The sequence below is a fragment of the Pseudomonas kielensis genome (genome assembly GCF_014236655.1).
Lineage (GTDB): Bacteria > Pseudomonadota > Gammaproteobacteria > Pseudomonadales > Pseudomonadaceae > Aquipseudomonas > Aquipseudomonas kielensis.
Window position 1 is genome coordinate 1 of record NZ_JACMYG010000015.1, and the last position, 55,781, is coordinate 55,781.

Below are 55,781 nucleotides of genomic sequence, written 5' to 3' on the forward strand. Positions count from 1 at the left end.
GTTTTGCTTACTTTTGGCTGGGCCGGCATTCCGGCTCTCAAAAGTGAGCCGCTGTAAGAGCGGAACCATAGGTGGCCGTTACCGCAGAAATGGATATGTACCCGGTCGAATCCAACACCCCAGAGGCCCACAGGTGCAACGTCGCACCACAGTTGTGTAGATACCTACGCCGCGATATCGCAAGCCAGCAACCTCACGGCGTCTGCTTGACCACCACCGTGCAGGTAATCCCCGCCGCCAGCAGCACCCCGTCCGGGACTTCGTCGATGTGAATCCGTACCGGCACCCGTTGTGCCAGGCGCACCCAGTTGAAGGTCGGGTTGACGTCGGCGATCAGTTCACGGCTTTCGGGGTTGTCGCGGTCGTAGATGCCGCGGGAAATGCTTTCCACATGACCCTTGAGCACTTCTCCGCTCATCAACTGCATGTCGGCCTGATCGCCGACGCGCACCCGGGGCAGTTTGGTTTCTTCGAAGAAGCCGTAGACCCAGAACGAGTTCATGTCGACCACCGCCATTTTCGGCTCGCCGATACGCGCGTAGTCGCCGCGATGCACGTTGAGGTTGGTGACATAACCGTCCACCGCCGCCAGCACTTTGGTGCGTTTGAGGTTCAGTTGCGCCGCTTCCAGCTGCGCCTGGGCGTGCTGGTAGTCCGCCAGTGCCGAGTCAGCGATGTTGCTGGCGTCGTCACGGTTCTCGCGGGAGATCACCAGGTTGTCGAGGTCGGCGCGCCGGTGGGCGTTGACCTTGCGCATCTCCCAGGTGGCCTTGCGCGAGGCCACCTGCGCTTGCGCCTGCTTGACCGCGATCAGGTAGTGCTCGGGGTCGATCTGCATCAGCAGGTCCCCCCTTTTCACCAACTGGTTGTCGCGCACCGGTACGTCCACCACTTCACCGCTGACGTCGGCGGCGACGTTGATGATGTCGGCACGCACCCGGCCATCGCGGGTCCAGGGGGTGTTCATGTAATGCACCCAGAGGGTCCGGCCGATCCACATCGCAAGGGCCAGCACCAACAGGGTAGCGAGCAGGCTGAAGAGCTTTTTCATCGAAGCGGTCTCACTGGTAGACAGTCAGCGCCAGGGCGCCGAACAAGCAAATGAACAGGCTCAGGCGCAGCAGCGCCGGATGCCAGAAAAAACGGTACAGGTCGAACCCGGACAGAAACCGGTCCAGCGCCCAGGCCAGTACCGCGGCGATGAAAAACATCAGGGTCATGGTCGGCATGTAGACGCCATGGAAAGCGATTTCACGGGGCATGGTCAGGTCCTTGCAGGGCGGCCAGCGGCGATTGCGGGTCGAGCAGCGAAGTGCGGATGAAATGCAGGTAGCTCTTCACCCGGCGCAGGGGCGAGGTATCGAAGTGCGGGGCGAAGGGTTCGTCGCTGGCCTGGACCCGGCTGATGGCATGGTCGACGGCCACCAGCGCGCGCTCCAGGTTGCTCTGCCCCGGTTGCAGGAACAGCCGCACCAGGGCGCGACCCATGACCCGGATCGCCTGGCGCCAGGGTTGCGCTTCGGCATAGGCCGGGTGCACCGGCAGGATTGCCTGTTCCTTGCGCAATTCGATGATCGCGTGGCCGACTTCCAGCACCACGAACATCCAGCGCAGCAGATTCCGTTGCACCTGGGGCTGCCCGACCGCCAGGCCGTATGCCTGGTGCAGCAAATCCCGGGTGCTGCTTTCGAAACTCGACGCCAGGCCCTTGAGCTTGCCGCTGATGGCATACACCACTTGCCCGCGCAGGTCCTGCTCCAGGCGGCGCCACAACCAGCGGCTGTTGGGCGGCAGAATGATCGCCCCGGCGGCCGCGCACACCAGCATGCCCATGACCATGGCGATGTAGTCGTTGATGAAGGTGTAGGGGTTGTAGATCGTCAGGTTGTCCGGCACCGAGCCGGTGCTGAAAAAGATCAGCAAGCCCAGGCCAACCCCGGCGTATTGCGGGCGTGAAGAGAGGAACGAACCGAGCACGATCACCGGCGCCAGCATCACGCACAGCAGGGGGAAACCGTCGATCCAGGGGAAGATGAAAAACATTTCGACGAAGCCGATCAACGCCCCCAGCAACGTGCCGCAGGCCATCTGGAAGGCCATGCGCTTGGGGTTCGGCGTGGCCGCAGAAAGACCCACCGTGGCGGCCGCGATCAGGGTCATGGTGGCGCCGCTCGGCCAGGCCGTGGCGACCCAGTAGCTGCCCAGCACCAACAGAATGAACGCGGCCCGGATCCCCGAGGCCGCCGAGGCCAGCCAGTTGGTTTTCGGGGTGTAGGGCTCATCCCATTGCTCGCGTTCGTGGCGGTGATCGGCCAGCGAGGCGTGGGTCTGGGCATAACTGTGCAGCTCATCGACAAAGCGATAGAGCAGCTCATAGGCGGTGTGAAAATCCAGTTGGTCGGCGTCGCTTGGCGCGCTTTCCTGGAAGCTGGCGCGCAGGCTGCGTACCCGCGCCCTCAGGCCGTCCTTGTAGTCCGCCAGTTGCATCGCCAGGCGTGCCGCGTCGGCATGGGTCAGGGCCCGGCCAGAGAAGCCGTCGAGCAGTTCGGCCAGGTCCAGCAAGCCAGGCTTGATCGCCGCGATCACCTGGTCGGCGCCACTGCCGCGCAGGCGTTCGAGCAACTGGTGCAGGGCATTGAAGCGGGTGGTGATGCCCATGAACTCGCTGTTCAGGCGGCTGAGCCGGCCGTTGCGCCGACGCATGTGCGGGTCTTCGAACACCGTGACGCTGCGCAGTCCTTCCAGGCCCACGGCTTCGGCGATAAAGCCAACGTTGCGCCGCTCAAAACTGTCGGCCTGACTGCGCCCGCGCAGGCCATCGGTGACGAACAGGGCGAACACCCCGAAACGCTGGTACAAGGCATTGCGCATCGCCGCGCTGGCGGTTTGCGGGAGGATCGCGGCGCTGACCAGGGTCGCGCAGAGAATGCCCAGGGAGATTTCCAGCACCCGCCACACCGCCGCCATGAACGCCCCTTCGGGGTGCGCCAGGGCAGGCAGGCCGACCATCGCCGCGGTGTAGCCGGCGAGCACAAACCCGTAGGCGCGGAAGTTGCGATAACGCGCCGCACCCGCCGAACAGATCCCGACCCAGATCGCCAGAGCGCCGAGAAACAGCTCGGTGTTCTGCGCGAACAAGGCGATCAACGCGACCATCACCGCCGAACCCGCCAGGGTCCCGAGGAAGCGGTAGAAGCTCTTGGCGAACACCTGGCCGCTCTGCGGTTGCATGACAATGAACACGGTGATCATCGCCGTGCGCGGTTGCGGCAACTCCAGGCGCATGGCCAGCCACAGGGTCAGGAACGCGGCGATCAACACTTTGAAGATGTACACCCAGGTCACGCCGTCGCTGCGTGCCCAGTCGAAAAAACCACGGCGCCAGTCAAGGGCATACAGCCAGCGCAGCGGTGCAGGCAAGGGAGTCATGGTGTCCTGTCAGTGGTCGAGGGCAGAAAGAATGGCCGGGGTGGGCGGTGCCTGCAGCTGGTGCTCGGCGGGCCTGTCGGCGCCGGCACCGAGGCCGCCCCCCAGGGCGGTGACCAGTTCGGCGTGGGCACTCAGGCGCGCGGCCTGGACCTGCTGCTGCACCTGTTGCTGGCGCAACAGCAGGGTTTGCGCGTTGAGCACGTTGAGGTAGTCGGTCAGGCCGCGCTGGTAGGCGATCATCGCGATGTCGTAGGTTTTCTGCGCGGCCGCCACCGACTCGGTAGCGAAGGCTTGCTGCTTGTCCATGGACTCCCGGCGGATCAACTGATCGGAAATGCCCTTGAGGGCATTGACCAGGGTCTGGTTGTACTTGGCCACGGCCAGGTCATAGCCGGCCGCGGCCTCGCCCAGCTCCGCCCGCAGGCGCCCACCGTCAAAGATCGGCAGGGAGATCGCCGGCCCCACGCTGTAGTTGAGTTTCTTGCCGGTCAGGAACTCCAGCGCCCCACCGCCGGTGGCCATGTAGCCGAGGCTGCCGACCAGGTCGACGTTGGGGTAGAAACCGGCGTGCGCTACTTCAATGCCGCGCGCCTGGGCCGCCACCTGCCAGCGGCTGGCCACCACGTCCGGACGTTGTCCGAGCAATTGCGCCGGCAGCGCCGACGGCAGTTTCAACGCCGTCCCCAGGGCCAGGGTCGGACGCTGCAGACGCGCGCCCTCCCCCGGGCCCTTGCCGGCCAAGGCCGCGAGCTGGTTGCGGCTCAGGGCGATGCTTTCGTCCAGGGCGTCCAGTTGGCGATGGGTCTCGGGCAACGGGGTCTGCGCCTGGCTGACTTCAAAATGGGTGCCGATGCCGCCGTCCAGGCGCTTTTGCGCCAGATCGACAATCTGTTGTTGCTGGGCCAGGGTCGCCGCAATGATGTCGCGCTGGGCGTAATGCAGGGACAGCTGGATGTAGGCCCGCACCACGTTGTTCTGCAGTTCGAGCTGGGCCATGCGCGCTTCGGCGGCGCTCATGTGGGCCAGGTCGACGGCTCGCTCGCTGGCATTGCTTTCGCGCCCCCACAGGTCCAGCGCGTAGCTGAAGCCCAGTGCGGCGTTGTTGTCCCAGGTGGTGGTGTTGGCCAGTTCGCCCGGGCCGTAGAACTGATCGGTGGGCCAGTTGTGGCGCTTGAGGGTGCTGTCGGCGTTGACCTGCAACGACTCGGCGGATTCCACCACCCCGGCCATGGCCCGGGCCTGGCGCACTCGCGCCGCGGCCATGGCCATGCTCGGGCTACCCTGCAGGGCGAGATCGACCCAGGCATTGAGCTGCGGATCGCCATAGGCCTGCCACCACTTGGCGCTGGGCCAGTGTGCATCCTGGGTCGCGCTCTGGATGGCGACGTCTGTGGCCAATGTATTGGCATCGAGTGCCTTGCCTTGTGGGGCAATACCTCCGGTTCCGATGCAGCCGCTGATTGCTAACGATAAAGCCCAGACACTGAGAGTCTTCAACTCTCTGTTGATGCGACGCGGCACTGCTGCAAATTCCTGAGGAGGGGGTGATTTCCAATCGGCGCAATTCTAGGGCTGGGCCTGGGCGGCGATAAGCTGGGAATCTTGTGAATCTTTGTTACCGTTAGCGAGATAATCCCTTGGTTGAATGCCTGAACCTTGTAACTTCGTGTCACAATTTGCCATCTGCCTTGAGAGCACCCCATGGACACTTTGCAAAACATGCGCGCCTTCAGCTGTGTCGCCGAGGCCGGCAGTTTCACCGCCGCCGCTGTGCAGCTTGATACCACTACAGCCAATGTCTCGCGCGCGGTCTCCAACCTTGAGGCCCACCTGCAAACCCGCCTGCTCAACCGCACCACCCGGCGCATTGCCCTGACCGAAGCCGGCAAACGCTATTTGCTGCGCTGCGAGCAGATCCTGGCTTATGTCGAAGAAGCCGAGGCCGAAGCCAGCGACGCTCATGCGCGGCCGGCCGGGCAACTGAAAGTGCACACCATGACCGGGATCGGCCAGCACTTCGTGATCGACGCCATTGCGCGCTACCGCAAGACCCATCCCGACGTGACCTTCGACCTGACCCTGGCCAACCGCGTGCCGGACCTGCTGGACGAGGGCTACGACGTGTCCATCGTGCTCGCCAGCGAATTGCCAGACTCCGGTTTCGTCTCCCAGCGCCTGGGCATCACCTACAGCATCGTCTGTGCCTCACCGGCCTACGTCAAAGCCAACGGCTGCGCGCACAAGCCCAGCGACCTGCTGAACCACGCCTGCCTGCGCCTGGTGAGCCCGGTGATTCCCCTGGAAAAATGGCTGTTCGACGGCCCCGAAGGCCAGGAAATGGTCACCATCAACAGCTCGCCGTTCCTGGTGAACTCCGCCGACGCGATGAAAACCGCGATCACCAGCGGCATGGGGGTGGGTGTGCTGCCGGTGTACGCGGCGATTGAAGGGTTGCGCAACGGCACGCTGGTGCGGGTGATGCCCAACTACCGCTCCCAGGAGCTGAACCTGTACGCCATCTACCCGTCGCGCCAGTACCTGGACGCCAAGATCAAGACCTGGGTGGAATACCTGCGGGGCTCGCTGCCGGAAATCCTCGCGGCCCATCAGGCGGAACTGACGGCGTATGAGCTCAGTGGCAGTCTGGGTGGGGCGCGGCTCAGCACCTGATGACGCGAGCAGGCGCAGCGCTGCTCGGGGCTCGCCTAGACCCCGGCAAGAATGATAGCTTGCTTGGCATTCTCCCCCGCCTGACGAGCCTTCCTGCGATGAAAAAGACTGTCCTTGCCTTCAGCCGTGTCTCGCCTGCCATGGTCGAGTCCCTGCAACAAGACTTCAACGTGATCGTGCCCAACCCCAAGCAGGGTGATATCAGCGCCCAATTCAACGAAGCCCTGCCCCACGCCCACGGCCTGATCGGCGTCGGGCGCAAGCTGGGTCGGGCGCAACTGGAAAACGCCGGGCAGTTGCAAGTGGTCTCCAGTGTGTCGGTGGGCTACGACAACTATGACCTGGACTACTTCAACGAACGCGGGATCATGCTCACCAACACCCCGGATGTGCTGACCGAAAGCACCGCCGACCTGGCCTTTGCCCTGCTGATGAGCAGCGCTCGGCGGGTAGCCGAACTGGACGCCTGGACCAAGGCCGGACAATGGCAGGCCACTGTCGGCGCACCGCTGTTCGGTTGTGATGTACACGGCAAGACCCTGGGCATTGTCGGCATGGGCAACATCGGCGCGGCCATCGCCCGGCGCGGTCGCCTGGGCTTCAACATGCCGATCCTGTACAGCGGCAACAGCCGCAAGAACGCGCTGGAACAGGTGCTGGGCGCGCAGTTTCGCAGCCTCGACCAATTGCTGGCCGAAGCCGACTTCGTCTGCCTGGTGGTGCCGCTCAGCGACAAGACCCGGCATTTGATCAGCCATCGCGAACTGGGCCTGATGAAGTCCAGCGCGATTCTGGTGAATATTTCCCGCGGCCCGGTGGTCGATGAGGCCGCACTGATCGAGGCCCTGCAGGACAACCGGATCCGCGGTGCGGGGCTGGACGTCTATGAAAAGGAACCGCTGGCGCAGTCGCCTCTGTTTGCCCTGAAAAACGCGGTGACCTTGCCGCACATCGGCTCCGCCACTCACGAAACCCGCGAGGCCATGGCCAACCGCGCCCTGGCCAATTTGCGCAGCGCCTTGCTGGGCGAACGGCCGCAAGACCTGGTCAACCCGCAGGTGTGGCAAGGATGATGGACTGGCGGCACGCCACTGGGCACGTGCCGCCCACTTCATGGGCAATACGCGGATGAGTTAGATCCGCCACTACAACTAACTGACTGCCATACAACATCAAGCGACAAAAGTTGCAACTTCGGCTCGCGACAAACTTTCGCGCGCGCGTTATAAACTTCGATCAATACAAAACAGCGCATTAAACGCGGCTCACACTCGGAGATAGCGCGCATGATAAAACTCACCACCACTTGTGCGATTCGGCGCAGCAAAGTACTCGTTGTACTAATGGCCGGCGTATTCGGGATATTTACCCTTGTCAATAACTACACCGACTATACGGCCTACTATGAATACATTGGCGACATCCTCAGCATGAGCACCACCGAAGGCAACGAATCACGACGCTACAGGGCGGTAAAGTCAAAGTTATTCCATCATCGTTTCTACTGGACGATCATCACCCTGGAAACCATCTTTACGTTATGTTGCCTGGTCGGAACCTACCAACTTTACCGAAAACTCACTGCCAGCCATAAGGAGTTCCGCGGAGCAAAAAAGATGGCCGTCGTCGGATTGACCACGGCCATTACTGTTTACTACGTCATGTACATCATCATTCTCAACGAATGGTTCGACATGGAATACTCCACTAACCGAAACGCTTTCGATTGGGCCCGTAGTAACCTCGAGTATATGTTCCCCGCGTTAATCTACCTGACGCTGGAGAATGAGAACTAACACTCTGCCCTCCTCACGCCAGACCCGCTTTGGCCTGGTTAATACGCACAGCGGGTTTGCGAAACACCAGCAGGTTGCCCAGCATGACCAACACCAACCCGGCCAGGGCCGGCGCGGTCCACTGATAACCTTCGACGAACGCCGAGACGTTCAACGCCACCACCGGAAACAACACGGTGCAGTAAGCGGCACGCTCCGGTCCCATGCGCCCGACCAGCGTCAGGTAAGCGGTGAAGCCGATCACCGAACCCGGAATGACCAGGTACAGCAGCGACCCGATGTAGCGGCTATTCCATTCCATGTCGAAGGGAATGCCCTGGACCAGGCAGTACAGCGACAGCATTGCCGCCCCATAGGCCATGCCCCAGGCGTTGGTGGTCAGGGGCTTGAGGCCGGCTTTCTGTTGCAGGCTGGAGAGCATGTTGCCCGCCGAAAAACACAGCGTGCCAAGCAACGCCAGGCCCAGCCCCAGCAGCGTCTGCGGGCTGGCCGTGTGACCCGCCAGCTCCGGCCAGAACAACAACCCCAACCCGCCCAGGCCCAGCGCCCCGCCCATCAGTACGTTGCGGGCGATTTTCTGGCCGAAGAACACCCGTGCATTCAAGGCATTCCATAGCGTCGCCGTGGAGAACACCACGGCGACCAGGCCGCTGGGGATCCACTGGCTGGCATAGAGGAAGCACATGAAGTTGATGCAGAACAGGCACAGGCCCTGGGCCACGCAGATCAGGTGCCCGCGCCGGCTCATCACCTGCAGCTTGCGACTGAGCAGCAGAATCACAAACAACACCAGGGCGGCCAGGCCAAAACGATAGACAATCGACACCGGTATGGCCACGACCCCCAATTGCAGTTTCAAGGCAATCCAGGTGGTGCCCCAGATCAGCACAGTCAGCAGGTATAGCGAGAGGTTCATGACGGCAACTCCTGAAGATGGCCTCCAGTCTGTGCCGCCGTCGCATGGCGCGCTTGCATAAACTTGCGCTTTTGTCCGGTGCCGGGCTGGCACGCACAGGCCGACGGAGTAGGATGCAAGGCGTTGGAGAAACGATCATGCCCGCACTGGAAACCCTGCAAGTCTTTCAAGCCCTCAACCGCTCGCCCCATGCTCGTCTCGAGCACAGCGCCGAGCTCGGTGACGGCATGGCTGCAGCCCTGTGGAGCAACTACCACGACGCCCAGGATTACCAGGCCCCGGGGCATCACACCCTGTCCTGCTACCTGGCCGGCGGTACCGGGACCTTCCGCCGCGAACAGCCCGGCACCACCGGCGGCCCGAACAAACTCTGCGTGCTGCCCGCCGAACATCAGTCAGCCTGGGTGATCAACGGTGAAATCCGCCTGGCCCACCTGTATTTCAGCCAAGAGCAGTTCGCCCTCGGCTGCGTCACCCTGCTCGACCGCGAACCCCGTGCGCTGCACCTGCGCGAAGGCACCTTTCTCGACGACCCGTTGCAGGCCCGACGCTTTCACCAACTGATCGCCTTGAACTGGGATGAACCCGGCGAGCGCCTGCTGACCAGCAGCCTGGCCCACGAAATGCTCAGCCACACCCTGCTCAACCAAGTTGGCCTGCGTCAGGGGCTGCGACTCAAGGGCGGTCTGGCCGCCCATCAGCGACGCCTCCTGGTGGAGTACATCGACAGTCATCTGGAGCAGTCCATCAGCCTTGGCCAACTGGCGGCCCTGTGTGCGCTGTCGGAGTACCACTTCGCCCGGATGTTCCGTGAAAGCTTCGGCCTGCCGCCCCATCAATACCTGCTGGCCCGCCGCCTGGCACAGGCCCGGTATCTGCTGCGCAGCACCCGGCACCCCTTGGGCGAGATTGCCCTGGCCTGCGGTTTTGCCAGCGCCAGCCACTTCACCAACCGCTTCCGCCAGGCCATGCACGGCACGCCCGGCGACTACCGCCAGGCGTTCCAGGCTTAGCGCATCACTCAGAATTCGAGCGTGCTGGACAACGACACCTGGCGCGAATCACCCATCGAGACAAAAAAGCGGCTGGCCGCCGAGGTGTAGTAGGTGCGGTCGAAAAGGTTCTTCACGTTGAGCTGGAACTTGACCTTCTGCCCGTCGAGCCGGGTGTCGTAGGTGGCGAAGGCGTCCGCCACGGTGTAGCCCGGCAGGTCAAAGTCGTTCACCGCATTACCCGCCCGTTCGCCGACATAGCGCGCGCCAGCGCCGACGCGCAGTTGATCGCCACCGATCAGGCTGCCGAAGTCGTAGACCGCCGACAGTGATCCGCTGTTGCGGGCCACGTTCTGCAATTTTTTGCCCTGGTAGGTCGGGTCTTCGGTGACCTCGGCATCGGTGTAGGCATAGCTGCCGATCAGGCTCCAGCGCTCGCTCAACTGCCCGCTCAGGTCCATTTCCAGCCCCCGGGAGCGAACCTCGCCCGCCGCACTGTAAATCGTCACCGGCCCCTCGGCGTTGGCCACCAGCACGTTGCGCTTCTTGATGTCGAACAGCGCGATATTGCCGGTGATGAGCCCCGGCAGAACGAGCTTGGCCCCCAGCTCCCAGGACTTGGCCTCTTCCGGCGCCACGCTGCCATCAAGCACTGTGCTGCTGCCACTGAGCGGGGCAATGGTGGAGTTGGGTTTGAAGGATTCGGTGTAGCTGCCGTAGAACGACAGCGCATCGCTGTAGCGATACACCAGGCCGGCGCGGGGTACCCACTTCTGGCCGTTGGTGTCGGTGTTGGCCTTGAACGGACGCCCCTTGCCGGCGTACTGGTCGTACTCCTGGAAGCGCCCCCCGGCGACGAGGATCCACTGTTCGTTGAGGTGAATCGAGTCCTGCAGGAACACCGAGTCGCTGCGCAGCAGGTCTGTCTGCGCGCTGTCCGCGGCGCTGACGGTGGTACCCGCCACTTCACGGCCATAGACCGGGTCGAGGTAGCTGAACGACGGGGCCTGGCTTTTCTGTCGGATCAGGTCGGCGCGGTAGATCTTGCGGTACTCGTCATCCACCCCCAGCACCAGGTCATGTTGCATGCCGGCCAGCTCGACCTGGCCCTGCAGGCTGACGGTGGTGAAGCGGTCGGTGCTGAGGGCGCCCTGGGTGCCGTCCATGTTGCGGGTCAGCGTGCCCTTCGCCGGGTCGATCGCGGTGATGCGGACCTGGCTGGCATCGTAGGTTTCGCGGTTCCAGCTGTAGCCGAAGTGGGCGCTCCAGTTGTCATTGAGCTGGTGATCGGCTTCAACGCGATAGAGGTCCGAGCGCCCCTCCATGTGATTGAACGGCTCGTCCAGACGGCGCTGTGCCGGAATGTCCAGCGGGTGATTGGTCAGTGGGTCGATGGCCGTGCCACGGTCGAATGGCGAGAGGAATTCGCGGTGCTCGTAGGCGAATTTCAACGTGGTGCTGTCGCCGTACCAGGCCAGGGACGGCGCGATCAGGCTCTCGCGGTGGGTGCCGAAATTGCGCCAGTAATCTTCGTCTTCGTGGTCCAGCACCAACCGATAGGCCAGGCCGGACTCCCCCAGTGCGCCGGTGCTGTCCAGGCTGGCGCCGCTGCCGTTCTTGCCGGCGCCGTAGCTTGAGCCGCGCGCGGTCAGGGCGTTGTAGGCCTGCACCTGGGGTTGCTTGCTGACCATGTTCACCACGCCGCCCGGGTCCTGGATTCCGTACAGCAAGGAGGCTGGTCCCTTCAGCACCTCGACCCGATCCACCGAAGCATTCAAACCACGGCCCTGCACGATCGGCATGCCGTCGCGCATGATCGAACCGTTGCGGTTGTCACCAAACCCGCGGGTCATCACCGAGTCCTGGGTGCTGCCCAGGGTATTGCCCTGGGTGATGCCGCTGACATTGGCCAGGGCATCGTCGAGGTTGCGCGGCGCCTGGTCACGCAGGACCTGGGCCGCGACCACGTTGATGGTCTGGGGGATTTCCTGCAGCGTGGCCGAGGAGCGCGCAATCGAGGTGGTCGCCGGCGGCTGGTAGCTCAGCGAGGCGTCCTGCACCGAGGTGATGGTGGTCGCCCCCAGGTTCAAGACGCCAGCACTGGGCATGGGTTCCAGGACCAGGGTATGACCATCGGTCTGGCGGAACGTCATTGCCGACCCGCTCAACAGCCGCTGCATGGCTTGCTCGGCACTCATCTGCCCACTGATGGCCGGCGCCGTCACGCCGTAGGGCGCTTCATCGGTGTAGACCACGCTGATGCCGGTCACCCGGCTGAAATCGCTCAGGGCCTGAGGCAAGGGTTTGGCGGCGATATCGAAGCGAAACTGACCTGTGTGCTGCTCACTGGGCTGCGCGGCCTGGGCCACGTTCAGCGCTGACACTGCCACCACCGCCAGGACCGAGCCTGCGAACCACTGTTTGACCGAACCGCCTGCCACCGAACTTGCCCTGGACTTCATTGCTTGGACCCATGTGTAGTAACGCAACCGATGCGAACAATTCGCACTTTCATCACTACACGGATGGCGCTCGGGTTTACCTCACCTGATCCGCAAAAATATTTGCATACCCCGCCCTCTGCTACGGACGGCTACGGAAATCGTTTGGCCTTCAGCGCAGGATGATCAGGTTGCCCAGGTGGTTCTGCTGAAAACCCAGCACCTCTTGCAACGACGCCAGGACGGCTTGCGGGTCGTGGCTGGGAAAGCTGCCGCTGATGCGACGCGCGCCCAGCTCATCGTTGAGCAGGAGGATTCGCCCCGGGTAATAACGCCGCAGGTCCTGCACCACATCCGCCAAAGGCGCCTTGTAGTAATTCAGCCAGCCCTGGCGCCAGGCCAGTTGCGCCTGCGCATCGATCGCTTGCAGGGCACGGGCATGGCCGGCGCTGTAGGCCACTTGCTGGTCGGCGCCCAGCACCTGCTGCTCGGCACCTTTGGCCGGGGTGACGCCGACCCGTCCCGAGAGCACGCTGACCTGCGCGCCCATGGGTTGCAGGCGCACTTCGAACTGAGTGCCCAGGACCCGCGCCTCGCCTCGGTTGGCATCGACCACAAAGGGTTCGCCAGTGTGGCTCACGCTGAAAAACGCCGCCCCCCGGCGTACCTCGACGTGCCGCTCACCTCCGCTGAAATCCACGGCAATGGCGCTGTCGGCATCCAGGGTAATCACCGATTGATCGGCCAGGGTCACGCTGCGCACTTGCCCCGGCGCCGAGACATAGTCGGCGCCCAGGTCATCGAACCAGCGCGACGGCTGCCAGCCCGCGCCCATCGACACCATCAGCAGCAGGCTGGCGGCCAGCGCCAGCCCACCCGACCAGCGCCGCACGCTGGAACGCCGCGCGCGGTTCATTGCATTCAAGTAGCCCTGCAAGGCCAAGGCATCTTCGTCGGCCAGGGTGCGGGCGGGCACTTCGCTGAGCTCCCAGATCACCTGGGCCTGGGCATAGGCCTCGGCGTGGGCAGGGTCGGCCTGCAGCCAATGGCTGAAGGTTGCTTGATCGCCACTGCTCGGCTGATCGTGCAGCAGGCTCAGCCAGGCCAGCGCGGCCTGTTCCTGAGCGGGCGTCGGCAGGACGCGAGTGTCGTGGTTCACGGGGCTTTCCCTGGCGGACGTGATTCGGGGTCCCGCAGACTGTCCTTGCAGGCTTGGAGCGCGCGCATCATATGTTTTTCCACGGCACTCTGGGACAAGCCCATGACCTTGGCAATGTCGGCGTACTTGCGGCCGTGGATGCGGTTGAGCAAAAAGATCTGCCGGGTGCGCTCGGGCAAACTGCGCAGCGCAGCCTCGACATGGCGCAAGTCATTGCCGGCTTCGAGTGCCGCTTGGGGCTCCACGCCAAGCGTGTCCTGTTGTTCCGGCAGCCAGCCTTCGCTCAGCCGGCCCCGGGCGTCTTCGCTGCGCAGGTGATCGATGGCGATGTTGCCGGCGCAGCGCAGCAAATACGTGCTGAGTTCCTCGACCTGCACCAACGGCCGCCGCCAGAACCGCAGGAACAGGTCCTGCACCAGGTCGGCCGCCGTCGCCCGACACCCCACCCGCCGACTGACCAAGGCCTCCATCTGCGAGCGCTGGGACAAGAACACCTGGAGAAAATGTGCGCGGCCGCTCGGGCTGTCACTGCCGTCGGCCTTCTGTGGTTCAGGGGGTATGCTGATCATCCGGCTCGACTCGCCTACCCCAGCGCCAACGCGACCAGCGGGCTGAACAGCAGCCCGAGGGCCGCCATGAGCATCACCAGGCGCGGCCGATAGGGCAGCAACCAGACCAGCAGCAGGGCGCTGGCCATCAGGGCCGCGCACCACTGCACCAGGCCCAGGCTCCAGCCGGTGGCCAGGACGGCCGCCGCCAATGACAGCCCCAACAGCGACCAGCCGCACAGCTGCAACAGCCGCCGCACACGCGCCGTCGGGGTGCGGGCGAGCAGGTCGCGATGATGGCGGTCCATCGACAGGCACAATGCGGTAAATCCGCTGTAGCTCAGCAATACGGGCAGCAGCACTCAGTTCACCTCGACGTTGGATGCCACATTCGGCGCACGCACCGCACGCGCCGGGGTTTTGCCGCTGAGCTGGCCGGCACGCTGCATCTTCCACGCCGCCCAGGCGAGAAACACACCACTGCAAAGGCACGTCAGGTCAAAGCCCAGGCGAGTCCAGTCGCCTTGCGCCAGCAGCACGCGCAACGACTGCTCGCTGCTCAGGGCGTCCAGCAGCGGCACGACACAGAACAACCCGGCGGCCAGGGCCAGTTGCTCGATCCAGGCGGCGCGACCACGGCGCACCAGGGCATGGACCAGGCTCAAGCCCCAGGTGATGAAAAAGCAGTTCACCTCCCACTCGCCACGCCCGGCCAGGCTCTCCGGCAACAGGCGGTTGGCGCAGAAGAACACCGCCACCGCGATCAGCAGCCCCGACATGCTGGCGATGTTGAGCACCTCCACCAGCCGCAACTCGAACGGCATCACCCCGCTCCTGGCATGTTTCAACTGGCGCTTGCCCAGCCAGATCACCAGCCCGGTGCCGATCATCGCGGTACCGGCCAAGCCACAGATGAAGTACAGCCAGCGCAGGGTCGGCCCGGCAAAATGCCCCAGGTGCAACCCGTAGAAACCACCCGCAATGACCATCGGCGCCGGGCGTGCCGGATCGGCCGTGAGAAACGCGCCGCTGACCCCGTCGAACGCCACGGCACTGCCGAACTCATGCATCACCCGGTCAGCGCTGCTGCGCATCACATTCACCGTGGCCTTGATATCGCCCGGATGGCTCACCGTCACCAGACTCACCTGACCGCCGCCCCACTGCTCGCGAGCGCGCTCGACAAAGGGCGCCAACGCCAGCAATTGCCCGGGCTGGCCCTGGGCCTTGGGCGACTCGGACGCGGGGAACAGCTCGCTGAAGAAGCCGTCGGTATCGCCCTGGTAAGCCACCAGGATGCTCGCCGGCATCACCATGTACATGAAGATCACCAGGCTGCTGTAGGTGATCATCAGGTGAAACGGCAGCACCAGTACCCCCACCGCGTTGTGCCCGTCGAGCCAGGAGCGCTGGCCCTTGCGCGGACGGAAGGTGAAGAAGTCCTTGAAGATTTTCTTGTGGGTGATGATCCCGGTGATCAACGCCACCAGCATCAGCATCGCTGCACTGGTGGATAACCAGCGCCCCCAGGGATGGGGCATCTGCAACTGGAAATGGAAGCGATAGAAGAAGTCGCCGCCGCGGGTATCGCGCACCTGCAGCACCTCGCCACTGAGCGGGTCGAGTTGGCGTTGCTCACGCGGGCCGCGTCGGCCCTCGTTACCCGGCATCTGCCAGGACACCGACAGGCCGGGGTCACGCGCGCTCGGCAGGCTGATGACCCAACGCCCGGCACCGGCGGCGTGCTGCTGCAGGTAGTGCTGCGCCAGTGTCAGGCTGGCTTCGCTGCTGACCTGACGCACCGGCACTTCCGGCCGCATCCAGTGGCTGATCTCGTCGTTGAAGTACGACAGGGTGCCGGTGAGGAAGATCGCGAACAGCATCCAGCCGAAGATCAATCCGGTCCAGGTGTGCAACCAGGCCATGGCCTGACGCAAGCCCTCTTTCATGATTGCCCCAACCAGTAACCCAGGCCACCGAACGCCGCCAGCACCACGCCGGGCAGCAACAGACCAAACCACGCCTGCCAGGCGCTACGACTGGCAAAACACCAGAGCACGGCCACCAGGTACACCAGGAAGGAGGTCATCATGCCGCTGACCACGGCTTCGGCGCGGGCCATGGGCAGCCACAGGCTCATGCAGATACTGGCCAGTGTTGCGAGGAGGTATCCGCCAAACAGCGCGGCCAGCACCCGCGAGGTGACGGCCAGACGATAGGAAACGGGGAGGCTTTTCATGTTTCGACCTTGAAACGAAGAGAAATCTGCGCGCGGTCCATGCCAACGCAGGGTCAACGGAGGCCAATAGTAATGATAAATATTCTCATGTGCAAAAGACTCTGATGAAAAAGCCTTGGCACCCCCGGTCAGCGTTGAGTGCTTGATGGCCCCCTCTGCCAACCTCGGTGGTGCTCTGCACGTTGTAGCGGCTGGCGCAGGACGCGACGCAGCGGCGACACACAGGCCCCAAAACAAAACGGGCCTGCATCTGCAGGCCCGTTTTCATTGGGGTGGTAAAGGTGTATCAGGCATCAGCTATTGAGCGCGGCCTGCTCGTTCTCGAGAAATTCTTCTTCCAGCAGCGCGTCGGCGTGGGCTCCCGATTGGATTGGGGTCACCGTTGCGCGTTTGCCGCGCAGTTTGCCAAACAGATGCTCCAGCGCGTGTTCAAGCTTGGTGGCCGCCCCTTCGATTGCCTGTTCCAGTGTGTCGGCTTTATGAGTCACGGATACCGGTTGATGGCCTTTTGGCCGCGCTTCAAGCTGGCAGCGCATATCGTGTGGACCGGGTTTATCGCCGTTCTCATCCCGCAGGTGGACCTCGATGCGTGTCAGGTCTTCGTCATAACGTTCGAGCGTGCTCTCAATGGTAGTACGTACCCACTCCTCCAGTCGGATGCTGCTTTGAATATGGTTATCGCTGTTGACTTGGATTTGCATAGTTCATCCCTTATTTCAGCTAGCTCGCGAGAGGTCCGGTGTAGCGTTGATTCTTGAATGACCGTGACCTCTTACTTACAGAGTTGGGCAGACGGAGAAACAATTCAACCCCTAAAAAAAGATAAATTTTCATTGCTGAAAAAGTCGGACAACGGGCAAAAGCGCTGTTAAGGTCGGGAGTTGGGTCGCCTGGTAACACTGCAACAATTACTCACAGTTGCCCTCGCCCAAAGGGTGCATGCCGCGAAAGATCTGCGCCTCTTCCACCAGCCAGTCATGCACCGCGCGAACGCCCGGATGGCTCAGCGCACCCGGCGCATAGAGCAGCACGTAACGTTTGTAGTTGGGCACCGCGACGCCGAAGGGCACGATCAGGGTGCCACGCTCCAGCTCATCATTGAGCAGCGTGCGCCGGGCAATGGCCACGCCCATGCCGGCAATCGCCGCCTCGATGGTCAGGTGGTTGCGATTGAACGTATGCCCCCGGCGCACATCGGCTCCGTCGAAGCCGATGGCATTGAGGTAGAACTCCCATTCCGCGTATTCATAGCTGCCACGCCAGGCGGTGATGTCGTGCAACAACGGAAAATGCACCAGATCCGCCGGCCCGTGCAGCGGGGGACGCCCGCGCAACAGGCTGGGCGCGCAGACCGGAAAAATCTGCTCATCGAGCAGGGCTGTGGATAACAGTCCCGGGTAGCTGCCGTCGTTCAGGTCGATCGCCAGGTCGAAATCACCTTCGTGCAGGGCCACGCTGCTGTCCTCGGCCACCAGGCGCAACTGGATGTCCGGGTAACGCTGCTGCAAGCGCGGCAGGCGCGGGGTCAGCCATTTGCCGAGGAAAGATGGGATCGAACGCAACCGCAGGATGCCACTGATCATACCGGCGTCCAGTCGGCGCAATTCCGCGTCGATGCTGCCATAGGCTTCGCCGACGGTGATCGCCAGGCGCTGGCCTTCGGCACTCAATTCGACGCCTCGGGCGCGCCGATGGAACAGGCGGAAACCCAGGCGCTCTTCCAACTGGCGGATCTGCTGGCTGACCGCCCCGGGGGTGATGTGCAGCTCTTCGGCACAGCGGGTAAACGACAGGTGCCGCGCCGCACAGGAAAACACATGCAGCCAGACATACGTCTGGGCGTGAAATTGACGACTCATCGTTTAGTCCTGCTAAAGCCTGTCTTAGGAAGTTTCGTTGGTCACCCTGGACCGAGGTAGGCAGTATCGCCGACATTGCGCTTGGCCTACAAAAAATGGCGGCGATTCCTACTCCATTGCTTGTAAGGCTTTAGCATGGCTATCAGTGTTTTTGATCTATTCAAGGTCGGCATCGGCCCGTCCAGCTCCCACACCGTCGGCCCGATGCGCGCCGCTGCCACCTTCGTCCAGGCGCTGTTCGACCAAGGCCTGCTGGGCCAGGTCTGGCGGGTTGAAGTCCGCCTGTATGGCTCGCTTTCCGCCACCGGCGTCGGCCACGCCACCGACCGCGCCTGCGTCATGGGCCTGATGGGCGAATGGCCAGACAGCATCGACCCCACCCGTATCGGCCCACGTATCCAACAGCTGCGCGACAGTGGCGAACTGCTGCTTGGCGGCCGCCTGAACATTGCTTTCGACTGGCAGCGCGACCTGCTGCTGCTCGATGAGAGCCTGCCCTACCACCCTAACGCCATGGCGTTGAGCGCCTTTGGCGAGAACGGCCTGCTGTTGGAGCACACCTATTACTCGGTGGGCGGTGGTTTTATCGTCGAGGCGGCCGAGGTCGAGTCCGGCACACTGGCAGGCGATGACGTGCAGTTGCCGTACGATTTTTCCAGCGCCGCCGAACTGTTGTCGCTGTGCAATCAGCACGGCCTGCGGGTTTCCGAGCTGATGATGGCCAATGAACGGGCCTGGCGCAGCGATGCGGAAATTCGCCAGGGGCTGCTGCACATCTGGTCGGTCATGCGCGAATGCGTCGAGCAGGGCTTGCGCCACGAAGGCATCTTGCCCGGCGGCCTGGATGTGCCACGACGCGCGGCGAAACTGCACCGCAGCCTGCTGGAAATCGGCAAACCGAACGTCATCAGTTCGACCCTTTCGGCGATGGAATGGGTGAACCTGTTCGCCCTCGCCGTCAACGAAGAGAACGCCGCCGGCGGGCGCATGGTCACCGCACCGACCAACGGCGCGGCCGGGATCATTCCGGCGGTGCTGCATTACTACATGAAGTTCAACCCCGAGGCGTCGGATGACGATGTGGTGGCGTTTTTCCTCGCCGCCGCGGCCGTGGGCATCCTGTGCAAGAAGAACGCCTCGATCTCCGGTGCCGAAGTCGGCTGCCAGGGTGAAGTCGGCTCCGCCTGCGCGATGGCCGCTGCCGGCCTGGCCGATGTGCTGGGCGCCACGCCCGAGCAATTGGAGAACGCCGCCGAGATCGGCCTGGAGCACAACCTGGGCCTGACCTGCGACCCGGTCGGCGGGCTGGTCCAGGTGCCGTGCATCGAGCGCAATGCCATTGCGGCGGTGAAGGCGATCAACGCGACCCAAATGGCCCTGCGCGGCGACGGGAAACACTTCATCTCCCTCGACCGGGTGATCCGCACCATGCGCGATACCGGCGCCGACATGCATGACAAATACAAAGAGACTTCACGGGGCGGCCTGGCTGTCAGCTGGGTGGAATGCTGAGGAGCATTCCCTGCCGCCCGTAACACGTGAGCCCGAGCAAAAATAATAACGAGGCCAAAACGATGACCGATGTACGTACACCTGCTGCCGAAAACCCCGCTGTAGATCTGACCCACACAACGCAAACGGCCGACAAAGGCTGGAGCAAACACGACAGCACCTGGATGCTCGGCCTGTACGGCACGGCCATCGGTGCGGGCACCCTGTTCCTGCCGATCAATGCCGGCGTCGGCGGTTTCTGGCCGTTGCTGGTACTGGCGGTGCTGGCTTTCCCGATGACCTTCTTCGCCCACCGAGGCCTGACCCGCTTTGTCCTGTCCGGGCGCTCCGGTGACATCACCGAGGTGGTGGAAGAACACTTCGGCGTCGGTGCCGGCAAGCTGATCACCCTGCTGTACTTCTTCGCTATCTTCCCGATCCTGCTGGTCTACAGCGTGGCGTTGACCAACACCCTGGGCAGCTTCATGGAACACCAATTGCAGATCACCCCACCACCACGGGCGGTGTTGTCGCTGGTGCTGATTCTCGGCCTGATGGCGATCGTGCGGTGCGGCCAGGGCGTGATCGTCAAGGCCATGAGCGTGCTGGTGTACCCGTTTGTCGCCGCGCTGCTGTTGCTGGCCCTGAGCCTGATCCCGAACTGGAACGGTGCGTTCTTCGCCTCCGCCGGTGAAGGCATGCCGCTGCCGGAGTTCTTCAAGACCCTGTGGCTGGCGATCCCGGTGATGGTGTTCTCGTTCAACCACTCACCGATCATCTCGGCCTTCGCCGTCGACCAGAAGCGCCGCTACGGTGCCCAGGCCGAGGCGAAAAGCAGCGGCATTCTCGCGGTCGCCCACAGCATGATGGTGCTGACGGTGATGTTCTTCTGCTTCAGTTGCGTGCTGGCCCTGTCCCCCGCTGACCTGGCGGCTGCCAAGGCGCAGAACATCTCGATCCTGTCGTACCTGGCCAACCACTTCCAGACCCCAGTCATCGCCTACGCCGCGCCGTTGATTGCGCTGGTGGCGATCACCAAATCCTTCCTGGGCCACTACATCGGCGCCAGTGAAGGTTTCCAGGGCCTGATCGTCAAGAGCCTGCGCGGTCGTGGCCGGGTGATGTCGGCCAACTGGCTGAACCGTGCCACCGCACTGTTCATGATCCTCAGCTGCTGGGCCGTGGCGACCTTCAACCCGAGCATCCTGGGCATGATCGAAACCCTTGGCGGGCCGGTCATCGCGTGCCTGCTGTTCCTGATGCCGATGTATGCGATCCGGCGCGTGCCCTCTCTGCGCCAGTATTCGGGCCAGGTGTCGAACGTGTTCGTGGTTTTGATCGGCCTGATTGCACTGTCTGCGATCATCTACTCCGTTCTGCCCTGAAACGGACCGCCGGAAGCTGAGCGGTGAATGCCGCTCAGCTGACTCATGTGGGCTGGCTTGCCAGCGATCGCGGAGTATCAGGCGCCGCCGATGGGGGGTGCGCCGGCTCTATCGCGGGCAAGCCCGCTCCCACGGGGTGGGGTGAGGCTCGCTGATCTGAAGGTGATCACGCCTACGGCATGCCCCTTGCTACGTCCCTGCTATCTGCCGACGGTCCGGAACTGCGAACAATTTTGGGCACAGCCGGTCAATGACTGCACGATCCAATCAAGCGGTGACGCATTATGGACAACCCCTTCCAACTGATTACCGACACCTTTGCCGACGATTATCAGATCAACCTGAGCATTCAGGGGCTGGACGGCGGGATCATGCTGACCCTGTCCAACGCCGGGCGCATTGTCGCCAAGCGGATGATCAGCCTCGCCCAGCGCAACGATCCGCAGCGTTTGAAACGGCTGGTGCAAAGCATTCAGTTCGGCATCGCCATCGAGCAAGGGCACAGTGCCGTGGCCATTCTCGAAGCCATGACCGACAGCGACAACCTCAAGTTGCCGCCGCCGTTGAGCAGGTCCTCCCTGCCCCTGTCAGCCCGACCTTAAAGCTCGCCCTTCTCGACTTCCGGGTGCTCACTGGAGCCGGCTCCCACCTTGCGTTGCGGGTGCTGGATCTTCACCGAGGGGAACTGCGAAGAGGCATAACGCACCACCAGGATCGCAAACGCCAACAGCAGAATCCCGCCGCACAGGTAGATGATGCCCAGGTCCGGCGGGTTGTGGTGCGACACGTTGGAGATCAGCAGGCGGGTCAAGGCGGTGATCGCCACGTAGATCAGAAACCGCACGGGCATGTGGTTGGTCTTGAAGTAAATCCCGACCATCGCCCCCAGTTCCAGGTAGATGAACAGCAGCAAGATGTCGTCGATCTTGATGTGCCCCTCTTCGATCATGCCGAGAAACTCCATGATCGCCGCCCACGCCGTGACCGCGCCAATGGCGAACAGCGCCAGGTAGTGGAAGGTTTCGACGAACAGATTGCCCAGGGTTTCAGCCAGCTCATGCACGTTCTGGCGAAGTCGCTCCGCCCAGTTGATTTTCACGGTGATTCTTCCTTAGGTCGGTTGGACCGGATGATGCGGGTTCGACATGACTGTTGTTCTGCATGCAGAAAAAAGGCCAGCAGCTGTCAGATGAGATGACGGTGGACCGAGATGGGACACTTTGTGTGTCTAACCACAGCGCGGATCATGGCATAGCGCCACCTGACAAACCGTGAAACCGGTCTAGATTAAAAAGCGACTACCCAAAGGACCGGGATTGGCTTATCCTTTCGCTGTATATAAATACAGTAGTCGCAATAGACAACTAATGTGAAGGCATGTGAGGTGGTAAATGGCCGTCGAAGTGGTATACCGCAGCAGCCGAGATCTGGAGCGCTTGTTCATGGATAAAGCCGAAGCTGACCGTCATGACAAAATGCTCGAACTCGCCGAGTTGCTGGCAGAAGTGCTGCAAAAAGCCGTTCCGTCCCTGACCGAACAGCAAGTGGAAGAAGCCGGGATCTACATGGCGAAGAATCGCGATGTGTTCGCCAAGGCATTCAAGAGCCAGCCGGACGCCCTGACCGAATTGCTCAGCGCCCCTGCCCCAGCTGTAGCAGCGGTCGAACCTGCTGAACCCGCCGCAGACGTCGAGCCGGGCGAACCCGCCAAGGCGGCCAAACCGGCCAAGGCTGTCAAAGCCGCGAAGTAACGCCCGGCAGAATTGAACAGGCCCTGAATCACTGATCCAGGGCCTTTTTCATGCCTGTGGGATGAGAAGGCGAAGCGGGTTTCGGGCATCGCCATCAGCGACTCGGCCAGCGCCTGAGCCCGAAGGGCGGGAGATGGTTCCTCAGCGATAAAGCAGGCGCTCTGCCAATTCGTCCGCCACCCGCGCCGGCGAGCGTTTTTCCGCCTGGGCGTGGGCGAAGACTTCGGTCAGGCGCGAACTGATTTTCGACAGGTGCCCGGTAATGCTCGACAGCTCATCGCCGCGGTGCTTGAGCACCACGTAGATCAGCCCACCGGAATTGATCACATAATCGGGCGCATAGAGGATGCCACGGCCTTCCAGTTGGTCGGCGACGCTGAGGTTGGTCAATTGATTGTTGGCAGACCCGGCCACCGCCGCACACCGTAACTGCGCCACGCTGTGGCTATTGAGCACCCCGCCCAGGCCGCAGGGCGCCAGGATGTCGCAGGGGGTACTGAGCAGGGCCTCGTTGGCAATCGGATGGGCACCCAACTGCTCCATTGCCAGTTGCACCTTGCCCGGGTCGATGTCGCTCACCAGCAGCTCGGCCCCCGCGGCATGCAGTTGCTCGGCCAGGGCGAAACCGACATTGCCCAGGCCCTGGATCGCGATGCGCAAACCCTCCAGGTTATCGCTGCCCAGGCGCGCCATGGCGGTGGCACGAATACCGGTGAACACGCCCATGGCCGCATGGGGCGATGGGTCGCCCGCGGCAGTGGTGCTGGTGACGTGCTGGGTTTGCTGGGCGATGCAGTCCATGTCGACCACCGAGGTGCCGCTGTCGATGGCGGTGATGTAGCGACCGTCGAGTTGCTCGACACAGCGCCCGAAAGCCTCGAACAGCGCCGCGCGGTTTTCCACATGGGGCGGGCGGATGATCACCGCGACTCCACCACCTTGGGGCAGGCCGGCCAGGGCCGCTTTGTAGCTCATGCCCTGGGCCAGGCGCACGGCATCCGTCACGGCGCTTTCATCGTCGGGGTAGGCAAGGTAACGGCACCCACCCAGGGCAGGTCCCAGGCGGCTGCAATGAATGGCGATCACGGCCTTCAACCCGGTGGCCGGGTCGACGCTCAGGTGCAGCGATTCAAGGCGAGTGCTTTGCATGAGAGCGAACATCGTAGGGCTCCCGAATCACTTTCAGTAGTCGCCAGTATAGGCGCGCGGGCAAAAATTGCTGGAGCGCACCGGAATAAGCGAAGGCCCGCGCCAAGGCTTTGCGGCATAACTTGCACGCCCTCGCGCGCGGCACTGGACGAATGCTTGCGACGGGGCTAAAACGGGGCATTCGCCGGAGATTTCAATGAACCCGCGCCACGCCTTTTTCGCCTGCCTGCAACGCTCACCCCCGGCGCTTTTTGAAGCGGCGTTGTGGATCGCCGTCGAACATGATGCCGAGGTGCAACCGCAGGTCGTGCTGGAGCAGTTCAAGGACCTGGTGCAGCGGGTCAGCAGTCGCCTGCCGATGTTGCCGGTCAGCGAGTTGGGGCAACCGCTGCTGCGCCTGCTCAACGACCTGGGCTACCAGCAGGACGAAGCCACCCCGTTGCGTCCCCAGGCTGCCCTGCTCAACAAAGTCCTGGAACGGCGCCGTGGGCAGCCGCTGGCGCTGGGGCTGATCACCCTGGAACTGGCACGTCGTCTGGAGATCCCCATGGTCGGGGTCAACTTCCCCGGCCACTTCCTGCTGCGGGTGCCCGGCGCCGATCACCTGCTCGACCCCTGCGGCGGTCGACGCTTGTACCCCAACGATTGCCGGGAGCTGCTGCAGCGCCAATACGGTCCGAACATGGCCCTGAATGCCGAGCACCTGCTCACCAGCGAACCGCTGCAGATGCTCCAGCGCCTGTCACGCAACCTGCGCCAGCTGCACTTGGCCAACGACGACTACATCGGCGCGCTGATCGATGCCGAGCGGGTGCTGGAGCTGGGTAACGCCAACGCCAGTGACTACCTGGCCCGCGCCAGCCTCTATCAGCGCCTGGACTGTCCCAACGCCGAACGTTTCGACCTGGAACACGCCCTGCTGCTCAGCGACGACCCGATCCAGCGCCTGCGCCTGACCGAACGCCTGAGTCATCTGCCCCCCAACTCGATTGTGCATTGAAGCGATGGATGCTCCACTGGCGCCCTGGAATTTTTTGCGCCACCACGGATGAGGCTGTCATGCACTTCCCTTCCCCTGCGGAACGTTTCCTTGAAGACTTTCACCAGCGCCGACCCGGCACCACCAGCGCGGCGTTTGCCCACTTGTGCAGCGAACGCCAGGAATCGTCCTACGCAGCGCTGGCAGCCACCCTGCCGGATTCGTCCGCCAGCCTGAGTGTTCTGGACCTGGCCTGTGGCAACGGTTATCTGCTGCAACTGCTCGAGCAACGTCATCCACAGCGATTGCGGTTGATCGGCGTCGACCTCAGTCAGGCCGAACTGGACGAAGCCCGCACGCGGTTACCCGCCAGGGTGAGCCTGCTCAAGGAGCGGGCACAGGCGCTCTCGCTCGGCACGGCCAGCGTCGACGTGGTGGTGTCGCATCTGGCACTGATGTTGATGGACGACATCGAGCAAGTCCTGCGCGAAATACGCCGCGTGCTGCGCAAGGACGGCAAGCTCGCCACGATCGTTGGCCGGGGGTTTCTGCTGGGCGCGGTGGGTGACGCGTATCTGCAGGTGTTTCGCCAGGTGGCGCAGCAGGATGCCTTGGCGCATTTGCCGATGGGTGATCCGCGCATGCGCACCGAGGAGGGTTGGCGAGCGCTGCTCGGCACCGACTTCGAGCAGGTGACGGTGCAGGACATTGATGTGGCTTGGCAGCCCGACTTCGCCGAGCTTTGGCAATCACTCAGCGCCACCTACGACGTCGACCGGCTGACACCCGCCGCCCGCGTGCAATTGCAGGAGCGCTTCAAAACCGCAATCGAGCATCTGCCACAAGCCGACGGCACCTTCGCGACCGGCTGGGGATTGCGCCTGATCCAGGCACACCCCCGCCGGTGTTGAATACGGGTAGCCGCCGTTACGGGGTATCCGGCTGATTGGCGGGATGAGCCTTGATGAACGCCGGGTGTTGCGCTGCCAGCGCGGCGACCCGGCGAATCCGTGGATAGGCATCAAGGCTGATGTTGAAACGCTCAGCCGCATACAGCTGCGGGATCAGGTACACGTCCGCCACACCCGGTGCGCTGCCAAAGCAGTACCCCGCGTCGCCGATCAACTGCTCGACGGCCGCCAGCCCCTGGCTGATCCAGTGGCTGATCCACTCCACCACCTGTGGCTCGTCGTGCCCCCACTGACGCAGCTTGTTGAGCACGCTGACGTTGTGCAGTGGATGAATGTCGCAGCCAATCAACGCCGCCACCGCACGCTCGTGCGCACGCTGGGCGAGGTTGCCGGACAGCAGCGGCACCTGTGGATAAGCTTCTTCCAGGTACTCGATGATCGCCGGTGACTGGATCAGCAACTCGCCTTGATCGGTGCGCAAGGCCGGTACCCGACCCTGTGGGTTGAGCTGCAAGTAGGCCGGCTGCCGGTGTTCACCGCCTTGCGCGGCGATCAGGTTGACCGCCAGCGCCTGGTAATCCAGGCCCTTGAGCGCCAGGGCAATGCGCACCCGGAACGACGAGGTCGAGCGGTAGTAGGTATAGAGCTCCATGGGCCGAACCTCTCAGCGCGCTGGCAGGATCTTGCCCCGGCATTCGCCGAAGCCGATGGACGCAAAACCGTCACGGCTGCAACGCGCGCGCAGGATGATTTCGTCGCCGTCCTCAAGGAACTTGCGCACTTCGCCTGATGCCAGCTCGATGGGCTTTTTACCGCCCTCGGTGATTTCCAGCAGGCTGCCGAACTGACCGCTCTCAGGCCCCGACAGGGTGCCCGAACCGAACAGGTCGCCGGCCTGCAACTGGCAGCCGTTGACGCTGTGGTGCGCAACCATCTGCGCCACGGTCCAGTACATGTGCTGGGTGTTGCTCAGGGTCAGGCGGTGCGCCGGCAGATTCTGCTCGCGCATGGCTTCGGTCAGCAGCAGTACTTCCAGCTCGATATCAAAGGCGCCAGCGGCCTGGTCACGCGTGTCAAACAGGTACGGCAGCGGTTGCGGATCGCCTTGCGGACGCGCCGGCTGGGCACGCCGGAATGGCTCCAGGGCCTCGGCGGTGACGACCCAGGGCGAAATGCTGGTGATGAAGCTTTTCGACAGGAACGGACCCAGTGGCTGGTATTCCCAGGCCTGGATATCCCGTGCCGACCAGTCGTTGAGCAGGCAGAAACCGGCGATGTGCTCGGCGGCGTCGCCGATGGCAATCGAGTCACCCATGGCATTGCCCTGGCCGATCCAGATCCCCAGTTCCAGCTCGTAGTCCAGGCGTGCGCACGGGCCGAAAGTCGGCTCGCTCTGGCCGGCTGGCAGGGTCTGGCCTTTGGGGCGACGCACGTCGGTGCCGGACGGACGAATGGTCGACGCGCGGCCGTGGTAGCCAATCGGCACGTACTTGTAGTTCGGCAGCAGCGGGTTATCTGGACGGAACAGTTTGCCGACATTCTGCGCGTGCTCGATGCCCACGTAGAAGTCGGTGTAGTCGTTGATGCGGGCCGGCAGGTGCATCTGGCAGTCAGCGGCCAGATGCAGCAACTGGGCGCCCTGGGCTTCGATCTTGCCGCGCAGGGGACTGCCCTCGGCCAACAGCTCCAGCAAGCGCTCGCGCAGCGCCACACGGGGGCCCCGACCGAGTTCGAAGAAGGCGTTCAACTGACCGCCACGGGTGGCTTGCACCGCCGTGCGGGCCACACCGTCAAACAGGCCGGCGTCGAGTGCCGCCTCGAGGTCGAAAATCTGCTCGCCGATCGCCACACCGCTGCGCGGCGCCGAACCCTGGGTGCTGAACACGCCCAGGGGCAGGTTCTGCAGCGGGAAATCCGCGTGGCCGTTGGCACAGGCAACCCAGCTACGAGTGGGGGTGGTCTGGGTCATGGGTTATCTCCGGTTCGGGTTGAAAGTGGCGGGCAGCGAGGCCCAGCAAGCATCGTAGGTGTTTTGCAGTTGCGGGCAATCCAGGGCGAAACGACTGGGGCGCAGCACCTGGCTGGTCTCGAACATGAAGGCCATGGTGTTGTCGATCTTGCTCGGTGCCAGTTCGGCGTTGATCGCCTTGGTGCAGGTTTCGCCGTCCGGGCCATGGGCGCTCATGCAGCTGTGCAAGGACGCGCCGCCGGGCAGGAAGCCTTCGGCCTTGGCGTCGTATTCGCCCTGGATCAGGCCCATGAATTCGTTCATCAGGTTGCGGTGGAACCACGGTGGACGGAAGGTGTTCTCGGCCACCATCCAGCGCGGCGGGAAGATCACGAAGTCGAGGTTGGCCAGGCCGTGGACGCTGGTCGGCGAGGTCAACACGGTGAAGATAGACGGGTCCGGGTGATCGAAGCTGACCGTGCCGATGGTGTTGAAGCGTCGCAGGTCGTATTTGTACGGCACGTTATTGCCGTGCCAGGCCACCACGTTCAGCGGCGAATGATCGAGCTCGCAGGCCCACAACTCGCCGAGGAATTTCTGCACCAGGGTGGTCGGTTGCTGGAGGTCTTCGTAGTGCGCGACCGGGGTCAGGAAGTCCCGTGGATTGGCCAGGCCATTGCTGCCAATCGGCCCCAGGTCCGGCAGGCGCAGAGGCGCGCCATGGTTTTCCGCCAGGTAGCCACGGGCTTGCGGATCGAGCAGCTCGATGCGGAATTTCAGGCCGCGCGGCAGCACGGCGATTTCCAACGGCGCAAGCTCCAGCACACCCAGCTCGGTGGCGATGCGCAAACGCCCCGCCTGCGGCACCAGCAACCACTCGCCATCGGCGTTGAAGAACACCCGCTCCATCGAGCGATTGGCGCCGTAGTGATAGATGCTGATGCCGGCCGGTTTCTCCGCCCCCGAGTTGGCCGCCATGCTCACCAGGCCGTCAATGAAGTCGGTCGGTTCGGTTGGAATGGCCAAGGGGTTCCAGCGCAGGCGGTTGGGCGTGACCTCGCCCAGCGGGCCACCGGCCAACTGCCGCTCCAGCTTGACGAAGGCCGGGTGATTGGCCGAGGGCTGGATACGGTACATCCAGGTCCGCCGCGCTTCGCTGCGCACCATGGTGAACGCGGTGCCGGAGAACAATTCGGTGTAGAGACCGTAAGGGGCTTTTTGTGGCGAGTTCTGGCCGACGGGCAAGGCACCGGGCAGGGCCTCACTGCAAAATTCGTTGCCGAAGCCTGACTGGTAAGCCAGCGCTGGCGCCGTTGAATCGAGGTTCATGGAGCCTCCTGAACAGGGAGTGGGCCGTGGCCATGGCTCCGCTTCAGAGTTTTGGCACGTCCTGGTTATTTTTATCGTAATTCGATTACGCATAACGTAATTTGATTGGTATTGACCGTCAAGCTATAAAGACGCCCATTCATCTCCAGATACGACTCAACCATGGAAAAGCCGCGCGCCACGAGCGACAGCAACGGTAAACAGAAAGTCCGCTCGGCCGAGGTGGGCACCGACATCCTCAAGGCCCTCGCCGAGTTGTCGCCCTCGACCTCGCTGTCGCGCCTGGCCGAACATGTGCAGATGCCGGCGAGCAAGGTGCACCGTTACCTGCAGGCGCTGATTGCCAGCGGTTTTGCCGAGCAGAACGCCGCCACCAATCACTACGGCCTGGGACGCGAAGCCCTGCGCGTCGGCCTGGCGGCGCTGAACAGTATGGACGTGCTGAAAGTCGCCGCCCTGCCCCTGTCGGAGCTGCGCGACGAACTGAACGAGACCTGCTTCCTCGCGGTCTGGGGCAATCAGGGTGCGACCGTGGTGCATATCGAGCCGGCGGTCCGGGCCGTCACCGTGGTGACCCAGCTCGGCTCGGTCCTGCCGCTACTGAGTTCGTCCACTGGCCTGGTGTTCAGCGCCTACCTGCCCCACCGCGAAACCGCCGAGTTGCGCGAGCAGGAAGTCGGCGCAGTCCAGTCCCATCCACTGGCCAGTGAACAGGCCTACGCCAGTGTGTGCGAGCAGATTCGCGGACGCGGCCTGCACCATGTGCACGGTTTGCTGATGCCGGGGGTGGATGCGCTTTCGGCACCGGTGTTCAACGCTGTCGGGCAGATCGCCGCGGTGCTGACCATCGTCGGCCCGACTTCATTGTTCCATGCCGACGAAAACGGCCCGGCCGCCCAGCGTCTGCTGGCCGCGACCCGGGCGGTGAGCTGGCGCATGGGGCATGACGGCGGCGCGCCCCAGGCCTGAGCTCAGGCGAAAAAACCCAGTGCCTTGGCTTTCGCCACGGCCTGGGTGCGCCGCTCGACCGCCAGCTTGCCGTTGATTCGCCGGGCATGGGTCTTGACCGTGTGCAGGGAAATGAACAACTGCTCGGCGATTTGCAGGTTGGAGTTGCCCTGGGCGATCAGGCTGAGCACTTCTATTTCGCGCTGACTCAGGGGATTGTCGCGACCGCACGCCGGTGTCGGCTGCGGCGTTGCAGCCTGGGGCGGCGGCGCAACAAACAATGACGGCAGGCTGCGCTGCAACTCTGCCAGCGCCTGGCGCAGGTTGCAGCGCTCGACCAGTGCCTGCGCAGTCTGCAGCGCCGCCCTGGCCTCGACGGGCTGGCCCAACAGCCACGCCACCTGCGCCACGCTCAGTTGCAGCACTGTTTCCAGCCCCAGCATGCCGCATTGGCGTGCCCGCAGCAGTTGGGCATTGAGCTGCTCCAACGGCCGCGAGGCCTGGTGCAGATACACCTGGGTGACGACCAACAGGTATTCCAGGCGCGGAATCAATTCCAGGGTTGCCGGCGGGGCCTGTCGGGCCTGCGGGCCGTGGTAATGGCGCAGCACCCGGGTCAGGGCTTCGTGAGCCAGTTGCGGGCGTCCCTGTTGCAACCAGAAGTGACTGCTGACGTGCAGCAGGACCCCGCGGTACACCGTGTCGGGGATCTGCCGGCGCTGCATCATGCGCTCGGCGTCGCGTAAATGGAGGAACGCCTGGGCAAAATCCCCCTGGTTGGCGGCCACGTGCGCCAGGCCCAGGTACCCATACAGCACACGCTTGTCGTGACTGCGCAAACAGGCCTCGAGCCCGGACTCGAAAAACTCGCTGGCCCGTGCCTCCTGCCCCTGGCACAACGCCAACCGACCGCGCCGCAGGGCAATGCGCCCCAGCAACGGGGTGGCGAACCTGGCGTGCTGGCACAACAACTGGTGAATGCCGCTCAACAGGCTTTCCGCGCGATGGGGCGCACCGCGTTGCTCGAGCAACTGCGCGTGATCGAGCTCCAGCAGGCCCTCGAACAGCAACGCCCCCTGGGCTCGCGCCAGGCACAACGCCTCGCGATTGAGCGCCTGCGCGACATCCAGTTCGCCGCGTAGCAGGGCCTGTTGGGTCAACCCGGATAAACACAGCAGGCGGGCGGGCCAGGCGCTGGCCGGCAGGTCGACCAGGGCTTCGAGAAAATGCCCGCGTGCCGGCGCCATCCACCCCTGCAGGTGCAGCAACCAGCCCTGTTGCGCCTGCCAACGCGCCACCAGTTCGCGCTGCTGGGCAGCGCACGGTTGCGGGGCAAAACGCGCCATGTGCTCGATGCACAGGCCGGCCTCTTCAAAGCGCCCGGCAAACAACAAGGCCGCCGTGATCAACCCGACCAACTGCGCACTGCACAGCAGCAAGTCGGCGCCTTGCTGTTCATACAGACGCAGCAACAACACCACGTTGTGCTGCTGGAACAAGTGCTCGAAGCCAAAGTGCTGCAACAGGCTGATGGCCATTTCGTTTTCATCGGCCAACAGGGCCTGTTCAAACGCCGCCTGCCAGTCTTGCTCGGCGACGAACCACTGGCACGCACGCCGATGCCATGAGCGACCGGCCTCCCAGGCCTCGTCGCGCACCAGTTGCGCCACCGGTGCAAAGACCTGCAGCCAGTCCGGCGAGTCTTCCCAGGGTTCGATGAAACACCCCAGCTCCTGCAGAGTGCGCATCCAGTGCCCACCCTCGCCCGCGCCGAACAGGTGCTCACACAACCCCAGATTGAATCGCGGCAGGTGGGCCAGCACGCGCCAGGCTTCGGCCAGTTCCGGTGCCAAGCCGTTGAACAGTTCATGCTGCAGGTAATCGAGCATGATCGCCGAGCGCCCCTCCTTGAGCTCGCTGGCACTGCGGCCGTTACCATCTTGCAAAGCCACCCGCACGCTGGCGCACCAGCCACCGCTGCGCTGGAAGATCCGTTCGCAGGCATTGGCGCACAGCGAATGGGGTAGCTGGGCGATCAGTTGCTGGATTTCGCCACGACTGAACGCCAGCTCGGGGCCGGCGCTCTCGTACAGGTCGTCGTTGAGCAACAGGCGTGGCCAGTTGCAGTGCGGCCGCCGGCGCCCACCCAGCCACCAGGTCAGGGCCGGACTGCTCAGGGTCAACAGGCGATCGAGCAAGGCATCGAGCTGCGGGGCGGGCACCCGGCAGTAGTCATCCAGAAACAACCAGGTGGGTGTCTGCCAGCGAGCCAGGCAGGCCAGCAACTGCGCTTCGCTGTCTACCACCAACCCGAGGGCCTGGGCCACGGCCCGAGAAAACTCCTCAGGACTCGAGACGAGCCCATTCAACGCCAGCCAGTGCACGGTGCAGGTCGGCGGGGCCTGCAGCAGGCACTCGGCGAACAACGCGCTCTTGCCGCTGCCGGCCGGCGCGCAGAGCAACCTTACCCGGGCGGGCGAGGCCAGCAACGGCTGCGTCAGGCGCTCGCGGCGCACGTGCAGGGAAGACAAGCGGGGCACCACTCCCGGGCGATCCAGACAGTGCGTCATGGCGGTCATTGCAGCGGGCCTTTTTATCATTGTGAGCCTACCCTAGCCCTCTCCCGCGGCCTTGTTGAGAAACATTCAGAAGGCTGATTGCCAGGCATAAAAAAGACGACCCACGGATCAATGCCGAGGCATCAATCCGTGGGTCGCCCTGGGTACAGGGGCCGTTCAATTCCTTAGCGCACGCCCTCTGCGCGCAATGCCGCCGGCGTGTAGTCCGCCGCCTTGGCGTCGAAGCCAAAGACGAAGCTGTGCTTCTCTTCGTTTTTCATGCCCAGGGCGATGTAGCGGCCGGCGATGAGGTCGTACAGCGCTTCCAGGGTGTACGCCTGGGTCTGGTGATCGTAGTAGTACTGGGCATGTCCTTCGGCCACGCGCCACAGTTGGCCACGACCGTCGTAGTGGTCGACCAGCGCCACCTGCCAGCTGTCTTCATCGATGTACATGTGGCGCTTGGCGTAGATATGCCGCTCGCTGGGCTTGACCGTGCCGACCACTTCCCAGACCCGGTGCAGCTCATAACGCGTCAGGTCCTGGTTGATGTGCCCGGCCTTGATCACGTCGTCGTACTTCAGGCTCGGTGAGTCGAGCTTGTAGCTGTTGTAGGGGATGTACATTTCCTTCTTGCCGATCAGCTTCCAGTCATAACGATCCGGCGCGCCGGAGAACATGTCGAAGTTGTCCGAGGTGCGCAGGCCATCAGCGGCCGTACCCGGCCCGTCGTAGGCCACTTGCGGTGCGCGACGCACGCGACGCTGGCCGGCGTTGTAGATCCAGGCCAGGCGCGGCTCCTTGACCTGGTCGAGGGTTTCATGGACCAGCAGCACGTTCCCCGCCAGGCGCGCTGGTGCGGTCACCGACTGCTTGAAGAAGGTCAACACGTTGGCGGCTTTTTCCGGGTCCAGGTCTTTCATCAACTGGGGTACGGCGATTTCTTCTTCAAAGCGAATCGGCGTGTAGGCACCGTTGGTCTGCGGTGTCACCTGGGTGATGATGCGTTTGAGGTTGCCGCCGTGATAACGGGTGATGTGGTTCCACAACACCTCGACCCCGCTCTTCGGAATCGGGAAGGCGTAGTAGCGATTGCCGGTAAAGTTGGCCAGGCCGTTGCCGTCGTTGATGCTGGTCACGTTCAGCGCGCTGCGCTTGGCCGACTCGTAGATTTCCGGGGGCACGGCCACGGTGCGGTGGGTCGGGTAGACCGGAATCCGGTAGGTCTCGGGGTAGCGTTTGAACATTGCCACCTGGCCATCGGAAAGCTTGGCCTTGTACTTGTCGACATTGGCCGCGGTGATGGTGAACAGCGGTTTTTCACTGGCGAACGGGTCGGCCAGGAAGCCCTTGCTGTCGACCGCACCGGCATTCTTGGGAATGCCACCGGTCCAGGCCGGGATCGAGCCGTCAGCGTTGCCGGCCTTTTCCGCGCCCAGCGGGGTGAGGGTCGTACCGAGTTTGTCGGCTTCCTGCGGCGACACCGCCGCCATCACGTTGGCCGCCAGCAGGCTCAGGGCCAGGGCACCGCATTGCAGAATCATCTTGCGCATAAGGTCATCCTTTTCAGCCAGATCAGAAGTTCACGCCGAAGCTCAGGGCCAGGAAGTCGCGGTCTTCGAGGGTGTTGTAGTCGCCCCCGAAAAAGTCGGTGTAGCTCAGGCTCGCGGTGTAGGTGTTGCGATAGTCGGCATCGACCCCGACGCTGACCGCCTTGGCGCCCTCGTTGAACAATCCGTTGGGGCCATAGCCGGCAACGTCGTGGGACCAGGATAGGTTGGGCTTGAGGTTGATCCCGCCGATCACGTTGGCGTAGTCGAGGATGGCCCGTGTGCGGTAACCCCAGGAGGTGGAGGTGACAAAACCTTCGGTATCGCCGCCAAACCCGTACTGGCCGTAGACCGAGTCCCGGCCGTAACGCAAGGTGCTGCGTGACTCCAGGCCGCCGACCCGCACCACCGCGGCCTCGCCGACGAGGGTCAGGCGCTGGGCACCGAGGACCTGGTCAAAGAAGTGGGTCAGGGTGCTCTGCACCTGGGTGACTTCCTTGCGCCGATAGCCTTTGTTGTCGGCACCTGGGGTGGTGCTGATCGGCGACAACGCACCGCCGGCAATCGGGTTGAGCAAGGCCAGGGTCAGGTCGTTGGTACTGACCTGGACCGGTGCGTTGGGCCGATAGCTGATTTCCCCGGTCCAGGCCGTGCCGGTGGGCAAGGTGGTGGAAAAACTGGCGCCGTACAGGCGGATGTCTTCGGGGTAGTCGAGGTAGTACTGGCCGCGACCGAGCATCACGCTTTGCGCCAGCCCCGAACCGGTGCCGGGCGCGATGGCGTTGGCGGTGCCGACGATGCCCGGCAATGCCGACAGGGTCGAAAGGCCCGCCGTGACGGTGCCGACCGTGGGCGTGCGGCTGTGGTAGTTCATGAAATACAGGCCGTACTCGGTGTCATCGCCCAGCCAGCGCAACGCGGTGCCCCACTGCCCGGAATCACGGGCATCCCGGTCGCCCCCCCGGGGCACCACCACCCCTTCGCGAGTCACTTCGAAGCCTTGGCCAAATGCCGCGGCAACCGGCTGCAACGGAGCGATTGCCGGGCTGCCCACCGTGTAGTTATTCACGCAGCCATCGGCCACCACATCGTTGCCAAAGAAGGTCCCGCAGTTATCCACAACCGTCTGGTCCCACTCCAGTTGATAAAAACCTTCCACCGTCAATTGGTCGGTGAGGCTTTGGGTAGCAAACAGCATGTTGACCGGGATCAGGCCCTCTTTGATTTCGGCACCCGGGCGCCGAAATGCCGAGACGTCGAGCGGGTTGATGCTGTTGATCGAGTTGCCGATGAAGGTGCTTTCGCCCCAACTGACCACCTGTTTGCCGGCGCGCACGGTGCCGGGCAGATCGGCGATGGAGTAGTTGTGGTAGACGAAGGCATCGAGGATCTGCCCGCCGGAGGATTTGGCGCCTTCCTTGCGATTGGTGTCGCTGATGTCCTTGAACGGACGGCTTTCGTCCTTGAGCTCGAAGTCGTACCAGTATTTGCCACGGACAAATACCCCGGTATCACCGTATTTCAGCTCCAGGTCGTGGATACCCTTGAAGATCTTCGAAAAGGTCTCGCCCTTGCTGAAGTTCAAGCGCCCATCGTCGCCGGTCGATGACTGTCCGGAGCCTCCGTTGACCGTGCCCACCAACGCATCATCGGCATCGCGCATGCCCCAGCTCGCACCAATCGACAGCGACGAATCGAACGTACCCTCGATTTCGCCAAGGTTGAATTCAACCGCCTGTGCCTGGGCGCAGCAGCCCAAGGCAACCGCGACGGCCAGCGTCTGCGGCGTGAAGATGGCGCGCATTGTTGTTTTTGTCATGCGTCTTCCCCGGTGAGTGACTTGAGGCCCCCACCCTACTGCTGCCCGCCAGGAGCGATAAGCGCACCAAGGAGGTATTCGCGGTGTCGCTCCAAAGGATGAATGCCCGCACAGGGCAAGGCTTTGCGCTCGGCATGGGCCGGCTGGATGAGGGGTTATCAATCAAACCGATGATCCGGGCAACTGTTGCCGACGGCGTAACAGTGCATGTCCCGAAACGCTATTTTTCCTTTACCAAGAAGGACTTATTCTAATCGGGCTTCGACGGCAACAGCCCCGAAGCCCCGCCAGCGGAGTGTGGGTTGTCCACTTGAGCGGCGAACTTTTCAGATGCTCCGAATGCCCATCATTCAGTTCATCACCCTGTGTTCACTGACGTTGATTTGTAGCTCCTTGATCTAACGTCTTACTTTGGCCGCTGCCTTTGCAGCGGCTTTTTTTATGGGGAATTTTTTACCTGGCAGATTGCTGAAAGCGGCTACAGAACAACGAGAAAACCACTACCGAATCTCCCTACAGGTACTGCTACCTTGCTGCGAATGGACGATTGAAGATCAACGCCGATTCACACAACAGGGTAGTTAAATCATGTCTCCGATAAACACCAGCTATCGAGCCAAGGCTTTCAACAACCGCATCCGCTTCTTGATCCTGCATTACACCGCCGCCAACTTTTCCAGTTCGATTGGCGCACTGACCGGACCCAATGTCAGCGCCCATTACCTCATTCCTGACATCAGCGACCCTACCTATATCAAGGCCGGTTTCACCGACCAGCAGATCTTCAGCCTGGTCGATGAAAACCATCGGGCCTGGCATGCGGGTGTCAGCCAGTGGGCTGAGCGCAGTAACCTCAACGACACGGCCATCGGCATCGAGGTGGTCAACCAGGCCACCGATGACCAGGGCAAGTTCACCTTCCCGCCGTATCACCCCCAGCAAATAGACGCCATCGAGCAACTGGCAAAAGACATACTCAAGCGCTACCCGGACATCACCCCGCGTAACGTGCTGGGTCACTCCGACATTTCCATCGGCCGCAAAAGCGACCCCGGTGCGGCATTCCCCTGGCACGCGCTGTACTTGAAAGGTGTGGGGGCCTGGTTCGATGAGCTACAGCGCGACGCTTTTCTGCGCCAATACAGGGAGGGGGGAATACCGAACCGCGCGACGCTGCTGGAGCAGTTCAAGCGGTATGGCTACAACACGTCGCAAGCCACCAACGAGTCGGGATTCCAGCAACTGGTGAGGGCGTTTCAGTTGCACTTTCGTGCCGAGAACTACGACGGGGTAATGGATGTGCAGACCGCGGCCAATCTGGCGGCGCTGGTGCGTAAGTACGCGCCTTGAGCAATCCTTCCAGTCCGAGCACAAGCCGCCAGGCTTGCGCTCGCCCCCTGCCCCCTTACAACGAATACTTCTGCAGATTCCCCATCATTTCCTTCAGCGCTTCAATGTTGTCCTTCGGATGCGCCGCACCTTCGAAGTCGCAGATCTGCTGCCAATGGGCTGCCACGTCTTCCGGGGAAAAGCCCTGGCGCGGATCAAAGCCGGCGCCGAGGCTGCGCTCCCAGCGAACCTTGCCCATCCAGCCACCGCCGACTTCAAACAGGCCCGAGGTTTCCTGGCAGTTTTCGCTGGCCAGGTACACCACCAGCGGGCTGACCAGTTCCGGCTTCAGTTGTTCGAACACTTGCGGCGGGATCAGGCCTTCGGTCATGCGGGTGCCCCCGGTGGGGGCGATGGCGTTGACCAGGATGTTGTTCTTGCGCCCTTCGATGGCCAGGGTCCGGGTCAGGCCATAGAGACCGAGCTTGGCCATGCCGTAGTTGGACTGGCCGAAGTTGCCGTAGATACCCGAGGTGGAAGCGGTGAAGATCACCCGACCGTAGTTTTGTTCACGCATGTGCGGCCAGGCGGCGCGGGTGACTTTGTAGGCACCTTCGACATGAACCCGGTACACCAGGTCCCAGTCGCTGTCGTCCATTTTATGGAAGGTCTTGTCCCGCAGGATCCCGGCGTTGTTGACCACCACATCGACACGGCCAAAGGCATCGAGGGCGTGCTGGACGATTTTTTCGCCGTCGGTCACCGAGTCATGGTTGGCCACGGCACTGCCGCCCGCCTCCCGGATCTCTGCCACCACACGGTCGGCGGCGGAGGCGTTGGCACCCTCGCCTTGCGCGGAGCCACCCAAGTCGTTGACCACCACCCGGGCGCCCTGCCTGGCGAACAACAGTGCATGGGCCCGTCCCAGGCCGCCGCCCGCACCGGTGACGATCACGACTTTATCTTCGAAACGCACAGACTCATTCATTACCCAACTCCAGCAGGCCAAGGACAGTGGAACCGAGTGTCAGGCACGGGGGCCGGGCTCACAATCAACTGGGCTGGGGCTGAATGGTGCGCGATAAGGCACGGGGATGATTGCGCGGCAGGCGCTCATCGGGTGGCAGGGTCAGGTTGGCCGACGAACACCTCAGGAGCAGGCGATCTTCAAGGCGGGAGAGTCCAGCTCTTCACGAAACGCCAGGTAGTGCTTGAGCACCTGCACCGGGGCTTCGATTTGTGGGTAATGACCAATCCCGGGCAATAGCACGGTGTCGGCATCGGCAATCAATTGCCGATAACGCTCGACCATGTGGGCACCGGAAACCGGGTCGACTTCGCCGTCGATCACGCGCAACGGCACTTCACCCGATTGCATCGCCGTGAGCCAGCGATCGCGGTGTACACGGCGCTGGGGCACGTACTGGATCAGCTTGTGCATGATCCGCGTCCCGCGGTTGTTGTCGATCAGGCTCCAGAAATCGTCCAGCTCGCTTTCGCTGGGCCGAGTCTGCGGACCGAAGATCTGCCGGAAGCTCTTGACCAGGGCATCGCGGGTGAAGGCACGACCGATCATCCAGCCCAAGGGGCTTAGCAACAGCTTTTGCATCAGTACCGGGCGATGGGTCTCGGGGAAAAGGCCGCCATTGAGGAACACACAGCTGGCGATATTGCTGCGTGCCTCCTGGTGCCTGGCGAGCAATTCCTGGGCGACGCTGTCGCCGTAGTCATGGGCCAGCAGGTGCACTGGCTGATCGATGCCCAGGTGCGCCAGCAACGCCTGTTGCAAGTCGGCCTGCTCCAACAGGCAGTACTCATGGCCCATGGGTTTGGCCGAATCGCCGAAGCCCAGCATGTCGCAGGCAATGACTCGATAGCGCTGGGCCAGGGGCTGCCATAGGTAGTGCCAATCCCAACTGGCGGTAGGAAAACCGTGGATAAGCAGTAAGGGCTCACCCTGCCCGGCCACCCAATAACGAATGGTCTGACCCCGGAATACAAAGCTCTGGCTGCGTTTGCGCCAGACGCACAGTGGAATCTCGGCGAGTGCCATTAGAGTTTATAACCCGGGTCTTGTTTATCGAGTTTACGCAGCAGCGCCGGCCAGGCCAGCGCGCCCCCCATTCCTTGAGCACTTTTGGTCACGCCGGCAATCATCGCCTTGGCCCCCGCGAGGATCTGCGGCTCGATGGCTATCAGCTCAGCGCCACCGTTCTGCGCCAGCACCTGGATATCGCAGGCCCGCTGGAAGGTAAACATCATCAGAAAGGTATCGGCGATGGTGCTGCCACAGGTCAATAGCCCATGGTTGTGCAGCATCAGAAAATGCTTGTCACCCAGGTCGGCCTGCAATCGAGCCTTTTCTTCGTGATTGAGCGCCACCCCTTCGTAGGCGTGATAACCCAGGCTGGAAAGGACAAACAAGGATTGCTGGCTGATCGGCAGCACCCCTTGTTTTTGCGCCGAAACGGCCACGCCCGCGGCGGTATGGGTATGCAGGACACAGACCACGTCGTGACGCACTTCGTGCACGGCGCTGTGGATGGTGTAGCCGGCGGGGTTGATCTCGTAGGGGCTGTCCATCAGCTTGTTGCCAGCCTGGTCGACCTTGACCAGGCTCGACGCGGTGATTTCGTGGAACATCATGCCAAACGGATTGATCAGGAAATCTTCGGTGCCGGGGACCTTGGCCGAGATGTGCGTGAAGATCAAGTCATCCCAGCCATGGGCGGCCACCAGGCGATAACAGGCCGCCAGGTCGACTCGGGCCTGCCACTCGGTGGGGCTGACCTGATCTTTTACGCTCAGGCTTGACTGGACGGGGGCTACGCTCACGGCAAGGACCTCGGGTTTTTTATTATTTTGTGGGTGTGAACGCAGTCTAGTCAGCTGTCGGGATTCGGGTAGTTGCATTGGCAGCCAGCTTACTGACCCAACGAGTCAGTTGGCTTTCAAGCAAGACCCACTGTGCAGTGGATCACAGTATGTGCATCAGCAATGGCGCCGCGAACAGGTTCAACAACCCCGTCAGGACCATCACCAATCCCGCCACCGAACCTTCTTCCCCGCCCACCTCATGGGCTCGACTGACGCCAGCGCCATGGGCCCCGACCCCGAACAATGCGCCACGGGCCAAGGCGCTGCGCAGTGGCAACCACTTGAGCAGGATCCCGCCGAGCATGGCGCCAAACACCCCGGTGAACATGACGAACACCGCCGTCAGCTCCGGTACGCCACCCAGGTCGTGGGCCAGCGGCATGGCGAATGGCGTGGTGATCGAGCGCGGCAGCAGCGACAGGGTTATCGAACTGTCCAGCGCCAGGAGCCGGGCCAGGCCAAACGAACTGCCAATCGATGCGACGCTGCCGGCCAGCATCCCCACCAACAACGCTGACCAATGCCGCGCCAGCAACTGGCGCTGCTGCCAGATCGGCACCGCGAACGCCACGGTGACCGGTCCCAGCAACGCCATCAGCCAGTGGGTATTTTGTGCATACTCGCTATAGGCCGTGTGCAGCGGCACTGCCACCACCAGCAACAGCACGGGCACCAGAATCAGCGGCGACACCAGGTAACGTCCGCTGCGTCGATACAGCCAGCGACTCAAGACATAGGCGGCCAGGGTAAAGACCAGCCAGAACAGCGGCATCCACTCACTTCTCATGAGCCAGCCTCCAACGACAGACCCATTCGACCGTGAATGCCGTTACCAGCATGACCAGCAGGGTACTGACCGCGATCACCACGAGGATCCGCCAACCCTCATGGCGCAGCAGGCCACCGTAGTCGAGCAGGCTCATCAAGGCCGGAATGAAGAACAGCAACATCTCGGCCATCAACAGCCCGGCCCCCCTCTGCAGCGCCGCCGGCTTGACCCACCCCAGGGCAAATACCAGCAGCAACAGCGCCAGGCCCAGCACCCCGCCCGGAATCGGCCAGGCCAGCCATAGGGCCAACTGGCATCCGAGCAGATAAATAGCCGCCAACACCAGCAGTTCAGCGAGCAGGCGGGCGAGTTTTTTGACGCGTGTTACGTTCATCGGTTGGCTCCTCACAGGAAGCCATTTTAAAGAGCGGGCTGTCATCACCGAAGCGAATTGTTAGACTCAAGACTATTCCAAAACGGAATCTGATAATGGAATTCAAACAGCTGCGCAGTTTCATTGAAGTCGTCCATCAGGGTGGCTTTACCCAGGCCGCCAAGACCTTGCACATCAGCCAATCAGCGGTGAGCAAACAAGTGGCACAGCTGGAGCACAGCCTGGGCGTGCTGTTGCTGGAGCGACTGGGGTCACAGGTGCGGTTGACGGCGGCCGGCACGGTCGTCCTGCAACGCGCCGAGGGCATGTTGCGCTTGCGCCATGAACTGCTGAGCGAACTCGACGACCTGAGTGACCTGCGCCGTGGCGAATTGCGCCTGGGCCTGCCGCTGCTGGGCAGCGATGCGCTGTTCGCCGGCTTGTTCGCCGAGTACCGCCGGCGTTATCCGAACATCAGCGTGCAGTTGCTGGAAGGCGGCAGCCTGAACATTGAGCAGGCCGTGCTCAGCGGAGAACTGGAACTGGGCGGCAGCCTGCTGCCTCAGGACCCGCAGTTCGCCTGGCAGCCGTTCTGCAACGAACCCCTGGATGCGCTGCTGGCGGCGGACCATCCATTGGCCGGCAAGGCCAGCGTACGCCTGGAAGAGTTGGCGGATACCCCGTTCCTGCTGTACCAGCGCAGCTTTGTGCTCAATGAACGCCTGCTGCAGGCGTGCCAGCAAGTGGGCTTTACACCCAGGGAGGGCGGGCGAAGCGGGCAGGCGGATTTTCTCGTGGCCCTGGTGGCGGCGGGACAAGGCGTGGTGCTGTTGCCGCGGGTGGTCGCGCGTGGCCTGGTTCGTCCGGGGGTGGTGCGCCTGAAGTTGCAGGCGCCCCGTGAACTGCGCTGGGACATCGCGTTTATCTGGCGTCAGGACGCCTATCTGTCGAAAGCCGCCCAGGCTTGGCTCGCGTTGTTGCGCGAGTTTCCGGTCAGCCGCGCAGAGCCGTGATCAACTCCGCCAGCCAGGGCTCGGCATCGCTTTCCGGGGTCACGCTCTCGCTGGCGTCCAGGCGCAGCATTGGCAGCACTTCGCGCACGCCCAGTTCACCGAACAGCTCACGCAGTTGTTCACCGCCGCCACAGAAAGTATCGCCGTAGCTGGCATCGCCGAGGCCGATCACCGCCCCAGGCAAGCCACGCCAGGCGCCTGGCAATTGATCACGAATCATCGAATACAGCGGCTGCAGGTTGTCCGGCAACTCACCCATGCCGGTGGTCGAGGTCACGGCCAGAAAGGCTTCGGGGCCAAACGTCTGAATATCGGCGAGGGTGGCGCGTGGGTTATGCCACGTCTGGAAACCTGCTGTCTCGAGGAGTTTCGACGCGTGCCGGGCAACTTCTTCTGCCGTGCCGTACACCGAGCCGGAAATGATGGCGACTTTCATCAATCTGATCCTGCAACTGAGTCAAAGACCGGGATCTTACCAGTTGCCGGAAATAAATCGCGATTGACTCCCATTTGGCACGATGGCAAGTGGACAGCCTTGCCTTAGAATGACAACCACTCTGTAGCCTGCAAAGGACCCGATCCGATGATCAATGCACAATTGCTGCAACTGGTGATCAATGCTTCGAACGATGGAATCGTGATTGCTGAAAGGGAAGGCGAAGATAACATTCTGATTTACGTGAACCCGGCCTTCGAAAAGCTCACCGGCTACAGCGCTGATGAAATCCTGTACCAGGACTGTCGTTTTCTCCAGTCTGGCGATCGAGACCAGGCCGCCTTGGCACGGATTCGCGAAACCCTTGAAAATGGAGGATCTTGCTGTGAGGTCCTGAAAAACTATCGCAAGGATGGCACTCCATTCTGGAATGAACTGTCACTTTCAACTGTTTTTAATGAGAGCGACAAACAGACCTACATTGTCGGAGTGCAAAAAGATGTCACCGTCCAGGTCAAGGCCTTGCAGCGTGTGGCACACCTGGAGGCGCAATTGGCGACCACTCAGGCTGAGTTGCAGGCAATGAAAACGACCAACGGTCAGAACCTGCAGGCGAATTAACGGTCACTAACTACAATCACCACTAACTTTGTAACTATATCTTTCGAGCTAGCCATGCAGCACGATGCCCTCCTCACCCAGGATGAGCTGGATTTCATCCAGACCATGCAACATAACCCGCAGCTCAACATGCGTGATGCGACGTCGAGCCTGCTGGTCAATGGGGGCTCGCAAATCCGCGATCTGCTGACGCGCCTGGCGGCCAACGAACAGGTGACTATCCAGGCACAGTTCGAGAACCAGCAGATGACCTTTCCGCTGCACCTGGTGGAAGATGAGTTCCATGCGCTGCATTTGCGCCTGGGGGTACCGAGCATTTATGAAGGCGGGCCCAAGACGGTGCGTCCTTGGCGCCTGACCCTGGAAGAACCGGTCGCCCTGGAGAATGCCAAAGGCCAGCCGGGCACCCTGTGGGTCCACGAAGTGTCGTTCAAAGGCATTTTGCTGGAAGTGCGCAACCGCACCAAACCACCGAAGAGTTTCGCGCTGTGGTTCAGCCCTTCAGGTTACGAGCGCATTGCCTTGCGCGGCACCTTCGAGCGGCAGAACGAGCAGGGTTACTACGCCTATCAGCTCAACCAAGGCAACACGGTGGAAACCGAGCGCTTGCGCCAATACATCCTGCAGCAACATCGCCTGACCCACCCCACCCTGCACGTCTGAATTTCAGGTATCCAGCGTTCCGCCAAGAAATAGCTGCAGACGCTGACGCATCAAGCCCCCGTCATTACCCAGGCAGCCGATAGACGAACCGGCCAGGCTCTCCTGCGCCAGCTGCGAAGCATCGCCGCACAACAACAGGCGACACTGCAGGGTCATCGCCAGCCGATTCAGTCGCCGGGTAAAGTCAGCTGCCGGGGCCCGATTGGACACCAGCACCAGCGCCTGGGGCCGGATTTTTTCACAGACCAGGGTCAGCTCCTCGAAAGGCTTGCCCAGCGCCAGCACCCGGACGCCCACCTCGCCACCGCTCAGGAACAATGCGCTCAGCAGCAACTCCAGTTCATGGCAATGCCCGTCGATTGCCGCCACCGCAACCCGAGCCGGCAGTGAGCCGCGCAACAGGTTCAGTCGCTGTTGCACCCGTGAGCGCAGGAAGGCGTCGAGCATGACCCATTCACTGGTTTGCCCGAAGATCTCCTTTTGCTGCAGCGCCTGCATCCACACCGGCATAAAGATGTCCTGGAACACCACATTCAATGAATAGGTGGAGAACACCTGGCCGTAGATCCGCGCCAGTTCCAGGTCATCATAATTGCTCAATGCCGTGCGGACCTGGCCCTGCCACTGGGCATAATCGGCCTGGACCAACGAGTCCGGAACAATGCTCGACAACACCTGCGCGGCCTGGCTCCTGGCCAGAAGCTGGCCGATCTTGCTGACCGCCACCCCCCGTGCGATCCAGCTCAGAATGCTGCGAATCTGCTCGATATCGGTCAGGGAATACAGCCGATGCCCGCTTTCGGTGCGCGTTGGCTGGATCAAGCCGTAGCGTCGCTCCCAGGCACGCAACGTCACTGGATTCACGCCAGTCAGGCGCGCCACTTCACGAATCGGGAACATTTGTTCCTGACTGATGGCATCAACAGCCTGCAACGGCTCGGGAGACTCAGTGATGACGGGCATCGGCGTGTAGATATCCATTGCGTATTGGATCCCATTCTATCGCGCAACTATGGGCGACATTCAAGTGGTGCCTGATCGTCGAAGGTCGCTGGTGTAATTCGTAGAATCAGGAATAATCCTTGCTTGTTGTAACTCAGCCCTCCACCCCGGGCTGTGTTCGGCGCGCCTCCTACCCGGAATCGCGCCCCGCTTTATGGAGATACATAATGTCGACCTCACCCGTTACCCTGATGGTAGCGCGCCGCGTTGCCAGCGGGCGCTATCAGGAACTGATCGCCTGGCTGCGCGAAGGCGAACAACTGGCCACTGACTTTCCCGGCTACCTGGGCTCCGGCGTGCTCGCCCCGCCGCCTGGTGATGACGAATTCCAGATCATTTTCCGCTTCGCCGACGAAAAGACCCTGCACGCCTGGGAGCATTCCGCCTCGCGCACGGCCTGGCTGGGGCGTGGCAGCGAGCTGTTCGCCCACCCTTCGGAGCATCGGGTCAGTGGCATCGATGGCTGGTTCGGCGCCGCCGGCCAGCGTCCACCGCGCTGGAAACAGGCCGTCGCCATCTGGCTGGCATTTTTTCCGGTCTCGCTGCTGTTCAACTTTGTCCTGGGCCCATTGCTCAGCGACCTCGACATGCTGCCCCGGGTGTTCATCAGCACCCTGGCCCTGACCCCGTTGATGGTCTACTTCTTCATCCCACTGTCGACCCGCCTGCTGGCCAACTGGCTGAGCAGCACGCCGGCACCGTCGTTGCCAGCCGAGGCGACTGCGCAGAACCGCTAAAAGGGGCATGGCTCGTCCAGTCGCTGGTATAGTTTTGCCATACCCGCGATGCGAGCCATTCATGACCTCTTCCCCTGCCCCGATCCTCATCACCGGCGCCAGCCAGCGCGTTGGCCTGCATTGCGCGCTGCGGTTGCTGGAAGCCGGACAGCCGGTGATCATCAGCTACCGCAGCGAACGCCCGGGCGTGCAAACCCTGCGCGACCTGGGGGCAATTGCGTTGTTTGCCGACTTCTCCACGCAGGACGGAATCCTCGCCTTCATCGCCGAGCTCAAGGGGCACACCCAACAATTGCGGGCCATCGTGCACAACGCCTCGGCATGGACTGCGGAAACGCCCGATAACGAAGTCGCGGCCTTCACCCAGATGGTCAACGTGCACATGCTTGCGCCTTACCTGATCAACCTGCAGTGTGCCGAGCTGCTAAGGCGCTCGAGCCCCGCCGATATCGTGCACATCAGCGACGACGTCACACGCAAGGGCAGCAGCCAGCACATCGCCTACTGCGCCAGCAAAGCCGGGCTCGATAGCCTGACCCTGTCGTTCGCCGCCAAGTACGCGCCACACATCAAGGTCAACGGCATTGCCCCTGCCCTGCTACTGTTCAACCCCGACGACGACGCGGCGTACCGCGCCAAGGCCCTGGCCAAGTCGGCGCTGGGCATCGAACCCGGCAGCGAAGTGGTCTACCAGAGCCTGCGCTATTTGCTGGACAACCCCTATGTCACCGGTACGACCCTGACCGTCAACGGCGGACGGCACGTCAAATAGGCCCCCCCGCGAGGATGTACCATGCCATTGTCCCTGCCCCAGAATTACCGCGAGATCCTCATCGGCCTGGGCGAAGACCCCGACCGCGAAGGCCTGCTCGATACCCCGGCCCGCGCGGCCAAGGCCATGCAGTACCTGTGTCATGGTTACGCGCAAAGCGTCGAGGAGATCGTCAACGGCGCCTTGTTTGCCTCTGACAACGATGAAATGGTGATCGTCGACAACATCGAACTGTACTCACTCTGCGAACATCACCTGCTGCCCTTCATCGGCAAGGCACATGTGGCTTATATTCCTACCGGCAAGGTGCTGGGCCTGTCGAAGATCGCCAGGATCGTCGACATGTTTGCCCGGCGCCTGCAGATCCAGGAGAGCCTCACCCGGCAGATCGCCGACGCTGTGCAGCGCGTGACGGGGGCTGCCGGCGTTGCGGTGGTGATCGAGGCCCGGCACATGTGCATGATGATGCGCGGCGTGGAAAAACAGAATTCGACCATGAACACCTCGGTCATGCTCGGCGCCTTCCGCGACTCGAGCAACACCCGCCAGGAGTTCCTGCAATTGATTGGACGGAGCAAGTAGCAATGCCACAACTTCAACCAGGAATGGCCCGCATCCGGGTCAAGGACCTGTGCCTGCGGACCTTCATCGGCATCAATGAAGACGAAATCCTCAACAAGCAGGACGTGCTGATCAACCTGACGATCCTCTACGCCGCGCAGGAAGCGGTGCGCGATAACGACATCGATCACGCGCTCAACTATCGCACCATTACCAAGGCGATCATCGCGCACGTGGAGGGCAATCGTTTTGCTCTGCTCGAACGCATGACCCAGGAATTGCTGGACCTGGTGATGGCCAACCAGAGCGTGCTGTACGCCGAGGTCGAAGTCGACAAACCCCACGCCCTGCGGTTCGCCGAGTCGGTGTCGATTACGCTCGCAGCCAGTCGGGCGACTGCGTAGTCGCTACAAGCACCCGGCGCCACGCTGTAAACTGGCAGCCACCGCCATCCAACTTGCAGCTTGAAGCGTGCCGCTTGAAGCTGTCTCGCAGAGACCGCCATGACCGAACAACAACGCCTGGAACTCGAAGCCGCCGCCTTTCGCCGGCTGGTTGCCCACCTGGACAGCCGCAAAGACGTGCAGAACATCGACCTGATGAACCTCTCGGGCTTCTGCCGTAACTGCCTGTCCAAGTGGTACAAGGCCGCGGCCGACGAACGCCAGATCGACGTCAGCCTCGATGACGCCCGCGAAGTGGTCTACGGCATGCCGTATGCCGAATGGAAAGCCCACTATCAGCAAGAAGCCAGCGCCGAGCAGCAAGCGGCGTTCGCCAAAGGAAAAACCCATGACTGACCTGAACACCCTGCGCGCCAGCCTCAAGACCGGTGAACATGCATTTGCCGACACCCTGGCCTTCATCGGCGCGAACTACGACTACCAGCCGCAAGCCTTCAACAACGGCGGCGTGGAAAACGCCGCCGGGCAGAACGAAGGCTCGTGCAAGACCCTGGGCCTGGCCTTGCTGGAAGGCTTGAGCGATGAAGAAGCCCTGCTGGCATTCGGTGAGCATTACCGTGCCGTGCTGAACACCCCTGAAGGCAGTGACCACGGCAACATCCGTGCGCTGATGGTGCATGGTTTGGCGGGAGTTGAGCTTTCAGCACAGCCGCTGACTCGGCGCTGACGGCAGCGCTGGAGCTTTTTCAGCGCTACAAAAAAACCGGCCGAAGCCGGTTTTTTCATGCCCGAAGAATCAAGCGTTCTTCAGGTTGTCCAGGTAACGCTCTGCGTCCAGTGCGGCCATGCAGCCGGCGCCGGCGGAGGTGATGGCCTGGCGGTAGACGTGGTCGGCCACGTCACCGGCGGCAAAGATACCTTCGATGCTGGTGGCAGTAGCGTTGCCGTCACGGCCGCCCTGCACAACCATGTAGCCATCCTTGAGGATCAACTGGCCTTCGAACAGCGAGGTGTTCGGGGTGTGGCCGATGGCGATGAACACGCCGTCGACTTTCAACTCGTCGAAGCTGCCGTCGTTGTTCTTCAGGCGCGCACCGGTCACGCCCATGTTGTCACCCAGCACTTCGTCCAGGTTGGCGTTCAACTTGAGGATGATCTTGCCTTCGGCCACACGGGCGTTCAGCTTGTCGATCAGGATCTTCTCGGCGCGGAAGGTCTCGCGACGGTGAACCAGGGTGACGGTGCTGGCGATGTTGGCCAGGTACAGGGCTTCTTCCACAGCGGTGTTACCGCCGCCAACCACTGCGACCGGCTTGTTGCGATAGAAGAAACCGTCGCAGGTGGCACAGGCCGAAACGCCCTTGCCCATGAATGCCTCTTCCGACGGCAGGCCCAGGTAACGCGCACTGGCGCCGGTGGCGATGATCAGCGCGTCACAGGTGTAAGTGCCGCTGTCGCCCGTCAGGGTGTAAGGCTTGGCAGCGAAGTCGACGGCATTGATGTGGTCGAACACGATTTCGGTCTCGAAACGCTCGGCGTGCTCTTTCATACGCTCCATCAGCGCCGGGCCGGTCAGGCCATGAACGTCGCCTGGCCAGTTGTCGACTTCGGTGGTGGTGGTCAGTTGACCGCCAGCCTGCATGCCGGTGATCAGCAGCGGCTTGAGGTTGGCACGGGCGGCATAGACCGCGGCGCTGTAACCGGCAGGGCCGGAACCGAGAATAATCACTCGCGAATGACGTACATCAGACATGACTCACTCCTATCGACCGGCCGGTATGACCTGGCGCGGGTGCCGGATTGCCGGCTGGAATAAAAAAGGACCGTGCCAGCACTTGGGGAAGTGCATCGCGGGACAGCCCTGAAAAATAATGGGTGCAGCGTATCGAGGAGGCGAAGATTAAGGAAATACCGTTTAACAATCCAGCTCATAGGCAGTCTCTATCTCCAAGCGGCCGATTTAACGGCGCCTTTGTTACAGTTAATGTCGATCCGCTTGCCACGCTTTCGCCTGTGGGGCAAAGCCGGTAAGGTCGGCGCGTTTTCCCCCTTGCTCGGAGCACCTTATGCCCGCCCCCGTTCTGTCCGGCCCGCAATACCTGCGCGAAGGCCTGAAGCTGGTCTTGAGTCCCAGCCTGCGTTTGTTCGTGCTGCTGCCGCTGGCCATCAACCTGGTGCTGTTCGTCGGCTTGATCTACCTGGCTGGCCACCAATTCAGCCTGTGGGTCGACACCCTGATGCCGTCGCTGCCCGACTGGCTGAGCTTCCTCAGTTATGTGCTCTGGCCGATGTTCGTGGTGTTGGTGGCGCTGATGGTGTTTTTCTCCTTCACCCTGCTGGCCAACGTGATCGCAGCACCCTTCAATGGCTTCCTTGCCGAGAAAGTCGAAGTGGTGGTCCGCGGTACCGACGACTTCCCGGCCTTCAGTTGGGGCGAGTTGATGGCCATGGTCCCACGGACCCTGGCCCGGGAAATGCGCAAGCTGGGGTACTTCCTGCCCCGGGCGCTGGCACTGTTCATCCTGTCGTTCATTCCGGTGGTCAACCTGATCGCCGCACCGCTGTGGTTGATCTTCGGGGTGTGGATGATGGCGATCCAGTACATCGACTACCCGGCGGACAACCACAAGCTGGGCTGGAACGAGATGCTCGCCTGGCTGCGGGAAAAACGCTGGCAGAGCATGAGTTTCGGCGGGATCGTCTATCTGGCGCTGCTGATTCCGGTGGTGAACATCCTGATGATGCCGGCCGCGGTGGCAGGGGCGACCCTGTTCTGGGTCCGTGAGCGCGGCGCGGAAAACCTGGTCACTCGCCAGGGCTGAGCCGGTCATCAATTCATCATCACCCTGACACAATGACGACATGACCCCCACTGACACTGGGGTCATGACGACAACACTGCACATCACCCTGATCACCGAAACCTTCCCTCCGGAAATCAACGGCGTGGCCAATACCCTGGGCCGCCTGTGTGATGGCCTGCGCGCCCGTGGACATCAGGTCGAGCTGGTGCGCCCGCGCCAGGATGGCGATCAGGCCCTGGCCAGCGACGACGCCCTGCTGCTCTGCCGGGGCTGGCCGCTGCCGGGGTATCCGGGGTTGCAGTGGGGTCAGTCGTCGATGCACAAATTGCTCAGGCGCTGGAAACGCCAGCGCCCGGACGTGCTGTACATCGCCACCGAGGGCCCGCTGGGCCTGTCGGCCCTGCGCGCGGCACGGCGCCTGGGGATCTCGGTAGTGAGCGGTTTTCATACCAATTTCCAGCAATACACCAGTCAGTACGGCCTCGGTTTGCTGACCCGGATGCTGACGCATTACCTGCGCTGGTTTCACAACCGTTCGGCGCTGACACTGGTGCCGAGCGTCAGCCAGCAACTGGAGTTGGAGCGCCGGCATTTCGAGCGTCTGGCGCTGTTGTCCCGGGGGGTCGACAGCCAGTTGTTTCACCCAACCAAGCGGCTCAATGCCTTGCGTGAGCAATGGGGCCTGGCCGAGGGGGACATTGCGGTCATTCACGTCGGGCGGCTCGCACCCGAGAAAAACCTTGGCCTGCTCAAACGCTGTTTCGAACAGCTGTGCAGCACTTATCCACAGCGCAATCTGAAACTGATAGTGGTCGGCGACGGGCCGCAACGCGCGGCACTGGAAAAGGATCTGCCGCAGGCGATTTTCTGTGGCTCACAGCGCGGTGAGGCCTTGGCGGCGCACTATGCGTGCGGTGATGTGTTTGTGTTTCCGAGCCTGACCGAAACCTTCGGCAATGTGGTGCTGGAAGCCCTGGCCTCTGGGCTGGGCGTAGTGGCCTATGACCAGGCCGCGGCGGCGCAGCATATTCGCCATGGTTACAACGGAGTGTTGGCGATGCCAGGCGATGAAGAGGCGTTCTGCGATGCGGCAGCGTGGTTGCTGGAGGAAGATGAAACCCTGCGCTGCGTGCGTCTGAATGCGCGGCAGCACGCCAGCCGCCAGGGCTGGGCGGCGATCATCGAGCAGTTTGAAGAGCAATTGCGCGGGGCCTGTCAGGTCCCCGCGTCAGAGAAGGTTGCGGTGGCGCTTAAACCAGCGTCATCAATGCTTCGCGACTGAACGGCAGGATCTCGCCTTCACGGCCATCCCGGACTTTCTGCGCCCAGTCCGGGTCGACCAGCAACGCACGCCCCACCGCCACCAGATCGAATTCATCGTTGTTCAGGCGTTCCAGCAGGTTTTCCAGGCTGGCCGGCTGCGCCACTTTGTCGGTGTTGACCATAAATTGCAGGAACTCACCGTCCAGGCCCACGCTGCCCACGGTGATGGTCGGTTTGCCGGTCAGCACGCGAGTCCAGCCGGCCAGGTTGAGGTCGGAACCGTCAAACTCCGGCTCCCAGAAACGTCGTGTCGAGCAATGGAAAATGTCCACACCCGCGTCGGACAACGGCTTGAGGAACGCCCCCAGCGCCTCGGGCGTCTGCACCAGGCGTGCGGTGTAATCCTGCTGCTTCCACTGGGAGAAACGGAAGATGATCGGGAAACCTTGGCCGACCGCTGCCCGCACTGCCTGGATCAACTCAATGGCAAACCGCGAGCGATTGGCCAGGCTACCGCCGTAGTGATCGGTACGCTGGTTGCTGGTCTCCCAGAAGAACTGGTCCACCAGGTAGCCGTGGGCGCCGTGGATTTCCACGCCGTCCATGCCAATGCTCTGCGCGTCCTTGGCGGCCTGGGCGAAGGCGGCGATCACTTCCTGGATATCCTGCTCGGTCATGCCGTGCACCACGACCTGGCCGTCCTTGAGTTTTTCCGATGGACCATAGCCCGGAACACTGACGTCCGGCTCGGTGCCGATGCGCCGCACGCTACCCACGTGCCACAACTGCGGAACGATCTTGCCGCCTTCGGCATGCACCGCGTCCACGACCTTTTTCCAGCCGGCCAAGGCCGCTTCACCATAGAACTGCGGAACGTTCGGGTAACCGTTGGCCGCCTTGTGGCCTACCGTGGTGCCCTCGGTGATGATCAGGCCCACGCCCGCCGCCGCGCGACGGCGGTAGTACTCGATGACTTTGGAGTTAGGCACACCGCCTGGGGAAAACGAACGGGTCATGGGGGCCATGACCACGCGGGTCGGCAGTTCAAGGGTGCCGAGCTGGAACGGTTTGAACAAGGCTTGTACAGGCATGCGGCACTCCACAGGGATGCGAGGTTTATGACGGGGATAATATGGAGTGAGCATCGTGTTGAACAGCACTATTGATTGCAGTGATTAAGGACCAAAAGATAGGAAATATTGTAGGAGCGAGCTCGCTCGCGATGGACTGGAGAACGCCGCGCCGTATCAGGCTCGCAGCGTTATCGTTGACGACCATCGCGAGCAAGCCGCAAGCGGGCACTCGCTCCTACAGGGGGGAGATATCAGCTCAGCGCTTTTTCGATAGCCTGGACGACCGCAGGATCATCCGGTGCCGTACGCGGCGAGAAACGCGCCAGCACACGACCGTCCTTGCCCAGCAGGAATTTTTCGAAGTTCCAGGTGATGTCGCCAGGAAACTCCGCACCCTCGCCCGCCAACAGACGGTACAACTGATGGCGCTCATGGCCGTTGACTTCCAGCTTGCTGGACAACGGAAAGCTCACGCCGTAGTTGAGGCTGCAAAATGCCTTGATCTCGTCGGCAGTGCCCGGCTCCTGGCCAGCAAACTGGTTGCAAGGCAACCCCAGCACGCTGAAGCCCTGGTCTTTGTACTGCTGGTAGAGGTTTTCCAGGGCGGCATACTGTGGGGTCAAACCACACTTGGAGGCCACGTTGACCACCAGTACGACACGCCCTTTGAAGGGCGCCAGCGGAAGCGCCTGGCCGTCCAACGCTTTTAAAGTAAGGTCGTGAAAAGCACTCATGATGAACTCCAGATATCCCGTGTTTTTCTCGAAACGCCCTTCAACCGCACTCTCGCCCGGCGCCCTTTAACCGGCGCCGACTAAAAAGGCGCCCAAAGGCGCCTCTCCAGATACCTGAGCTTAGCGCAGAAATCAGTGGTGATGACCACCTTCGCCATGGACGTGACCATGGGCGACTTCTTCCTCGCTGGCGTCACGGATGGCGATGATCTTCACCTGGAAGTTCAGGCGCTGGCCAGCCAACGGGTGGTTGCCGTCAACGGTCACGTCGTCGCCGTCCAGGTCACGGATGGTCACGATCTGCATTTGGCCGTCTGGCGCGGAAGCGTGGAACTGCATGCCCACTTCCAGTTCGTCGACGCCTTCGAACATGCTGCGGCTCAGGGTGCTGACCAGTTCGGCGGCGTATTCGCCGTAAGCGTCTTCAGGTTCAACAGCTACGGTCAGTTCGTCGCCGACAGCTTTACCTTCCAGGGCTTTTTCCAGGCCTGGAATGATGTTACCTGCGCCTTGCAGGTAGACCAGCGGCGCGCCGCCGGCGGAGCTGTCGATGACCTCACCAGCGTCGTTGGTCAGGGTATAGTCGATGGAGACAGCCTTATTGGCGGCGATCAGCATGGGGCGAGACCTTTTGCAGAAGAATAAAGAATGGACAAGTTTAGCGAAGCAAACGCCCGAAAGCGAACGGAACCCGGACCAACGGCCCGCTTCGAAGGCTTCGATCATCACCGGTTTCCATCAGGACCAGGATGGGCACTGGGTGGCCGAGCTGTCCTGTGGCCATACCCAGCACCTGCGCCACCAGCCTCCCTGGCAATCCCGGGCCTGGGTCCTGGACCCATTGCAGCGCCAGGAAAAAATAGGCCAGCCCTTTGATTGCGGTTGGTGCGCTCAAGGCCCGGTTAGCGATAACCTTGGCGTCTGAAATTTCGGTAGGAGGCCAGTCATAGGCCTTCACCTTGCCATGCACCTCTAGAGAATCCGCATGCAAACTTTTTTTATCGCACCCACCGATTTTGGTGTGGGCCTGACTTCCATCAGCCTCGGGCTGGTGCGCACCCTGGAACGTGCAGGGTTGAAAGTCGGCTTCTTCAAACCGATTGCCCAACCGCACCCCGGTGATACCGGACCGGAACGCTCCACCGAACTGGTGGCCCGCACCCATGGCCTGAAACCACCCCAGCCACTGGGCCTGGCCCATGTCGAGCGGATGCTCGGCGACGGCCAACTGGACGAGTTGCTGGAAGAAATCATCACCCTGTACCAGCAAGCCGCCATCGGCAAGGACGTGCTGATCGTCGAAGGCATGGTGCCGACCCGCAGTGCCAGCTATGCCGCCCGGGTCAACCTGCACCTGGCCAAAAGCCTGGACGCCGAGGTGATCCTGGTCTCGGCGCCGGAAAACGAAGTGCTCACCGAACTGTCCGGGCGCGTCGAGTTGCAGGCACAACTGTTCGGCGGCCCGAAAGACCCGAAAGTCCTCGGTGTGATCCTCAACAAGGTCAAGACCGAGGAAAGCATGGAGGCCTTCGCCGCGCGCCTGAAAGAACACTCGCCGTTGCTGCGCAGCGGTGACTTCAGGCTGCTTGGCTGCATCCCGTTCCAGCCGGAACTCAATGCCCCGCGCACCCGCGATGTGGCTGACCTGATGGGTGCGCAAGTGCTCAATGCCGGCGACTTCGAAACCCGGCGCATGACCAAGATCATCATTTGCGCACGGACCATGCGCAACACCGTGGAGCTGCTCAAGCCCGGCGTGCTGGTGGTGACCCCGGGAGATCGCGACGACATCATCCTGGCCGTCAGCCTGGCGGCGATGAACGGCGTCCCCCTGGCCGGCCTGCTGCTGACCAGTGACACCCTGCCCGACCCGCGCATCATGGACCTGTGCCGCGGGGCGTTGCAGGCCGGCTTGCCGGTGCTGTCGGTGAGCACCGGCTCCTACGACACCGCCAACCAGTTGAACGGCCTGAACAAGGAAATCCCGATCGACGACCGCGAACGCGCGGAAATCATCACCGACTTCGTCGCCAGCCACCTGGACGCCAACTGGCTGCACCAGCGCTGCGGTACGCCGCGAGAAATGCGCCTGTCGCCCGCGGTGTTCCGCTACCAGTTGATCCAGCGCGCCCAGGCGGCCAACAAGCGCATCGTCCTGCCCGAGGGCAGCGAGCCCTTGACCGTGCAAGCGGCGGCCATCTGTCAGGCGCGCGGCATTGCCCGTTGCGTGTTGCTGGCCAAACCGGCGGACGTCGAGGCGGTGGCGCGTGCCCAGGGCATCGAGTTGCCCCCAGGCCTGGAGATTCTCGACCCGGACCTGATCCGCGACCGCTATGTCGAACCGATGGTTGCCCTGCGCAAGACCAAGAGCCTCAATGCGCCGATGGCCGAGCAGCAACTGGAAGACACCGTGGTGATTGGCACCATGATGCTGGCACTGGACGAGGTCGACGGGCTGGTGTCCGGGGTCATTCACTCCACCG

At 62.5% G+C, this 55,781-nt stretch carries 56 protein-coding genes and 1 pseudogene (1 of these 57 running past the window's edge); 25 read left to right on the forward strand and 32 right to left on the reverse strand.

All coding sequences use genetic code 11. From position 1 onward, the window contains the following. Positions 1-193 precede the first annotated feature (193 nt). Genes H7995_RS15465 through H7995_RS15480 form a run of 4 tightly spaced genes read right to left on the reverse strand, consistent with a single transcriptional unit; the run spans position 194 to position 4,950 of the window. Positions 194-1,051 carry an efflux RND transporter periplasmic adaptor subunit gene (locus H7995_RS15465; RefSeq protein WP_182343581.1) on the reverse strand — a complete coding sequence of 286 codons (858 nt, stop codon included), beginning with the start codon at positions 1,049-1,051 and terminating at the stop codon, positions 194-196. Positions 1,052-1,061: 10 nt separating this feature from the next. Next, entirely contained in the window at positions 1,062-1,262 is a 201-nt protein-coding gene (locus H7995_RS15470) for a DUF1656 domain-containing protein (RefSeq protein ID WP_185818571.1), read from the reverse strand. Continuing rightward, a complete protein-coding gene (locus tag H7995_RS15475; RefSeq protein WP_182343579.1) occupies positions 1,252-3,429 on the reverse strand; it encodes an FUSC family protein in 2,178 nt (725 codons plus the stop codon). The genes H7995_RS15470 and H7995_RS15475 overlap by 11 nt, the downstream gene beginning before the upstream one ends. Positions 3,430-3,438: 9 nt before the next feature. Further along, a complete protein-coding gene (locus H7995_RS15480; RefSeq protein WP_182343577.1) occupies positions 3,439-4,950 on the reverse strand; it encodes an efflux transporter outer membrane subunit in 1,512 nt (503 codons plus the stop codon). 180 nt (positions 4,951-5,130) lie between these two features. Here H7995_RS15480 and H7995_RS15485 point away from each other — a divergent pair, with 180 nt between their 5' ends. The 3 genes from H7995_RS15485 to H7995_RS15495 all read left to right on the forward strand — a co-directional run bounded on the left by H7995_RS15485 (position 5,131) and on the right by H7995_RS15495 (position 7,895). Continuing rightward, positions 5,131-6,099 (forward strand): LysR family transcriptional regulator, encoded by a 969-nt coding sequence (locus H7995_RS15485; protein ID WP_166588696.1) that lies wholly within the window; start codon positions 5,131-5,133, stop codon positions 6,097-6,099. Between the two features lie 98 nt (positions 6,100-6,197). Beyond that, on the forward strand, positions 6,198-7,172 hold the full coding sequence (locus H7995_RS15490; RefSeq protein WP_185818572.1) for a 2-hydroxyacid dehydrogenase: 975 nt from the start codon (positions 6,198-6,200) through the stop codon (positions 7,170-7,172). Between the two features lie 213 nt (positions 7,173-7,385). Continuing rightward, positions 7,386-7,895, forward strand: coding sequence for a DUF2165 domain-containing protein (locus H7995_RS15495; RefSeq protein WP_166588698.1), 510 nt, complete (start codon positions 7,386-7,388; stop codon positions 7,893-7,895). Between the two features lie 13 nt (positions 7,896-7,908). Here the strand turns inward: H7995_RS15495 and H7995_RS15500 are convergent, their stop codons facing one another. Further along, positions 7,909-8,811, reverse strand: a complete 903-nt coding sequence (locus tag H7995_RS15500) for a DMT family transporter (protein ID WP_185818573.1) — start codon at positions 8,809-8,811, stop codon at positions 7,909-7,911. A gap of 137 nt (positions 8,812-8,948) precedes the next feature. Here H7995_RS15500 and H7995_RS15505 point away from each other — a divergent pair, with 137 nt between their 5' ends. Further along, positions 8,949-9,824, forward strand: coding sequence for an AraC family transcriptional regulator (locus H7995_RS15505; protein WP_166588700.1), 876 nt, complete (start codon positions 8,949-8,951; stop codon positions 9,822-9,824). 8 nt (positions 9,825-9,832) lie between these two features. Here H7995_RS15505 and H7995_RS15510 read toward each other — a convergent pair whose 3' ends face one another. From H7995_RS15510 to H7995_RS15545, 8 genes are all read right to left on the reverse strand, one after another. After that, a complete protein-coding gene (locus tag H7995_RS15510) occupies positions 9,833-12,265 on the reverse strand; it encodes a TonB-dependent siderophore receptor (protein ID WP_185818574.1) in 2,433 nt (810 codons plus the stop codon). Between the two features lie 151 nt (positions 12,266-12,416). Then, positions 12,417-13,403, reverse strand: a complete 987-nt coding sequence (locus tag H7995_RS15515) for a FecR domain-containing protein (RefSeq protein WP_185818575.1) — start codon at positions 13,401-13,403, stop codon at positions 12,417-12,419. Beyond that, positions 13,400-13,972, reverse strand: a complete 573-nt coding sequence (locus H7995_RS15520; protein ID WP_185818576.1) for an RNA polymerase sigma factor — start codon at positions 13,970-13,972, stop codon at positions 13,400-13,402. The genes H7995_RS15515 and H7995_RS15520 overlap by 4 nt, the downstream gene beginning before the upstream one ends. A gap of 14 nt (positions 13,973-13,986) precedes the next feature. Continuing rightward, positions 13,987-14,313: a DUF3325 domain-containing protein gene (locus tag H7995_RS15525; protein WP_166588704.1), complete on the reverse strand. Its 327-nt coding sequence runs from the start codon at positions 14,311-14,313 to the stop codon at positions 13,987-13,989. After that, a complete protein-coding gene (locus H7995_RS15530) occupies positions 14,314-15,900 on the reverse strand; it encodes a PepSY-associated TM helix domain-containing protein (protein WP_185818577.1) in 1,587 nt (528 codons plus the stop codon). Then, on the reverse strand, positions 15,897-16,190 hold the full coding sequence (locus H7995_RS15535) for a DUF3649 domain-containing protein (protein ID WP_166588706.1): 294 nt from the start codon (positions 16,188-16,190) through the stop codon (positions 15,897-15,899). The genes H7995_RS15530 and H7995_RS15535 overlap by 4 nt, the downstream gene beginning before the upstream one ends. A gap of 293 nt (positions 16,191-16,483) precedes the next feature. After that, positions 16,484-16,891 (reverse strand): HPF/RaiA family ribosome-associated protein, encoded by a 408-nt coding sequence (locus tag H7995_RS15540; RefSeq protein WP_166588707.1) that lies wholly within the window; start codon positions 16,889-16,891, stop codon positions 16,484-16,486. Between the two features lie 207 nt (positions 16,892-17,098). Continuing rightward, positions 17,099-18,049: a LysR substrate-binding domain-containing protein gene (locus H7995_RS15545; protein WP_166588708.1), complete on the reverse strand. Its 951-nt coding sequence runs from the start codon at positions 18,047-18,049 to the stop codon at positions 17,099-17,101. Positions 18,050-18,184: 135 nt separating this feature from the next. Here H7995_RS15545 and H7995_RS15550 point away from each other — a divergent pair, with 135 nt between their 5' ends. The 3 genes from H7995_RS15550 (at position 18,185) to H7995_RS15560 (ending at position 21,527) form a co-directional block, all read left to right on the forward strand. Then, positions 18,185-19,561, forward strand: a complete 1,377-nt coding sequence (locus H7995_RS15550) for an L-serine ammonia-lyase (RefSeq protein ID WP_166588709.1) — start codon at positions 18,185-18,187, stop codon at positions 19,559-19,561. Positions 19,562-19,623: 62 nt separating this feature from the next. After that, positions 19,624-20,925: a serine/threonine transporter gene (locus H7995_RS15555; protein ID WP_166588710.1), complete on the forward strand. Its 1,302-nt coding sequence runs from the start codon at positions 19,624-19,626 to the stop codon at positions 20,923-20,925. A 284-nt stretch (positions 20,926-21,209) separates the two neighbouring features. Beyond that, positions 21,210-21,527 (forward strand): DUF3509 domain-containing protein, encoded by a 318-nt coding sequence (locus tag H7995_RS15560; protein WP_185818578.1) that lies wholly within the window; start codon positions 21,210-21,212, stop codon positions 21,525-21,527. On the opposite strand, the gene H7995_RS15565 is transcribed toward H7995_RS15560, so the two are convergent. Then, positions 21,524-22,024 carry a phosphate-starvation-inducible protein PsiE gene (locus H7995_RS15565; protein WP_166588712.1) on the reverse strand — a complete coding sequence of 167 codons (501 nt, stop codon included), beginning with the start codon at positions 22,022-22,024 and terminating at the stop codon, positions 21,524-21,526. The genes H7995_RS15560 and H7995_RS15565 overlap by 4 nt on opposite strands. 292 nt (positions 22,025-22,316) lie before the next feature. Here H7995_RS15565 and H7995_RS15570 point away from each other — a divergent pair. Beyond that, a pseudogene (locus tag H7995_RS15570) lies at positions 22,317-22,571 on the forward strand (YebG family protein); the annotation flags it as partial. 246 nt (positions 22,572-22,817) lie between these two features. Here H7995_RS15570 and H7995_RS15575 read toward each other — a convergent pair. Continuing rightward, positions 22,818-23,837, reverse strand: a complete 1,020-nt coding sequence (locus H7995_RS15575; RefSeq protein ID WP_166588714.1) for a Leu/Phe/Val dehydrogenase — start codon at positions 23,835-23,837, stop codon at positions 22,818-22,820. Positions 23,838-24,021: 184 nt separating this feature from the next. Between H7995_RS15575 and H7995_RS15580 the strand changes: the two genes are divergently transcribed. Beyond that, positions 24,022-24,825, forward strand: coding sequence for a SirB1 family protein (locus H7995_RS15580; RefSeq protein WP_166588715.1), 804 nt, complete (start codon positions 24,022-24,024; stop codon positions 24,823-24,825). Positions 24,826-24,884: 59 nt separating this feature from the next. Further along, a complete protein-coding gene (locus H7995_RS15585; RefSeq protein ID WP_182343565.1) occupies positions 24,885-25,715 on the forward strand; it encodes a class I SAM-dependent methyltransferase in 831 nt (276 codons plus the stop codon). A 16-nt stretch (positions 25,716-25,731) separates the two neighbouring features. On the opposite strand, the gene maiA is transcribed toward H7995_RS15585, so the two are convergent. From maiA to hmgA, 3 genes are read right to left on the reverse strand one after another with little or no spacing between them, the layout of a single operon-like run. Continuing rightward, positions 25,732-26,367: a maleylacetoacetate isomerase gene (gene maiA, locus H7995_RS15590; protein ID WP_166588717.1), complete on the reverse strand. Its 636-nt coding sequence runs from the start codon at positions 26,365-26,367 to the stop codon at positions 25,732-25,734. A 12-nt stretch (positions 26,368-26,379) separates the two neighbouring features. Next, positions 26,380-27,684, reverse strand: a complete 1,305-nt coding sequence (fahA, locus tag H7995_RS15595; protein WP_166588718.1) for a fumarylacetoacetase — start codon at positions 27,682-27,684, stop codon at positions 26,380-26,382. A gap of 3 nt (positions 27,685-27,687) precedes the next feature. Further along, the gene (gene hmgA, locus H7995_RS15600; protein ID WP_182343563.1) at positions 27,688-28,992 is read right to left on the reverse strand and encodes a homogentisate 1,2-dioxygenase; all 1,305 of its coding nucleotides are present in this window, start codon (positions 28,990-28,992) and stop codon (positions 27,688-27,690) included. 162 nt (positions 28,993-29,154) lie between these two features. On the opposite strand from hmgA, the gene H7995_RS15605 reads away from it, so the two are divergent. Next, complete coding sequence (locus tag H7995_RS15605; protein WP_166588720.1) at positions 29,155-29,961, forward strand: IclR family transcriptional regulator; 807 nt, start codon at positions 29,155-29,157, stop codon at positions 29,959-29,961. A 2-nt stretch (positions 29,962-29,963) separates the two neighbouring features. Here the strand turns inward: H7995_RS15605 and H7995_RS15610 are convergent, their stop codons facing one another. From H7995_RS15610 to H7995_RS15620, 3 genes are all read right to left on the reverse strand, one after another. Then, positions 29,964-32,519: a LuxR C-terminal-related transcriptional regulator gene (locus tag H7995_RS15610; protein ID WP_185818579.1), complete on the reverse strand. Its 2,556-nt coding sequence runs from the start codon at positions 32,517-32,519 to the stop codon at positions 29,964-29,966. A gap of 164 nt (positions 32,520-32,683) precedes the next feature. Next, positions 32,684-34,051, reverse strand: a complete 1,368-nt coding sequence (locus H7995_RS15615; RefSeq protein WP_166588722.1) for a DUF1329 domain-containing protein — start codon at positions 34,049-34,051, stop codon at positions 32,684-32,686. Positions 34,052-34,073: 22 nt separating this feature from the next. Then, on the reverse strand, positions 34,074-35,867 hold the full coding sequence (locus H7995_RS15620) for a DUF1302 domain-containing protein (RefSeq protein WP_166588723.1): 1,794 nt from the start codon (positions 35,865-35,867) through the stop codon (positions 34,074-34,076). A gap of 588 nt (positions 35,868-36,455) precedes the next feature. Here H7995_RS15620 and H7995_RS15625 point away from each other — a divergent pair. Beyond that, a complete protein-coding gene (locus H7995_RS15625) occupies positions 36,456-37,217 on the forward strand; it encodes an N-acetylmuramoyl-L-alanine amidase (protein WP_185818580.1) in 762 nt (253 codons plus the stop codon). A gap of 55 nt (positions 37,218-37,272) precedes the next feature. Here H7995_RS15625 and H7995_RS15630 read toward each other — a convergent pair whose 3' ends face one another. The 5 genes from H7995_RS15630 to H7995_RS15650 form a co-directional block, all read right to left on the reverse strand. Continuing rightward, complete coding sequence (locus H7995_RS15630) at positions 37,273-38,184, reverse strand: SDR family oxidoreductase (RefSeq protein WP_166588725.1); 912 nt, start codon at positions 38,182-38,184, stop codon at positions 37,273-37,275. A gap of 162 nt (positions 38,185-38,346) precedes the next feature. Beyond that, on the reverse strand, positions 38,347-39,249 hold the full coding sequence (locus H7995_RS15635; RefSeq protein ID WP_166588726.1) for an alpha/beta fold hydrolase: 903 nt from the start codon (positions 39,247-39,249) through the stop codon (positions 38,347-38,349). Next, the gene (locus H7995_RS15640) at positions 39,249-40,031 is read right to left on the reverse strand and encodes a class II aldolase/adducin family protein (RefSeq protein WP_166588727.1); all 783 of its coding nucleotides are present in this window, start codon (positions 40,029-40,031) and stop codon (positions 39,249-39,251) included. Before H7995_RS15640 ends, H7995_RS15635 begins: the two co-directional genes overlap by 1 nt. 142 nt (positions 40,032-40,173) lie before the next feature. Then, the gene (locus tag H7995_RS15645; protein WP_166588728.1) at positions 40,174-40,860 is read right to left on the reverse strand and encodes an LrgB family protein; all 687 of its coding nucleotides are present in this window, start codon (positions 40,858-40,860) and stop codon (positions 40,174-40,176) included. Beyond that, positions 40,850-41,236: a CidA/LrgA family protein gene (locus H7995_RS15650; RefSeq protein ID WP_185818581.1), complete on the reverse strand. Its 387-nt coding sequence runs from the start codon at positions 41,234-41,236 to the stop codon at positions 40,850-40,852. The genes H7995_RS15645 and H7995_RS15650 overlap by 11 nt, the downstream gene beginning before the upstream one ends. Before the next feature lie 95 nt (positions 41,237-41,331). Here H7995_RS15650 and H7995_RS15655 point away from each other — a divergent pair, with 95 nt between their 5' ends. Next, entirely contained in the window at positions 41,332-42,228 is an 897-nt protein-coding gene (locus H7995_RS15655; RefSeq protein ID WP_185818582.1) for a LysR family transcriptional regulator, read from the forward strand. Here the strand turns inward: H7995_RS15655 and H7995_RS15660 are convergent. Then, a complete protein-coding gene (locus H7995_RS15660; protein ID WP_166588731.1) occupies positions 42,209-42,664 on the reverse strand; it encodes a flavodoxin in 456 nt (151 codons plus the stop codon). The two genes, H7995_RS15655 and H7995_RS15660, sit on opposite strands and share 20 nt — an antisense overlap. 147 nt (positions 42,665-42,811) lie before the next feature. Here H7995_RS15660 and H7995_RS15665 point away from each other — a divergent pair, with 147 nt between their 5' ends. Next, complete coding sequence (locus tag H7995_RS15665; protein ID WP_166588732.1) at positions 42,812-43,285, forward strand: PAS domain-containing protein; 474 nt, start codon at positions 42,812-42,814, stop codon at positions 43,283-43,285. A gap of 54 nt (positions 43,286-43,339) precedes the next feature. After that, on the forward strand, positions 43,340-43,948 hold the full coding sequence (locus tag H7995_RS15670) for a hypothetical protein (RefSeq protein WP_166588733.1): 609 nt from the start codon (positions 43,340-43,342) through the stop codon (positions 43,946-43,948). A 3-nt stretch (positions 43,949-43,951) separates the two neighbouring features. Here H7995_RS15670 and H7995_RS15675 read toward each other — a convergent pair whose 3' ends face one another. Next, complete coding sequence (locus H7995_RS15675) at positions 43,952-44,911, reverse strand: MerR family transcriptional regulator (RefSeq protein WP_166588799.1); 960 nt, start codon at positions 44,909-44,911, stop codon at positions 43,952-43,954. Positions 44,912-45,117: 206 nt separating this feature from the next. Between H7995_RS15675 and H7995_RS15680 the strand changes: the two genes are divergently transcribed. The 6 genes from H7995_RS15680 (at position 45,118) to H7995_RS15705 (ending at position 48,151) form a co-directional block, all read left to right on the forward strand. Next, complete coding sequence (locus H7995_RS15680; RefSeq protein ID WP_166588734.1) at positions 45,118-45,687, forward strand: antibiotic biosynthesis monooxygenase; 570 nt, start codon at positions 45,118-45,120, stop codon at positions 45,685-45,687. 61 nt (positions 45,688-45,748) lie between these two features. Next, positions 45,749-46,459: a dihydromonapterin reductase gene (folM, locus tag H7995_RS15685; protein WP_166588735.1), complete on the forward strand. Its 711-nt coding sequence runs from the start codon at positions 45,749-45,751 to the stop codon at positions 46,457-46,459. Between the two features lie 21 nt (positions 46,460-46,480). After that, positions 46,481-47,041: a GTP cyclohydrolase I FolE gene (gene folE, locus H7995_RS15690; protein WP_166588736.1), complete on the forward strand. Its 561-nt coding sequence runs from the start codon at positions 46,481-46,483 to the stop codon at positions 47,039-47,041. Between the two features lie 2 nt (positions 47,042-47,043). Further along, positions 47,044-47,424 (forward strand): dihydroneopterin triphosphate 2'-epimerase, encoded by a 381-nt coding sequence (gene folX / locus H7995_RS15695; protein WP_166588737.1) that lies wholly within the window; start codon positions 47,044-47,046, stop codon positions 47,422-47,424. Positions 47,425-47,523: 99 nt separating this feature from the next. Next, positions 47,524-47,820: a DUF1244 domain-containing protein gene (locus tag H7995_RS15700; RefSeq protein ID WP_166588738.1), complete on the forward strand. Its 297-nt coding sequence runs from the start codon at positions 47,524-47,526 to the stop codon at positions 47,818-47,820. Further along, positions 47,813-48,151: a HopJ type III effector protein gene (locus tag H7995_RS15705; protein WP_185818583.1), complete on the forward strand. Its 339-nt coding sequence runs from the start codon at positions 47,813-47,815 to the stop codon at positions 48,149-48,151. Before H7995_RS15700 ends, H7995_RS15705 begins: the two co-directional genes overlap by 8 nt. A 69-nt stretch (positions 48,152-48,220) precedes the next feature. Here H7995_RS15705 and trxB read toward each other — a convergent pair whose 3' ends face one another. Next, positions 48,221-49,177: a thioredoxin-disulfide reductase gene (gene trxB, locus H7995_RS15710; protein WP_185818584.1), complete on the reverse strand. Its 957-nt coding sequence runs from the start codon at positions 49,175-49,177 to the stop codon at positions 48,221-48,223. Between the two features lie 313 nt (positions 49,178-49,490). On the opposite strand from trxB, the gene cysZ reads away from it, so the two are divergent. Then, a complete protein-coding gene (cysZ, locus tag H7995_RS15715; protein WP_166588740.1) occupies positions 49,491-50,246 on the forward strand; it encodes a sulfate transporter CysZ in 756 nt (251 codons plus the stop codon). 40 nt (positions 50,247-50,286) lie between these two features. Beyond that, complete coding sequence (locus tag H7995_RS15720; RefSeq protein ID WP_166588741.1) at positions 50,287-51,510, forward strand: glycosyltransferase family 4 protein; 1,224 nt, start codon at positions 50,287-50,289, stop codon at positions 51,508-51,510. Here the strand turns inward: H7995_RS15720 and H7995_RS15725 are convergent. From H7995_RS15725 to H7995_RS15735, 3 genes are all read right to left on the reverse strand, one after another. Then, positions 51,479-52,582 carry an NADH:flavin oxidoreductase gene (locus H7995_RS15725; protein WP_185818585.1) on the reverse strand — a complete coding sequence of 368 codons (1,104 nt, stop codon included), beginning with the start codon at positions 52,580-52,582 and terminating at the stop codon, positions 51,479-51,481. The two genes, H7995_RS15720 and H7995_RS15725, sit on opposite strands and share 32 nt — an antisense overlap. A gap of 233 nt (positions 52,583-52,815) precedes the next feature. After that, positions 52,816-53,298, reverse strand: a complete 483-nt coding sequence (locus H7995_RS15730) for a glutathione peroxidase (RefSeq protein ID WP_166588743.1) — start codon at positions 53,296-53,298, stop codon at positions 52,816-52,818. A 132-nt stretch (positions 53,299-53,430) separates the two neighbouring features. After that, on the reverse strand, positions 53,431-53,916 hold the full coding sequence (locus H7995_RS15735; RefSeq protein WP_166588744.1) for an FKBP-type peptidyl-prolyl cis-trans isomerase: 486 nt from the start codon (positions 53,914-53,916) through the stop codon (positions 53,431-53,433). Here H7995_RS15735 and H7995_RS15740 point away from each other — a divergent pair. Both H7995_RS15740 and pta read left to right on the forward strand, forming a co-directional pair. Continuing rightward, entirely contained in the window at positions 53,885-54,223 is a 339-nt protein-coding gene (locus H7995_RS15740; protein WP_166588745.1) for a DUF3565 domain-containing protein, read from the forward strand. The two genes, H7995_RS15735 and H7995_RS15740, sit on opposite strands and share 32 nt — an antisense overlap. A gap of 60 nt (positions 54,224-54,283) precedes the next feature. Continuing rightward, a protein-coding gene (pta, locus tag H7995_RS15745; protein WP_166588746.1) for a phosphate acetyltransferase crosses the window boundary here: on the forward strand, positions 54,284-55,781 show its 5' portion. The gene runs 602 nt beyond the window's last position; only the first 1,498 of its 2,100 coding nucleotides appear in the window; its start codon is at positions 54,284-54,286; the stop codon falls past the right edge of the window.

Excerpts from the sequence above, each read along its gene's own strand:
- H7995_RS15465 (WP_182343581.1), bottom strand. The coding sequence starts at position 1,051 with ATGAAAAAGCTCTTCAGCCTGCTCGCTACCCTGTTGGTGCTGGCCCTT.
- H7995_RS15470 (WP_185818571.1), bottom strand. The coding sequence starts at position 1,262 with ATGCCCCGTGAAATCGCTTTCCATGGCGTCTACATGCCGACCATGACC.
- H7995_RS15475 (WP_182343579.1), bottom strand. The coding sequence starts at position 3,429 with ATGACTCCCTTGCCTGCACCGCTGCGCTGGCTGTATGCCCTTGACTGG.
- H7995_RS15485 (WP_166588696.1), top strand. The coding sequence starts at position 5,131 with ATGGACACTTTGCAAAACATGCGCGCCTTCAGCTGTGTCGCCGAGGCC.
- H7995_RS15490 (WP_185818572.1), top strand. The coding sequence starts at position 6,198 with ATGAAAAAGACTGTCCTTGCCTTCAGCCGTGTCTCGCCTGCCATGGTC.
- H7995_RS15495 (WP_166588698.1), top strand. The coding sequence starts at position 7,386 with ATGATAAAACTCACCACCACTTGTGCGATTCGGCGCAGCAAAGTACTC.
- H7995_RS15500 (WP_185818573.1), bottom strand. The coding sequence starts at position 8,811 with ATGAACCTCTCGCTATACCTGCTGACTGTGCTGATCTGGGGCACCACC.
- H7995_RS15505 (WP_166588700.1), top strand. The coding sequence starts at position 8,949 with ATGCCCGCACTGGAAACCCTGCAAGTCTTTCAAGCCCTCAACCGCTCG.
- H7995_RS15510 (WP_185818574.1), bottom strand. The coding sequence starts at position 12,265 with ATGAAGTCCAGGGCAAGTTCGGTGGCAGGCGGTTCGGTCAAACAGTGG.
- H7995_RS15520 (WP_185818576.1), bottom strand. The coding sequence starts at position 13,972 with ATGATCAGCATACCCCCTGAACCACAGAAGGCCGACGGCAGTGACAGC.
- H7995_RS15530 (WP_185818577.1), bottom strand. The coding sequence starts at position 15,900 with ATGAAAGAGGGCTTGCGTCAGGCCATGGCCTGGTTGCACACCTGGACC.
- H7995_RS15535 (WP_166588706.1), bottom strand. The coding sequence starts at position 16,190 with ATGAAAAGCCTCCCCGTTTCCTATCGTCTGGCCGTCACCTCGCGGGTG.
- H7995_RS15540 (WP_166588707.1), bottom strand. The coding sequence starts at position 16,891 with ATGCAAATCCAAGTCAACAGCGATAACCATATTCAAAGCAGCATCCGA.
- H7995_RS15545 (WP_166588708.1), bottom strand. The coding sequence starts at position 18,049 with ATGAGTCGTCAATTTCACGCCCAGACGTATGTCTGGCTGCATGTGTTT.
- H7995_RS15550 (WP_166588709.1), top strand. The coding sequence starts at position 18,185 with ATGGCTATCAGTGTTTTTGATCTATTCAAGGTCGGCATCGGCCCGTCC.
- H7995_RS15555 (WP_166588710.1), top strand. The coding sequence starts at position 19,624 with ATGACCGATGTACGTACACCTGCTGCCGAAAACCCCGCTGTAGATCTG.
- H7995_RS15560 (WP_185818578.1), top strand. The coding sequence starts at position 21,210 with ATGGACAACCCCTTCCAACTGATTACCGACACCTTTGCCGACGATTAT.
- H7995_RS15575 (WP_166588714.1), bottom strand. The coding sequence starts at position 23,837 with ATGTTCGCTCTCATGCAAAGCACTCGCCTTGAATCGCTGCACCTGAGC.
- H7995_RS15580 (WP_166588715.1), top strand. The coding sequence starts at position 24,022 with ATGAACCCGCGCCACGCCTTTTTCGCCTGCCTGCAACGCTCACCCCCG.
- H7995_RS15585 (WP_182343565.1), top strand. The coding sequence starts at position 24,885 with ATGCACTTCCCTTCCCCTGCGGAACGTTTCCTTGAAGACTTTCACCAG.
- maiA (WP_166588717.1), bottom strand. The coding sequence starts at position 26,367 with ATGGAGCTCTATACCTACTACCGCTCGACCTCGTCGTTCCGGGTGCGC.
- fahA (WP_166588718.1), bottom strand. The coding sequence starts at position 27,684 with ATGACCCAGACCACCCCCACTCGTAGCTGGGTTGCCTGTGCCAACGGC.
- hmgA (WP_182343563.1), bottom strand. The coding sequence starts at position 28,992 with ATGAACCTCGATTCAACGGCGCCAGCGCTGGCTTACCAGTCAGGCTTC.
- H7995_RS15605 (WP_166588720.1), top strand. The coding sequence starts at position 29,155 with ATGGAAAAGCCGCGCGCCACGAGCGACAGCAACGGTAAACAGAAAGTC.
- H7995_RS15610 (WP_185818579.1), bottom strand. The coding sequence starts at position 32,519 with ATGACCGCCATGACGCACTGTCTGGATCGCCCGGGAGTGGTGCCCCGC.
- H7995_RS15615 (WP_166588722.1), bottom strand. The coding sequence starts at position 34,051 with ATGCGCAAGATGATTCTGCAATGCGGTGCCCTGGCCCTGAGCCTGCTG.
- H7995_RS15620 (WP_166588723.1), bottom strand. The coding sequence starts at position 35,867 with ATGACAAAAACAACAATGCGCGCCATCTTCACGCCGCAGACGCTGGCC.
- H7995_RS15625 (WP_185818580.1), top strand. The coding sequence starts at position 36,456 with ATGTCTCCGATAAACACCAGCTATCGAGCCAAGGCTTTCAACAACCGC.
- H7995_RS15630 (WP_166588725.1), bottom strand. The coding sequence starts at position 38,184 with ATGAATGAGTCTGTGCGTTTCGAAGATAAAGTCGTGATCGTCACCGGT.
- H7995_RS15635 (WP_166588726.1), bottom strand. The coding sequence starts at position 39,249 with ATGGCACTCGCCGAGATTCCACTGTGCGTCTGGCGCAAACGCAGCCAG.
- H7995_RS15645 (WP_166588728.1), bottom strand. The coding sequence starts at position 40,860 with ATGAGAAGTGAGTGGATGCCGCTGTTCTGGCTGGTCTTTACCCTGGCC.
- H7995_RS15650 (WP_185818581.1), bottom strand. The coding sequence starts at position 41,236 with ATGAACGTAACACGCGTCAAAAAACTCGCCCGCCTGCTCGCTGAACTG.
- H7995_RS15655 (WP_185818582.1), top strand. The coding sequence starts at position 41,332 with ATGGAATTCAAACAGCTGCGCAGTTTCATTGAAGTCGTCCATCAGGGT.
- H7995_RS15660 (WP_166588731.1), bottom strand. The coding sequence starts at position 42,664 with ATGAAAGTCGCCATCATTTCCGGCTCGGTGTACGGCACGGCAGAAGAA.
- H7995_RS15665 (WP_166588732.1), top strand. The coding sequence starts at position 42,812 with ATGATCAATGCACAATTGCTGCAACTGGTGATCAATGCTTCGAACGAT.
- H7995_RS15670 (WP_166588733.1), top strand. The coding sequence starts at position 43,340 with ATGCAGCACGATGCCCTCCTCACCCAGGATGAGCTGGATTTCATCCAG.
- H7995_RS15675 (WP_166588799.1), bottom strand. The coding sequence starts at position 44,911 with ATGCCCGTCATCACTGAGTCTCCCGAGCCGTTGCAGGCTGTTGATGCC.
- H7995_RS15680 (WP_166588734.1), top strand. The coding sequence starts at position 45,118 with ATGTCGACCTCACCCGTTACCCTGATGGTAGCGCGCCGCGTTGCCAGC.
- folM (WP_166588735.1), top strand. The coding sequence starts at position 45,749 with ATGACCTCTTCCCCTGCCCCGATCCTCATCACCGGCGCCAGCCAGCGC.
- folE (WP_166588736.1), top strand. The coding sequence starts at position 46,481 with ATGCCATTGTCCCTGCCCCAGAATTACCGCGAGATCCTCATCGGCCTG.
- folX (WP_166588737.1), top strand. The coding sequence starts at position 47,044 with ATGCCACAACTTCAACCAGGAATGGCCCGCATCCGGGTCAAGGACCTG.
- H7995_RS15700 (WP_166588738.1), top strand. The coding sequence starts at position 47,524 with ATGACCGAACAACAACGCCTGGAACTCGAAGCCGCCGCCTTTCGCCGG.
- H7995_RS15705 (WP_185818583.1), top strand. The coding sequence starts at position 47,813 with ATGACTGACCTGAACACCCTGCGCGCCAGCCTCAAGACCGGTGAACAT.
- trxB (WP_185818584.1), bottom strand. The coding sequence starts at position 49,177 with ATGTCTGATGTACGTCATTCGCGAGTGATTATTCTCGGTTCCGGCCCT.
- cysZ (WP_166588740.1), top strand. The coding sequence starts at position 49,491 with ATGCCCGCCCCCGTTCTGTCCGGCCCGCAATACCTGCGCGAAGGCCTG.
- H7995_RS15720 (WP_166588741.1), top strand. The coding sequence starts at position 50,287 with ATGACCCCCACTGACACTGGGGTCATGACGACAACACTGCACATCACC.
- H7995_RS15725 (WP_185818585.1), bottom strand. The coding sequence starts at position 52,582 with ATGCCTGTACAAGCCTTGTTCAAACCGTTCCAGCTCGGCACCCTTGAA.
- H7995_RS15730 (WP_166588743.1), bottom strand. The coding sequence starts at position 53,298 with ATGAGTGCTTTTCACGACCTTACTTTAAAAGCGTTGGACGGCCAGGCG.
- H7995_RS15740 (WP_166588745.1), top strand. The coding sequence starts at position 53,885 with ATGGAGACAGCCTTATTGGCGGCGATCAGCATGGGGCGAGACCTTTTG.
- H7995_RS15735 (WP_166588744.1), bottom strand. The coding sequence starts at position 53,916 with ATGCTGATCGCCGCCAATAAGGCTGTCTCCATCGACTATACCCTGACC.